Here is a 57,671-nt window from a genome sequence, read left to right as displayed (position 1 = left end):
GGAATTTCAAGTGTGGTGATATTCATAATTTTTGCAATTGGTTGATTATCAAAACCCATAATAGCTAACTCATGAGGAACAAGTATTCCTAGTTCTCTCGCACAAGTAATAATTCCTGCAGCTACTTGATCACTTGTAACCAATAAAGCGGTAGGGGGAGAGATCATTTCTTTTAAACGGGCGACGATTCCCTCCCCATCTTCAAAACGAAAGCTATCATAAAAAATATAATCCTGTAAAAATGGATGCCCGTTTTCCAAAAGGAAATTCTTATAAGCGGCCTCTCGCATTTCACTATTCGTTCCTGATTTTCTCCCGATGCAATAGCCGATTCGATGGTGGCCCTTTTGATGTAAATAATTTAAAGCAATCGAGAAGCTTTTATAATGATCAATATAAGTTGAAGACACGATTTTATCTTCTACTTCTTCACATAAAATAATCGGCCCATATGATTTATACTCATCGATTACTTCCCAGCTACTAATCCTTGAACAAATGATTAAGGCATCGATCTGTTTTTGTTTAAGCATATTTAATGCTTCTATTTCTCTATTCAACTCATAGTTTGTTTGAAAAAGAACGAGCTTGTAATTATTTTTAACAGCTTCATTTGCAATTCCTTCTACTAAAAATCCGAAATAAGGAGAATTCGAGAAAGGAATAACTACTCCTATCAAATACGTCTTCCCTTTACTTAAGTGAACAGCATTGATATTACGCTGATAATTCACTTTCTCCATTGCTTGTTGTACTGCTGCCTTTTTCTCTTCACTCACATATGGGTGTTCATTTAATACACGGGAGACAGTCGTAACAGAAACACCTGCCATTTTTGCTATTTCTCGAATATTTGCCATACACTCACCCTTTAAAAAACTTTTTCTTGCTCTGAAACGCGTTTCACCATTTATGCTAAAAATGTAATAAACAGGGAGAAAAGGATTTTCATTATAATGGTATATCTTACTAGTAATCTTATCATCTTTTACCTTTTCTCCATACACAAAAAAGGGGGAAGTACGATGTTAGGGCTAATTGCACTATGCTTCGCCATTTATTTTTTCGCTTATTTAACGATTAAGGCTGAGGGAACTACCATTCTTGTAGTGCCGATTCGTACATTTGATGATTATTTTATTGACTATAGCAGAAAACAGTTGGGGGATGGAGAAGAATGAGTGATTACAACAATAAATTATTTATTTGCACAACCATTGACGCTACACCATTATTCCCTAGTGGAACGATTTTTTCTTTTAAACAATACGACCGACTCATTCATGCAAGTATGAAAGGTGAGAGCATTAAAAATGGAGAGTTAGTTGGGTTAATTAATAGACAGGGTATCCTAGAATATTCCCTAAATTATCAACTGTTTGATGACCAAGTATACGGTGGCGTTGGCACACTCAAATCGTGTGGGAAAACAGGAACTAGTCTTAAAGGAGTTTATTCCGTAACGAACGCACAAGAAACATTTGAGTGTTCCTTTAAACTTGAAAAAGTGTCACTTCAGAATCAGATAGCATGGAGAAAAAAGAAGTCATGTTAAAATGAAACAAAGCTTAGGTCACCAACCCTAAGCTTTGTTCCTATTAATTTAAAGGAAAAAAATGAGTACCTGCGAAATAATTGCGACAAAGATTAGGGCAAATGGATAAGCAGCAGCATAGGCAATCGATGCATCATCTGAATCGATTTGTTGATTCACCGCCCCTAAACCAGGTGTACTAGTCATGCCCCCACATAACGCTCCGAGAGAATGGATAACACTCATCTTAAATACCTTTCTTGATAAAAAGAAGCCTACAATCATCGGAATAACTGTGATTAATGCCCCACCAAACACCAGGCGGAACCCCTCTTCCTGAATTACCTCAACTAACCCTTGACCAGCAGTTGTTCCGGCTCCAGCTAAAAATAAAACGAGTCCAATATCACGGATCACTTGATTAGAAGGTTGAAAAAATCGAGCTCGAATCGGGCCAATTTTTCCAAAATGCCCAATAAACAAGGCGATAAAAAGTGGTCCCCCTGCAACACCTAGTGTAATGGTACCTAGCCCTGGAAGATGAATAGGAATCATTCCTACCGCAATTCCAATCAATAAAATTAAGCTTAGCGATAGGATATGGATATTCGTTACTACTAGAGTCTTTCTAGTAAATAGCTTTTCCGCATCGTTTAAACGGTCTTCACTACTAACCAACGTTAAAATATCTCCTCTTTCGAGCGGCCATCTTGCACTTTGGTTATACTCGAATCCTCCACGTTCAATTCTTGTAACCGTTACTCCATATTTCCTTCTTAGCTCTAGTTCTTTTATATTTTTACCAATGATCTCTTCCGAATCAACCGTTACTTTACGTATCTTTACGTGGTCATGATTCTTTAAATTCGTAGAAACCTCTTTTCCTACATCTTCAATAATTCGATTTAAGTCTTCCCTTAATCCAACTGCAACCAATCGATCTCCATTCAAGATAACCGTATCATTTAAAGCAATAATATTTCTGTCTCCTCGAATCACTCGACTGATGACTACAGAACCATATTGGTTAAAACGTAACTCTTTTAACGTTTTTTTATTTATATTTGGATCCATGACCTCGATAGTTGTCACTTCAGGAGATTCTTCATTTCTAACAGGACCACTCGATTCATTCAGGTCCTTTTCCATATCCACTTTTAGTACTTTAGGCAATAATTGAACAAAAAGCACCACTGCTAATACACCAAATGGATAAGCAATCCCATAGCCAACCGATGCGAGCGGATCATTTGTAGCATGTAAGGCAGCTGCAAGACCAGGAGTACTCGTCAATGCTCCTGTCATAATTCCTATACTAAGTGCAGGTGATAAATCAAACACCTTCGCAACCACTACAGTTGTAATCGCTGCGACAAATACAATAATTAACCCAATAAACCCAAAGATCATTCCACTTGATCTCATCATCCGGAAAAAGCGTGGTCCTGCCTGTAGACCAATCGCGACAATAAATAAGCTTAACCCGAGATTCTGAACAGTATGAGGAATATCATAGCCCCAATGACCAAAAAACATGGCCACAAGAAGAACTCCTGAAGAGCCTAGACTTAACCCTCTAATCTCCATTTGTCCGAGAACGGACCCTAAAAATAAGATAACAAATAATAATAGCAGTGGTTCCTTTAATAACGCCACAACCCAATCCACGACACATTCCTCCATGAGTGACAGCAACATTTTTCTCCATTATATTCTTTTCGAATTCAAAAAAAAGAGCTTACTTCATTAATTCACTAGATTGCCTTAATGAATACGCTTTAATTATTAAACCAAACTAATAACGTGTTGAAAAACAACACAATTCAATGTGGAGGGTGATACTTTGAATATGCTAATCCGCTCCTTTATGATGATTTTAAAGATTTTATACAAGCTAGATAAACTCAGCTTTATGCTAGTATCAATCTTAAGGATGCCTGTCTTTAGTAAAGCATAAGCAGTATCTATTATCCCATTGAGAAAAAAAGGTAAGCGATAACGCTTACCTTTTCTTTTACATTTCTTCTGGAGCCTTTATTCCAAGAAGACGGAGCCCTTCTTTTAATACGGTTTTTACAGCGAAAACGATAGACAATCGGTTCTGTCTTTGTTCTAATTGATCCAAAATCCGTACGGTTGCATAGTATTTATTAAATGATTGTGATAGGTCAATTAAATATTTTGCTATTTGAGAAGGGTCGTATGCTTCCAAAGAACGATTGATCGTATCCGAGAAGGAATTTAATAATACAATGATCGGCCACGCCTTCTCATCAATGAATTCAACCTCCTCGTCATTAATGGTAAAATTCCCTTTTTTTAGTAAAGATGACGCACGAGCGTGAGTATACTGAATATATGGTCCTGTTTCCCCTTCAAATCGAAGCATATCGTCTAAAGAAAACTCGATATCATGTAATCGATAATGAACCAAATCATGAAAAATGACAGCACCTGTTCCCACTTGAACTGCCACTTCCTCTTTTTTCTGAAGAGATGGATTTCTATCTTCTATCGCTTTTTCCGCCATATTAATTGCCTCTTCTAATACAGTTTCTAACAATACGACTTTTCCTTTACGAGTCGACATTTTCTTTCCGTCTTTTAACATCATCCCAAACGGAATATGAACCATTCCATTCTGCCAATCATACCCCATTTTACGTAACACATGAAAAAGCTGCTGAAAGTGTAGACTCTGTTCATTTCCAACGATATACAACGCTTTTGAAAACTGATACGTTTCTTGGCGATAAAGTGCAGCTGCCAAGTCACGAGTTGCGTATAATGTGGTACCATCACTCTTCTTTATTAAGCAAGGAGGCATATGTCCAAGTTCAACGACATGTGCTCCTTCTGACTCTTTCAAAAGTCCCTTATCCTCAAGAATCTGAACCACTCTCTCCATTTTAACGTTATAAAATGCTTCCCCGTTATAGGAATCAAACTCTATTCCCAGCAGTTGATAAATCTTTGAAAACTCCTTTAATGATTCTTCTCGAAACCACTGCCATAGCCCGATGGCTACTGCATCTCCATCCTCTAGCTTTTTAAACCATTCTCTTGCCTCGTTGCTTAAAAGTGGATTGGCTTCCTCTTCCTTATGGAATTTTATATACAGTTTTAGGAGCTCTTTTATAGGGTTTTTCTTAATTTCCTCATCGTTTCCCCACATTTTATACGCAACCATCAGTTTCCCAAATTGTGTTCCCCAATCACCTATATGATTGATTCTCACTGTCTGATACCCACATTTCTCACAAATCAATGATAAAGCATTTCCGATCACCGTTGAGCGTAAATGCCCCATGGAGAATGGTTTCGCAATATTTGGTGAGGAAAAGTCTAGTGTAATGATTTCGTTTTGTCCAATTTTTAAATCACCGTATTGCTCCTTCTGAGTAAGGACGGTATTTATCACTCTTGACGTAACTTGTTGCTTATTTAAAAAAACATTCACATATCCTCCAACGGCTTCCACATTTTCAAATAGCGAGGAATGTATTTGAATAGCAAAGTCTCGAGCAATCAAATGTGGGGATTTCCGATAAATTTTTGCTAACTCAAAACAAGGAAAAGCAAGATCTCCCATATGTGTATACTTTGGAATCTCGATCATTTTTTCAATCTGGTTCTTCACTAAACTTCCTTCCACTAAATCCAGTATCAAATCAATCAACACTTCTTTTTCCTTCATTTTATTCTCCCTCCCAAATAAAAAAAGCTCCCACCTCTTTTTCCATTCAAAAAGAGGCGAGAGCTTATGATCCCGCGGTACCACTCCAATTGTTTTTACATTATCGTAAAAACCACTATCCATTTTTAACGAGGTTCCTCCCCGACTTTCTCTACTCTATTCGAGAAAGTATCTCCAAAGTGCGCTTCATCATTTGTACCGTATCAGGCTTCCACCGTTCCCGACTCGCTTCACCTTCCAAAATGACTACTCTCTTTATCATCAATTTTTAATATTAAGACTATTATATACACTTTTTTAAAAAAATCTACAAAAAAGAAAAATTACTTTCCTATGCTGTGGTGTTCGACTGTATTATCTCTTTATTCTCCAAGCTGCTGAATTTGATCAGAAAGCTCCGTTAACTCTTGTATGGTTGTAAATAATTCGGTATTTTCCAACAAAGCAGGATCCAGTTCCCCGTTTTCAATACTTGATAAAAATACATTTATCCCTTCTAATGCCTTGTCGTTCTGCTCAATAACTTGTTGGTGGAGCTCCTCCGCAATACTCGGAGCTTCAAGCTCACTAAATGCTTCAATCTCTTGTTTCATATCTAGTAATCTTGTTTCTAATTCTGCCAATGCTTGTGTATCTGAAATTGCTTGCTCGGCCATAGCTGGTACTTCGTTAGCAAACTCCGTCGCTTCATTGACATATTCTGTTGCTTGATTTACATAGTTAAGTGTTCCGTTCACTTCTTCCAAGAACGAACAACCACTTAATGCTATAACCGCCGTTAATATTACTGCCATCCACTTTCTCTTCATTCTTCTTTCCTCCATATATTTTTATTCTTGAAAAATAAGAAAGATCACTACCTACGTGGTAATGATCTTACGAAAAGGGGCAGACCTTTACCAAAACATTGGCAAAGGTCTCGCTAGCAACAAAGATTGCCCAACAAAGCCGGAGATTTTCATCTCGTAGTGACGACTTTACTGTTATAGCTACTCCCCTTTGATTATTAATTATCTTTCTAACAATCATACGCGTAAGCAAGCCAAGAAGTCAAATGATTTGGCATTACTTGTTACCCAAAGACGCTTCCCATTTTGCAACTTCTTCCTTCACAATTGGAGCCACTTCCCTGCCTAGTAATTCTATTGCCTTCATTACATCTTCATGAGGCATAGACCCAACCGGTACGTGAAGCATAAAACGTGTAATCCCTACATTTTTTCGTAAATGAATGATTTTTTCTGCCACTGTCTTTGAATCTCCTACGTACAAAGCACCTTCAAAGCTACGTGCCGCATCAAAGCTAGCACGACCATAATGCCCCCAACCGCGCTCTTGACCAAGTACATTCATGACCTGTTGGGTTGATGGGAAAAACTTGTCTGCAGCTAGTTCCGTTTCTTCTGCAATAAATCCATGAGAGTGAGAAGCTACCGTTAGCTTTGATACATCATGACCGGCATGAGCAGCTGCCTTTTTATAAAGCTCAGCAAGTGGAGCAAATTGTACGGGTCTTCCTCCAATAATCGCTAATACGAGTGGAAGGCCAAGAATTCCAGCACGGATGACCGATTCGGAATTCCCACCACTTCCTATCCATACCGGAAGTGGATGTTGGACCGGACGTGGATACACTCCTTTTTGATGAATGGCCGGTCGATGGTTACCCGACCAAGTAACAATCTCAGACTCCCTAATCTTCAGTAATAAATCCAACTTCTCTTCAAACAATTCATCATAATCCGCTAAATCGTACCCGAACAATGGAAATGACTCAATAAATGATCCTCGTCCTGCCATAATTTCAGCTCGGCCATTTGAGACTGCATCAAGGGTCGCAAAATCTTGAAACACACGAACAGGATCAGCAGATGATAGAACGGTAACCGCACTCGTAAGACGAATACGTTTTGTTTGTGAAGCGGCAGCCGCTAATACTACTGCTGGAGAAGAAGCAGCAAAATCTTCTCTATGATGCTCCCCTACCCCAAACACATCTAAACCGACTTGATCAGCTAGAACGATTTCTTCCACCACTTCGCGGATCCGTTGTGCATGACTAACTACCTCACCCGTCACTACATCCGGTGTTGTTTCTACAAATGTACTTACACCTATTTCCAATATGAATCCTCCAATACCATATGCAGTTATGTATGTATACCTTAGACAACCTATGCCACTTGGATATATACTTTATCTTAATCATTCTAATCAAACTTTCATCTCTTTTCAAAAATAAGACACTAGCTTTCAAAAAAAAGCACTTCTTGAAGAAATGCTTCTCTTTTTTTATTTTTTATTAAGTTGATGCTGCAATAATGACTCTGTATCCAGCTTGTTTAAAGGAGGACTGAACAGATAACCTTGATATTCGTCGCATTCAATGGATTGTAAGAATATCTTTTGACTATCGTCTTCTACTCCCTCAGCAATCACCTTGTAATTTAATCCTTTAGCCATCAAAACAATCAATTTAACAATGGCAACATTTTTCTCACTAGTATTTAGTGAAGAAATAAACGATCGATCAATCTTCAAATGGTCAATAGGATACTGGTTCAAATATTGCAAAGAAGAATAGCCTGTACCAAAATCATCCATAGCAATATGGAAGCCCATTTCCTTTAAAGAGTGCAGTTTAGAAAGTGTTTCTTCTATTGAACCCATAGCCACACTTTCCGTAATTTCTAGTTCAATATTCTCTGGATTTGCTTTCGTTTCAAATAAAGTCTCGGTTACCTTTTCAATAAAGTTATTTTGTTGAAATTGGATGGCTGATATATTAACAGCAATTCGAATCGGTAAAAGACCCTGTTCTTCCCATTTCACAGATTGCAAACAAGCTTCTTTCAATACCCATTCTCCTAAAGGAAGGATAAGTCCGGTTTCCTCTGCCAGAGGGATAAACTCGCACGGTGGAACCATCCCTTGATCAGGTCTAATCCAACGCAACAACGCCTCTACACCAACAATATTATTGTTTTCAAGAGAAACCTGAGGCTGGTAGTAAAGCTCTAGTTCATTCCGCTCAATCCCTTTTCGTAACGCGTTTTCCATTGTTACTTGAGGCTCTATGTCCATTTCTGGATGATATATTTTATAGTGATTTTTTCCGGCTTCCTTTACTTTATACATTGCTGTGTCAGCCTTCATTAGTAGGGACTCAAAGTTGTTACCATGTTCTGGGAAAATCGACACCCCAATACTAGGTGTTACATATAGTTCTTCCCCTCTAATATCGTAAGTTTTACGGAGGACAGTAAGAATTTTTTCCGCAATTTTCTCAATTTGTAATTCATTGGTATTTTCGAGTAATATCCCGTATTCGTCTCCACCGATGCGGCACACTAGCTCATCGGGTTTAAGACTCGAACTTAATCTATCACCAACCTCTTTTAACAATAAATCCCCGTATGAATGTCCAAGACTATCATTGATATGCTTAAAGCGATCTAAATCTAGTAATAAGAAAGCGATTTTCTTTTTACTCCGTACATTATGGTTACTGATCGCTCTTGAAAGCCGCTTTTCAATAAATCTTCTATTGGGTAAGCCCGTCACAACATCATGATAGGCTAAATACTCCATCTGATTAATCGTTTCAACTAAACGGTCCGTTCTTTCTTTAACCTTTACCTCGAGTTGTTCATTTAAATCATTCAATTCAGACACCAATTTATCATTTTCTAACAAGGTAAATAGTTGCCTTAAAACCACTAATAAAATCGTTAAAAACAATCCAACAACAACAGGAGCAGAATGGTATATTTGAGATATCACATACAATGATAGCAACACAACTCCCACATAAGGCAAGCTATGCTTAATGAAGAATTTGTTCTTACTTTCAGTTTCGTATCCTTTCTCGCCTTTCACATTGGATGGAGCTTCATGATAAAGTCCAGCCAAAGCAAGAATAAATAATGATAGGATCCATAATGGCTCTGATATACTTCCAACCGTGTACAAATTTTTTACTGTTAGAAATGAAAAAATCGTATCAGCCATTATTTGTACTAATAATCCTACTACTAATAGATATACAGTCTTTTTATTGAAAACGGAGTTTGAAGCAATAAAAAGACTGATAACTCCTCCTAAAACCCCAAGATCTAATATCGGGTACATGAGTTCTACAAGATGAAATGGATTTCCCTTCATTTTTAATAACGGTGCGATAATGAACACCCAATTAAATGTGGTTGCAACGGCCATGATGATCAACATATCAAAGGAAAATCGTATGGTAAGTAACTTACTTCTCACAACGTTCATCATGTATAAAAGGGCAACAAAATAAAACCCGTTCTGTCCAATCCAAAAGATTTTTGGCAACAGAAGAGTATCCCCATGAACACCTAAGATAAACTCGTAAAACACCCAAATAAGAATCCCTATAATGTAACTTAAGATTCCTAGTCCTAAATACAGCCAAAACTTCTTGGCCTTGCCGTCGTCATTTTTATACGTTGCAAATAGCCAGCCAAAAGATGTTAAGCAGGCAATGGTTTGGAATGTAACTCCACCCCAGTCCAAAAAAGCTTGCTTATGCTGAAAGAAGTAATTCCATAAGAAGTTGGTAAGGATAAAAAAAGCAATAAAAAGATAAGCAAACTTTTTGTTTTTCAGGGCGAACATTATTTTCTCCTTTTAAGTATAAATCGGTTTCCTTTCGAACACTTGATTAGAATGAATTATCCATGGATAGTCTTCCTTCTTCGTGTACACTTCATGGGAGTGAATGATTGCTGGTATCACGTAATCACCTTTGTAATACATTTGATCTCCAACAGGTTCGATAGGTATTTTGTACACATTTCTTAATGCTCTATAGAATACTCTCTCCAAAAGAACCACGCAATAGTTCATTTGGTAGAATTCTGTGTAATGAACAAACAGCGATAATAATCTTTCGAGATTTTTTCCTCTATACTCCTTTAAAATAGATACCTTATCTATTTCAATGACCTTCATGGGATTTGTTTCTAACATCTCAATCTCGTGAAAGGGGAAAACCGTGTTAATGTAATTTTGCACCGTTGGGAAGTAGGATTTGAACTCAATTGTACCTATTTCTCTATTCTCTTGATCAAGAATAATAAATCGATCTGTCTCATCAAAGGTCGGATCTAGCATATAGCCCTTCTCAAGCCAACACTCCATCCAGATTTCATTAAATGTATTAAGATCTGCCAATGTCTCAACTTTTATATACATCTTATCCTCCACTAGTTCGAATAATTGTGTGGTTCAGAACTTGTTGCTATGACATATAAATTACTTTTATCCTATATTATACTACTACAATAGTATCATGAGGAAGTAGAAAAGTTGAGATTATTGTAATTATTATTGCTCCTAGAATTAGCTAATTTTAGGAATATTTTATTAGAATAACAATTATTAGGATAACACGTTAGATTTATAGCTAGAACAATGGAATTATCCTAAAATTATGTTTTATTTAGAACATTTTTATTATTCTGTTTTAATTTGGGGATAATTGCACCTTCCACTCATATTCGGAAAATAGACAAAAAAATCAATTACCAACGTTTCATGTATTCAAAACTTGGTGATTGATTTTAGATTGCTACTTAATTATTTTTTTGGATTTAAATTTTCCTATTTCTTTTTTTTACCTTTCTTTTTTTTCTTTTTATCCTTTGTTTTTTCTGCTTTAGCAGCTTCTTTATACCTTTTGTTAAACTTCTCCATAAACAAAGACATTCTGTCACTCCTCCCTTCAAACTAATACACATAATATTGTATTTAAGGATGAAAAGATTGGTACAGGACAAACATCCAATTCCAATAAAAATCAAATGCAACTCACAAAACGAAATCCTTTACCACACCAAAATACTCACGAATATAATAATTTACCTCCACAAAAAATGGGGAATCTCCACCAAGCCCATAAGGAGTTAAACCGTATTCCTCTGCTAAAGACTTTGCTCGAAACAAGTGATAATCACTCGTAATGATAAGAATCTTCGGTTTATTCACACCAAGTTGAGTCATCATCTCACTAGAAAACTTTAGGTTTTCGTTCGTGTCAGTGGATAGACTTTCATAATACACTCGTCCCTTTTCAACGCCGTTCTCCACCAAAAATGTTCCCATTGCCTCTGCTTCTGTAATTGTCTCCCCAGGACCTTGACCGCCCGAAACAATGACTGGGATCTCTCGGTTATTTACCAAAAATTCTAAGCCCGCATCCAATCTTCCTTGCAAAGTTTTTGAAGGCTCTTCTCCTCGTAAACCAGCTCCAAGAATAACAACATAATCTATTTCTTTCTTATTATAATTTTCCTTAGAATAGGCCTCTTTTAAAATTAGCCCCTCAACACTAATAAATGAGAGCAGAAATAAGACATAACCAAAAATAATTAATTTTCGAACAAAAACAAATGAACGGGACAGTTGTTTATTTTTTAATAACCGACTAATAATGACAACAGCTAAAACATTTCCAATGATAAAAAGTACACCAAAGCTCACCTATCTAACTCCTAATCTAACGACAAATTTTATAAAATATCATCCCTAACCATCGTACAATGATAACAAAATTAAAGGGAGTTTTCACATGACTAAGCATCTATCTTCTTAAAAGCAGTGACATGAGGCGCCTGTCTTTTATTCAAATGATTCTAATACTATTTTCCCTATTGTCTTTCCAGACTCCAGCATCTCATGAGCCTTGCGTAAGTTCTTAGCATGTATCGGTGATAGAGTTTCCTTGAGGGTTGTTTTTAAACTTCCTTCATCAATCAATTCACTTACTTTATTCAAGATCTGATGCTGTGAAATCATATCCTCAGTTTCAAATATCGCCTTAGTAAACATAAATTCCCAAACAAAGGTGACGCTTTTGCTTTTTAATGTATTCAATTCAATGGGGTACTTATTGTCAACAATGGAACAAATCTTCCCTTGTGGCTTAATAACCTCCCCCATCGCCTTCCAATGCTGGTCCGTATCGTTTAAGCATAAAATATAATCAACATTTTTTATGTGCAAATTCACCAGTTGATCCCTTAGAGAACGGTAATGGTTGATAACAAAATCAGCACCACAATCCTTGACCCACATCACTGTTTCTTCACGAGAGGCAGTTGCAATTACTTGCAATCCTACCCATTTCGCTAATTGAATGGCAATGGACCCTACTCCACCAGCTCCACCTATCATCAGGACGGTTTTAGAACGATTTTCGTTTTTATTTGTTGTATTAATTCCAAGACGCTCAAACAACGCTTCCCAAGCGGTGATAGCCGTTAAAGGCATAGCAGCTGATTCAGAATAAGAAAGCGTTTGAGGCTTTCTTCCGACAATTCTTTCATCTACCAAATGATACTCGCTATACGCACCTGGCCTATTCAAACTTCCCGAATAAAAAACCTCATCTCCTGGTTGAAACAATTTGCATTCTTCCCCAACTTCAACCACCACTCCACATGCATCCCAACCAATGATTTTCGGCTCTGATTCCACCACGTCCTTCGGAGAACGCACCTTGGTATCCACAGGATTAACTGATATAGCCTTTATTTGTACAAGAAGGTCTTTCCCTTTAGGTAAAGGTTTTTCTATATGAATATCAATTAGACTTTCTTCATTATCTATTGGTAAGTATTTATATAAACCAACCGCTTTCATTATTTATTACTCCTCCTATTTTTAAATCTATATAAATAATTCGATAAATGGTCCCTTTTTCCTTTAAAAAAAGAGCTGCTATATGAGCAACTCCTACTTACTTTACGTTTTTTAATTTATCTCGATCTGGAGCTCCTGGTGGTTGTTCGAGCCATCCATAGTCAATGAGTAATTGCGCACCATCTTCAGCTAATAACCCTATTTCTGTGATCATCTTTACATAATTTCCAGATAAATCTCTTCTTTGACACATTGACAAAGCTTCCCCATAATACCCAATTGCAGCAGAAAGAAGAGTTGTAATATGGTATACCATAAGCTTTTCTGAAAATGGTGCAACAGTTGCATCAGTGACTTCTTGTTCATAAGATTTTGGCGCATGTAAATTATCGTCTGTTAGCATTTTAGTTAAAATATCCATATGTTTCTTACAAAGTTTTTCTGCTCGCGTCATAAATTGCTCGACTTCTTTTAACTGAGTTACCTGCCTGAAGCCCATTTCTAAAACGACTTTTACCACGTTTTTATGCATATTTATATACGTACCACCAATTTCAATTGAATTAATAGGGCGACGATCTCCAAACCACCCTGTCAAAAAGCTTTGTTTCGTCACATAATCCACTGTATGCTTGTTTGTCATGGTAGGAGGTTTACTGATGATTCCCTTATGCAACACCACTTCCGTTGCTTGATCATACAATTGCGTAGTTTCTGCACTACACTGAATAAAATACTTCCTTACATCCTCTCTAACACATGTTCCGATTGCACCTGAATATCTTGTCAACCCATGGATGGACATGGTATGAATGTACACAATCAAAAACGTATCCGTAAATAAAGGTGGTGCTTCCACCTTTACATCCTCGTCTGTAAAACCAACTGGAATCGGAAGCTCTTCTTTTATAAAAAACTCTTTGATTTTCTCGAGATGATTTTCCGATAAATTAAGGGCATAACGAAGCACTTTTCCAATTGCTTCGTCCTTTACATGATAAATAAAATGGCGAAGAACACATTTGGACAAACTGTCACTTAAATACTGCATCCACAAGCTTCCTACCTCTGGAGCAGTTAATTTTACATTGTGATAGGTATGTTCCATGATTTCTCCCTTCCTGACTCTCTTTCCCTGTAGTTTAACCAAATCAGGAATAATCATGTTTAACTTTCGTGATTAATACTATGTCCCTCCATATGTCTCTTTGATAACATTTTATCTAACTTTCGATTTTCTTTTGTTTGAAATATAATATCGAAATCATAATCTGGCGGATACAACTCACTTGCTTCAATATGAAGAGTTAAACGCTTATGGTTATAAGATCCCTTTTCTCCTTTTATTTGAACAATGTAGTTCCCTTTTTCGTCTGGACCTTTATACACAATACCAAACACATTTTCAGGAGAGACGATGACATTATCACCCTGATTAAACTTTTGTACTGAAGGATTTGATACTTTCATTACTTTTTCTCTCGATTGATATTTATTGATAATGATTTGCTTATCGAGTTCTCTTTTTTCCTGAAGTGATACATACGATTCTGGATACGCCTTTTCTTCTTTATAGGTTATCTGATGAGCTCGTTCAATGATTTTCGGGTGAATGCCTAGCTTTAACGCAATCGCAAACGCTTGGCTTTCTCCTCCCTTTCCTATAATCAAACGATACGTTGGACGAAGAGTGTCTAAGTCAAATTCCATCGATCCGTTAATGAATCCTTCCTGGTGATCTGCAAACTCTTTGATTTCACTGTAATGAGTGGTTGCTAATAATGTTGATCCCTTCTTATAGAGTTGCTCCAAAATTGCTGTTGCAAGCCCCATTCCTTCAGCGGGATCAGTTCCTGAACCTAACTCATCCAATAATACTAACGTACGATCATTGGCTTCTTTTAAAATGTCAATAATATTTACAATTCGTGAACTAAAGGTACTTAGGTTTTCTAAAATACTCTGTCCATCCCCAATATCCACTAAGACATTTTGAAAAATACTCACTGAACTGCCTTCTGCAACCGGTAAGTGTAAACCTGCTTGGGCCATTAGTGTTAAGAGTCCGACCGTTTTTATAACGACGGTTTTTCCACCCGTATTAGGACCTGTAATGACTAGCGCATGTTCAGGTGAACCCAGCTTAAAGTATAGTGGGACAACATTCTTACCTAATAAAGGATGTCTTGCTTCAATTAATTCGATAAAGTGTGATTCGTTTATGGATACACTTCGCCCATCGATTGCTCGACTAAACTTTGCCTTGGCAAACAAAAAGTCATAGTGAACCATTGTTTCGACTGCCAATCGGATTTGCTGTTCTTTTTCTTCGACTAACCCGGTAAGATACATTAAAATCTTTTGAGTTTCTGCTTCTTCATCCATCTTTATCCAGGTAAGTTGGTCTTGATAAGTGGAAATTTCTTCAGGTTCAATAAATAACGTCGATCCTGAGGCAGAAGTATCTAGTACCGCCCCTTTTAATTTTTGACGATATTCCTTTTTCACTGGTATCACGTATCTTCCATCTCTTTGACTGATAACACTTTCTTGCAAATAGATCTTTAATTTGGATGAGCGAACGATTTGTTGGAGTTTTTCTTTTAATCGATCTTCTTGTATTGCAATTTGTTTCCTAATTTTGAGTAATTCCTTACTTGCGTAATCGTCCACACCGCCGTTTCGTATACAGCGATTAATTTCCTCCGCCAATCCAGGCAATTCATCAATGGAGTAAATATAGCTTGTGACTCGAGGGGCCAAATACTCCTTATCTTTCATAAAGCGTCTCATTTTCCCACAGCAATCTAAAAAATCATGAAACTTCATTAATATATCAGGACGAAGGGCAACCCCTTTATTGATACTATTTAGTAAAGTATCAATTCCTTCTAGCCCGTGTACTGGTACACTTGAGCTCTTTTTCATGATCTCCACAGCTTCAGTTACTTCATCCATCCATGATTGGATTTGCTTTAGATGAAAGGAAGGTGAGAGTTGTAACACCTTTTCTTTTCCTTGGTTGGTTAACGCATAATGAGCAATTTCCTCTTTAATCACTTCAAATTGCAATGTTTCAAACGTATGATTGTTCAACTTTTTTTCCTCCTAAAAATAAAAATAGCCGCGTTGAACGAGTCAACGCGGCAAGAAAACAGAATCCTTTTAAAAAGCAATCTGTTCAGACTATTTAACCAAAATAAAAAGCTGTTACACAGTGGTACACAGCTACACTCTCGGCTAAGGATAGTATGCTTGTTTTTGACCATTGTTCTTAACTACATTCGCGGGCATAGATAAATAAGCTTCCTAAAACCTTGAAATTTTCAAGTTTAGAAAACAAACCGGAATGCTCGTATCCAATTGATTGGATTAGTTAAGAACGACACCTAACATAAAACATACTCCCTTATCAAAATATAATGGGTTGCATTTCCATTGTATAGTATATCCAATTACTATGTAAATAGTTAATGATTATAGAAAAAATATTTTCATTACGGTATCGTACATGATATAAAAGAACTAACAGCCATTTAGAAAGGATGCCTATATGCTTGTTAGGAAACCCATTGTTCAAAAATTTATGATGTATAGCTTAGTTGGCTGCATCTGCACTTGTATCTATTTTCTTTCAATGTTTATATTGGTAGAGCGAATAGGTAAGGAGCCTATAATCTCTTCCATTATTTCTTTTGTTATCATGACTCTTTTTTCTTTCATTCTTAATATGAAGTTTACTTTTGGCGGTGAGTTTTCAAATCAGAAATTAGTACGTTTCTTCATAGTAGCCTCTATCGGATTCACATTGAATTTTATCATCATGTATACACTCGTCCAGGTACTTTCCTTTCATTATTTAATCGGGGAAATTGCTACCACATTGACGATTCCACTTGTAAACTTTTTCTTGAATCATTACTGGAGTTTTAAATAAACAAACGATTTCCTGTTTGTCAGGAAATCGTTTGTTTATTATTATCTACCTAAAACAGAATAAATGCTTTCCCAAAATGTTCGATCCTCTTGCCCCATTCTCCAAACAGATACTCCAGCTAGGCCGTATTTAGAAACAAGATTTGTTTTTGCAATTATACTTTCGTTGTTTTCAAACCAAACGACATGAGAATTACCATTTGAATCCACGTAATTAAAATACGGACTTTGAGATGTGGTATCAAATTTTATTACAGGTTGCTGAGCAGCAATTAATGCTTTAATTTGTTTGTACGTTACGGCTTTATGACCGCTCCCCAATGTCACATTCCAATCATAACCATAAGCTGGCAGTCCGATAAGAATTTTATTTGACGGAATAGAGGAAGTTCGAGCGAACGATAGTACATTTTCTACCCAATTAAGACCAGATACAGGACCAGGCTCTCCCCATTGACCATGTTGATCATACGTCATTATCTGAACATAGTCTGCTACTTGACCAATATAATTGTAGTCAAACGTCCCTGACCAAGCCCACGTTGGAAAATCACCCGTTTTCGCTGGAACTGACACCATCATCGGGAGATTTTGAGCTCGAAACACTTGACTTACTTCAGATAAAAACTGATTGAATAAAGCTCTATCCGCTGCATACATGTTTTCAAAATCTATATTGATTCCCTTGTATTGATTGTCTTGTACAAGTTTTAGCATGTTCTGAATAACGGTTTGTCTTAGTACTTGATTGGACAGTATAATATTAGTCAATGCAGGGTCAAATCGGTTTTGAATGGTGGCGTACGTCGTGATATTGTTTTGATTAGAAAAAGAAACGGCTTCTGTTGGCAAATATCCTGCAATCGTTCCATCTGCATTAACATCTAAACTCGCAGTTGCAATGGAATTGATCATATCATAGTTTTCTGTAAGTGATTGATAGGATGTTAAATCATTTGACCAATACTTTGTGTAGTAACCTAAAATCAAAGGCTTCGTATTAACCACTTCTTGTGATTGTACGTTAGTTATTGGAATTAGTAATACTTGTCCAACATAAATCATATCCGTTATTAGATTGTTTAATGTTTTAATCGTTTCAACAGTTGTATTATAAGTTTTCGCGATCAAATACAGCGTGTCACCCGACTTTACTGTGTAAGAAAACGTCTCCGTTGTCACCTGTTCTGGTGTTGGAATTGGATCTGTTGGTGCTGATGGTGCTGTTTCTGTTGATGTTTCTGTTGGTGTTGGTGCTGGTGCTGGCTCCTCAGCAACTGGTGAATCTGTCACCTTCTTCTTACTTCCCTTTCCTCCTGCACTGGAAGTAGTTTGAGAAGTATCTTGCTTTGAATTAGGCGCTGCCTCCGTATGCATGGAAAAGAACATACTAAAAACAATCGTTAACGTCATTAGTAATGAGATGAACTGTTTCCCCTTACTCATATTTCCCCTCCTATTATTCTAATTCACTAACAAACTAGTGTCTTGTATATTTAATATCGTAAGAATAATAGAGTTCGTGAGAAAAAGGTATTTCCAGTGAGGGGAGATTTTGTAAAATATGGAGGGGATATAGCTATATCTGTTTATATTGTTCATTCATTCTACTAGTTTTTGAAAAACGCATGTCCTAAATATCGGTATAGTTCACCCATTTCACTAGATTCTGGAAATCACAGGAACTAAACTAAAATTTCGCCCTCACATTCCACCAAAAACTGGAAACACCGGGCATTAAACGCAATCTAATTACTCTAAAGACCATAAAAACCCCTGTCAGCACACATATCCGACAGGGGTTTAATAATCCATTCAATCCAATGGGTTTATAATCGCTAATACTTGATGGTCTTCCCATATTCCGTTGATTCTTACATTTTTCCGAGCGATTCCCTCTTTTTCAAAGCCCGCTTTTTCCAACACTCGTATGGAGGCGATATTATGCGGAATGACTCCCGCTTCTATGCGGTGTAGCTTTAATTCTTCGAATCCGAATGTTACCAAGAGCTTGGCCGCTTCCGTTGTATAGCCTTTGCCGTTATGCTTCTTATCTAAGAAATATCCGATGTACGCACTTTGGAGGGATCCACGAAGCACTTGAAAAAGTTGCATTGTACCTATAAGAGTTCCTGTTGATTGTAGAAAAATCCCGAAATAATAATCTGTATCATTCTCAGCTGCAGAGATTTTTCTTTCGATTAAGTTTTGTTGTCCCGTTATCGTATAAAAGTCACTTGGACGTTCCATCGCAAATGCTTCAAAAAAAGATCGATTGCGCACCTGAAAGTCTAGACATTCCTCCGCATCATCAAGCACAATCGGTCTTATAAATATGGAATTTCCTTTAATCATACCTGCTGTTCCTCCTTTAAATGAGATGTATCCCCCACTAGCTCAACGTGGAACTGTTCACCATCCCAATTTACTATAGTTAGACTTCCACCGTGGATAAAAGGAGGATCCCAAAACCTTTCAGGCGAGGAACTTAGAAAAAAGGAAATAGCTGCTTTTAACACCACAGCATGTGCTACGATCAGAACAGACTGATGAGTCGGCTCATCAACTATAGACTTAACAACTTTTTGAACACGTTTTTTAAACGCTTCTAGGCTTTCTGCATTATGTAAGGAGTGGTCATATAGATGTGGTGCATTCCAGAAATTTGAAAACTCTTTTTGATGATTCACTTCAATTTCTTCCTTTGTTTTTCCTTCCCAGTCACCTAAAAAAATCTCTTTTAAATCGTCCACTTCATAAACATGAATATTTGTCTCCTGCTTAATTAAATTCGTCGTTTGCTTAGCTCGCGGAAGCGGACTCGTATAGATCGCATCAATCTGTGAAAGGTCCATTCTTTGACCTAATAAGGTCGCGTCACTTTCTCCTTTTTCGGTTAACTTAGAGTCACACCATCCTTGTAATCGGCCTGCTTTGTTCCATTCTGTTTCTCCATGCCGTGTTAAATATATTTTTTTCATATCACGAATCTCCCTTGATAAATCAGTGTTTCTTGTTTCACTATACCATTTTTTGTATATTATTTTTCATATTTTTTCTAAATGAAACACATATGTTACCATTTCTTGTGCCACACTAAATTATTATAAGTGAAGAAGGATGCTGATGGCGTTGAAGAAATTTAATTTGTATATAGCTCTTCTTTTTATACTCCCTTGGTTGTCACTCCCTTTAATTGGTGGAAAGACAGTAAAAAGATTTCTTCCGGGTGCCAGTTTTATCTCACTATATCTCATAATCGAAGGAATGATTGCAGAGAGAAGAAAATGGTGGTGGTTTCCATCTAATATCAAACCAAATGTACTTAATGAATTTCCACTCATTCTTGGACCATTTTTCGTTGGTTCCATTTGGATATTAAAATACACTTTCGGAAAATTTAAATTATATTTTATTGTAAATATCATTGTTGATTCACTATTTACCTATGGAATGATGCGAGGGTTTCGAAAAATGGGATATGTGACTCTTGTACGGTTAAATAGACTTCAACTTTCCATTATTTTCTTACTTAAAACAATGGCGATGTACGGTTTTCAAGTCATATACGAAAAATATGTAACACGAAATAGGTAGGTCCAACCCGGGTGCTTTCCCGGGTTATTTCATTTGGGAATTAATCGTTCTTACCCATTCTCATTACTCATAAACTGTAATACCTGAGTTTAATTTTGTTAGGGGGTATGAACATGAGCTATGAACCCATTTCGGTTTTTGAAGAACACGCTTTTTGGCTTGAAGTATTAGAAGATCACGCCCACTTTATTCACGATTTCTTATCCCCCAGTGAAGTCGAGTACGTAAACACGGCAAAGCAATATATCCAATTATTTCGCGGCTTGCTTTCGAAACTATCGAGCCTCCCAACGGCAGCATCTGTTTCATCCTCTGAAATGATCACATTCGTCAGAGAAATCTATCCGATTGCCAATGGATATTTTCATTTTGAGGGTCATCTTCAGCGCCTACGCATTGAAAATAAAGTGAACTTGAATTTAACTCCAACCTATTTAAATGGAACACTAGGGGAAAACCAAGAATACTTACGAATGCTAAGGTTTTATGTAAACGGGCAAACCCCTCCCATCTTACCACTTGTCGACTTAATGGATTTATGGCTTGAAGACCAAGCGGGGCATGCAGCTTTACTAGCTCGAGCACTTGATGGGGTTGAACTGGCACTAGTTACACAAACAAGAGAATACATGCAAATATTCCAGTCGTTCATTGTGAAAAACGAGGCTATTAAAGGGTATTTACGATTTACGCCAGAAGGCTTTCCGATACAACTCCAATTTGCAAGAGATGTTGTGATCGCCGTTATCGGATTCACCAGTTTAGTAGAAAAAATGGTCCAGTTATACAAAGATGAGGAAGTATTAAATCAGTCCACATTACGTTTTCTTGAACATCACTTTCCTGAAGTGTGTTATTTCTTAAAAAAGCTGTCGTACTATGTACCTGATATTACTTATCCTACTTGCTCACTATCAAAACCATCCTTTCGATCGTAATAAAGTCAGCTCCTATTCATCCACTTGAAAGGAGCTGACTTTTAATTTTACTCTCCCACTAATGCAAACACATTCAAGTGCTTAATTTAATAAAAAACCTAATATAATCCAGGAGGCAGAAAGTTCCTATTTTTTCTCTTCTCTTTTTTCCTCTTCTTCTTTACAACATGACTCAACTTCAACTTTTTCAACAATTTTTACCTCACAGCAAGTTTGATCCTTTTTTCCAAATAAGCTTTTTAATAAGTTCATCTTTACATTCCTCCTATATTAAATAAAATAAAAAACCCGATAAAGTGGACATCAACATTACAGATGCGATAAACGCCACAACAAGCTTTTTTCGAAAAATACTATTCAGTAGGGTCAATTCTGGCAAGCTTGCACCAGCTGAGCTAATCATTAATGCCATGACAGGGCCGAGTGCCATCCCCTTCAATATCATGACTTGTGAAATAGGAATCATAGTAGAAAGTCGGATATATAAGGGAATTCCAATGATCGCAGCGATCGGTACTAACCACCAGTCGTCAGCCCCCATGTAAGCGGTGATCCATTCAGTCGGTACAAGCCCGTGAATAACTGCCCCAATAGCAGCACCAATTAGCAAGAATGGATAAACCGTCTTCATGAGCTGAAGGGTTTCTAATAGCGCTCCTTTCCAGTCTAGTTTTTTATTCGGATCTTTAAATCCAGTCATAATGACATTTTTCACCTGATTCTCAAAACCAAGTTTTTCTAGGCTGAAGCCAATCGCTACTGATAAAATGCTTGTTAACAATGTGTAAACAATGGCTACCTTCCAACCGAGTGTAGCTGTCATTAACGTCAAAATTGTTGGATCTAATACGGGAGATGCAAATAAAAAGATCATGACCGTACCAAAGCGCACCTTTTTATTTAATAAATTCACCACAACCGGAATGGTCGAGCAAGAGCAAAAAGGAGTGACGAAGGCAAACACAAGGGCAATCAATGCACTAACTAGCGGGTGGCTGCGCTCCATCATTTTCTCCATTTTTTCATAAGGGATATAGCCTTGTAGGACGTTAATTAAAAAAGAAATCCCTACAAATAAGACAGTTAATTCTAGTGCAATACTAAAAAAACTCTTTACTAATTCTTCCACAATTCCCCACCTCATTTTATTTGTAAAATGCAAGTATATTTTATTAAAAAATATAAGCAAGATAGATTACCTGCTTATATGTACGGCTTACAACATACCGAGGATTTAGACATGGCCTCATTTAATAATTTAATGGATCGAATCACTGTGTCTTTTTCAAATTCATTCATATGAGAAAATATTTCTTGCAAGTATTGGTTCATTTCCGTATCAATTGAGGTAGAAACAAATTTCCCTTCTGTTGTTAGGGATAACACATATACTCTTTTGTCTTCAGGCAACTGTTGTTTTTTTACTAAACCCATCTTTGTTAAGGTCTGTATCTGTCGACTAAATGTTGTCACATCAATCCCTAGTGAGTCAGCTACTTGCTGAACACTCGGATTGTTTTTCTTGTCAATTTCGTGGATGATATGACTCTGGACGAGGGAAATTTCCATTCCTCCTACTAAGCAACAGTTTTTATTTAACATACCAAATCGTCTCGTTAACACCTGGAATAAATCACGTAAGTTTTCCAATATTTTCACCTCTCTTTATTTATATCACATTATTTGCAAAATGCAACTATTTATTTTTTAAAAAAGAACTTCTTAAAAAGAAGTTCACCCACGCTTAATTGAGCACTCAAATAAATTGCCTGTTCTTGATCATAAAGACATTTATTCTTTAGGCAGAGAAATAGTTACTTTAAATAAGTCTCCGTCCACGTCAATCGAAAGCCTTCCTCCATGAAGATCAACAATTGATTGGGCGATCGCTAATCCAAGGCCAGTTCCTTCTGTATGACGTGACGTATCACCTCGCTTAAAACGCTCAAAAAGTTCTTCACTATTATCACTCAGTTCATATTTAGATACATTTTTAAATGTAATGATGGCTTCATACCCCTTGGTATCCACGGATATATATGCACGTGATTGCTCTATGGAATATTTGAGAATATTTCCGATCAGGTTGTCAAACACTCTCCACAGCTTTTGAACATCCACATGAGCTAGCACTGATGTAGGTGAATTTGTGACGTGTTTCTTTGTAATTAATGATAGAGGTTAAAGGAATTCTCAAATCGTGACTAACATTTGTATGAATTCATTCTCCCCCTACTTTCTAGCAGCTTTCTTCTCTTTTTATAGTAAACGCTAAATCTTAACATTCTGCCATTAAAAATCTTAAGAATTACTTAACTCTTTCTTTATTTTAAACGATTTGGAAATAATAAGGGTACTTAATAGAAGATAGTTGACACGCAACCAAAAGGTTTCGTATAATCACAACAGGAAACCTTTTGGTTACATATTATTTTAAAAGGATGGGGAAAAATGAAGGTTCAAGATATCCGAAAAACAACAGTGTTTCAAGCACCAATTCAAAAAGTATGGAATGCAGTAGCAACTGCAGAGGGAATTTCTTCTTGGTTTATGCCAAATGACTTTCAACAAGAAGTTGGTAGTGAGTTTACCATTCAGTCTCCGTTCGGTCCGAGTCCATGCAAAGTGTTAGAGGTAGAACCGCCACACCGTCTCGTATTTTCTTGGGGAACAGATGGATGGGTGGTAACGTTTGAGTTAAAAGAGTTGGAAGAGAAGACAGAGTTTACCCTTGTTCATTCTGGCTGGGGAGACACAGAGGAAGTTATTCCATTGGCTAATGAAACGCATCAAGTTATTCGCGATCGCATGAATGGCGGATGGGGGCCTCTTGTTGATGTGAAGCTACGCGGGGTTGTTGAGGCATAATGTCCGCTGTCCAAAAACACGATGTGTTTCAGGCAATTGCTGACCCAACAAGAAGAAAAATCTTAATGCTTCTCGCCAAGCAAGATTTATCAGTAACTGCAATCAGCGATCAATTTCCGATCACTCGAACAGCGGTATCTAAACATCTCCGAATATTATCTGAATCCAATCTTGTCGGTATGACCAAGACAGGACGAGAAAAAATTTACAAGCTTCATCCAGAAACCTTTACAGAAATCAAAGACTGGTTAAGCTATTTCGATCAATTCTGGGATAATAAGCTTTCAATGCTTAAATATCTTGTTGAAGAACAGGAAAAATAGCCAAAAAGAGTACATATGCGTATATGCATGTACTCTTTTTTTGTGTTCAAAAGTCCGTTTAATCAAATCATTTTCATACCGTAAAATGGATAATCATTCGATAATCCTCTATATTAACCCAATTTCTGGGGAGTAGCCCTGACATTTTTGATTTTGTATGAATATAGTACAAATATAATAGTGAGGAAGGTGAAAAATATGGGTTTTAAAAAGAAAAAACCTTATAAAGTTGATGTTGATTTTGATATGAAAAAATGTCCAGAAGATGATAAAGATAAACCTTGTAAATTAGAAATCGAGGTTGAAGTTGAAGTGGATATAAAAGACCATAGTCATAAACATAAAGATAAAGATAAATGTAAAGAAAAACATGAATGCGACTGTAAAAATGACTGCTTATGTAAACTTTTACAGAAATTTGAAGGCCAAGAGGTTTCAATAAAGACAAAATCAGGGGATTTTATCGAAGGAGTATTAAAAGAAGTAAAAGATTGCTGCGTAAAAATTATTGAGCCTGGTATGCTATCTCCAAAAGTTAATGAAAGACTAACTGTAATTCGTTGTAAAGACATTGAAAGCTTCACAGTTGAATTGCTAACTGATAAATAAAACAAATGTTAGGCTCATGGTAAGTGGGCCTAACATTTTTAATTATGAAGGGCTGATTTGAGTGAGTAAATTTTTAAATTCACTTCCTTTTGAAACCAGTCGACCTCTTTTTTTTAGCAAATAATCTTTAACGTCTGAACTATGATAATGAGAATATGGGTAGCGAATGTATCCAAAATGATGTCTCGATGTAGAATACATAGAAATATCATTTTTTAAACATTCTTGCTGGAAGTTGGAATCTTCTCCTAGATTCAGGCTAGGAAATGTAACATATTTGAAAACATCTTTGTTAATTACGAGTGATGCTCCGGCTAAGAAATCCTTTGTGTAGTAATGTTTATGTGGATAGATAAAACGTTGTTCGTTATTACAATTATATAAGTATAAGCTCTTTTCTCGCTGAAAATAAATATAGAACGTGGATTTACCTACTACCATAGCTTTAGTGTTTTTGATCATATTCATAGCCTCATTCATATAAAATGGACCATAAAAATCATCATCATCGAATTTGGCTATCGTTTTATACTTTGAACGTTCAACACCATAGTTCAAACAATCTCCTAGACTAGTATATTGAGGTAACTGAACAATAATAATGTTTCTGTCTAAAACCGCTCGTCTTTTCCATTTATCAACATCCATACTATCATTGTTTAATATGATTATTAATTCTTTTTCCTTGTAATCTTGTTTTTGATAATTTTCAAATACATTGTCCATACATTCATCTCTTACTGTACAAGTAATAATTGAAACCACTTTATTTTTCACCGTCTTTTTCTATTAATCGCTCTACAACAACCCAACCATCATCAATGGTTTTAAAAATAGGTTCATACCTATCTCCCCATCGTTTTAAAGCCTGTCTAATTACCCATTTCATTTTATCTGCAACAATTTCAATATTTGTGGTGGACATTTCCGTATGCTGCCGATAATAATACAATGTTCTATCAATATAATGAAATTGATATTTTTCTACAAGAAGTAACATCACTGGTAAATCCTCTATATATCTTCCCCCATAAGGATCATCCGTCGGCCATCCTCCTACATCTCTTACAGCAGAGGTTCGATAAAATCGTGGACAAATAAATGTATTGGGATATCCAAGTACAAAATGATATCGGTCTTTAATTTGTTGACCCTTTTTTATAACCGCCCTTAAAATAGTACCTTTTTTATCTTGAAAAACTGCCGTAATATTTCCATGTACAACTGCGTAAGTATCTGGTAGACTCCTAGCCTCATTCACAAGAATGTTTAATGCGTCCCGATGAAGCCAATCATCACTATCTAATGTCATAACAAAAGGTGTATCGACTAAATCCAACCCCTTATTTAAACTTTTTGATTGACCTTCGTTTTTATGAGATTTGATAAGAGATATTCTGGAATCATTCAAAAAAGGAGCGACGCTTTGAACAGATTGATCCGTTGAACCATCATCGATTAAAATCATTTTCCAATTATGATAAGTTTGCTTACAAACACTTTCTAATGCATAACATAGATACTGTTCACGATTATAGAATGGTACTAATACCGTGACTTCTGGTAACATCGGAAACACCTCCATGAAATGAATAGCCATTCTTATAACATCCATTTTTACATAAGATCAACAAGATAATTCCATCCATCTTCATCATAATAAAAGACAGGCTCGAGTTCATATCCCCACCTATCCAGAGCATCCCTAATTGCCCATTCACGAATTTCTGCAGTTCTTTTCCGTTGTTTATTTGACAAATTGTTTTCGTGCTCCCGACATTTGTAAAGACATTGATCAATCCAGTGAAATCGGTACCTATCAATCAATCTTAACAATAAACGTAAATCATCAATTCCATGGCAACCTTCATATGGATCATCAATTGGCCAACCACCTATTTCCTTTAACGCATTTGTACGACAAAATCGCGGCCATACGACCTGATTAGCAAAAAGGAATTCAATTTTATCAGAAAAGGCTTTTCCTTTCCGTTCAATAATCCTTTTAATTCGCCCCTGTCTATCTTCCACGACCATCTGTAAATTCCCACTTACAATTGCCACATCATTAGGCTGATTTTCAAACTCTTCTATTAATACCTGTAGTGTGTTAGGAAATAACCAATCATCACTGTCTAATTCTAGTATATATGGTGTATCAACAAGCGATAATGCTCTATTTAGGCTTTTTGATTTACCCAAGTTTTTATGATTTTTTATATTCTGAATTCTCGGATCACTTAAAAGATCATTAATCGTTTCTATACTCCTATCTGTTGAACCATCATCAATCAAAATTAATTTCCAATCTTTATACGTTTGAGCAAATACCGTTTCTAATGTTTCCCTTAAATAATCCTGACGATTATAAAAAGGAATTAAAATAGTGGCTTGACTAACGGTCATCAAAACCCCTCCTAATGTAGTTACTCATATTTTATTGAAATCAAGATCAACTTGTGAGTGTTAAAAAGTACGATAGGAACAAAAAGTCTTAAAATCGAAAGAATGTTAGTTCCCCCCACTTTCAAACTACATAGAATAAAAAGACTATCCTTGAAAAGTTGTAAGATATTCCTTATATCTAAGGGTTCCTGATATTCAATATCGATCTAACTTCTTAGAGACAATATATTACGTAAACAGCCCAAGAAAATAGCAAAAAGAAAGGTACTGACATATGAAAATATTATTGGCATACGGATCATATTTACCATTAACAGGAGGAGTATGGACCTATGTTAAGCAACTTGCCAAAGGCTTAGAAGGTCAAGGTCATCATGTTGATATTTTAGCTCTCCATCCTGATGATACCTGTTACTATCTTCTAAAAAAAGGAACATTCTTCAATAAAAATCCTTTAGAAAGAACAATATATCTGAAACTAAAAGAATATTTTGAAAAAAATACATTCGAGATAGATGATTGGATTATTAGGAAAGAAAGTAAGCGTCATTGTCTAGAGATAGCTGCTTTTCACCTCGGTATAAGTTCATATGATCTTATTCACGCACAAGATGTTGTGACAGCTCATGCCTTATCCCATGTTAAAGCTATTAATACACCATTGGTTTGCACCATTCATTCATCACTGATTCAAGAAATCTTTCTAGCTGAAATGAAAAAAAATCCTCAAATTACGAATAGTCAACGATGGAAGTATATCTCACAATTAGAATCTCTTGGTCCAAATTCATCCGATCATTCCATTCTCCCCTCACACTGGTTGAAGGATCAGATGAAACATTTCTCAATACAATCAGAAATGACGGTTATTCCTTATGGCATCGATATTTTAGAGTTTCAAAGCCAGCAAACAACACTTACAGACATCAAAGTTCCAAAAGGAAAAAAAATAATCGCATGCTCAGCAAGGCTTATTTTTGAAAAGGGACAATATTCATTACTGCAGGCATTGGCAAAACTAAAGAAAATTCGCAACGACTGGATTTGTTTATTTATTGGGGACTCGTATAAATGGGATGACTTTGGGGATTTTCTTAAGACTGAAGTTAAAAGAAAAAACCTAGAAAATAATGTGATCTTTTTAGGAAAAAGAGACGATGTTCCTGCGTTATTAACGAAAGTAGATGTTTTTGTACTCCCTAGTTTGCTTGAAAATTTACCATTTGTAATTATTGAAGCACAGATAGCTGGGAAACCAATCGTTGCTTCAGATGCTGGTGGGATTCCTGAAATGATAGACCACGGAGAAACAGGTTTGCTTTACCCTCGAGATAACAGTGAAGAACTATGCAATCGCTTAGAAAAAATCCTTTCAGATGATAAATTACGAAATTATTTAGCTAAAAATGCAAAAACTTACGGCTTAACTGCTTGGCATCATATGAAAATGATCGATTCAACTCTTGAGGTTTATAACAAAGTAAGTACCTTCCATAACTCTCATAAATCCATAGAACAAATTCCACTAGCGAAAGATAACCTTGGAATATTAAAAAAATATTCACTAAACATGCCTAGAAATTACCAAATTCCTGATTCTGCTACTATAAATCCACTTATAGATAAATAGCTACACGTTGGAGTGATTATATGGAATCAAATAAATTTGAGTTTGAACAACGTTTTTTGAGTTTACAAGATGTATTACAGATGATGAAAGACGCTATCAATAATAAGAATCCTTTTTCGTTAGCACGATTTGGTCATGCTGAAATTTATTATTCATTATGGCCAACCTCAACTGCTTACCAAGAAGGACTAGATTATTGCGCACAATACAATGGTGCAACTGCTGAACCAGAAAAGATTAAAGAATTAGTGATTAGGGCTCTACTATCTACGCAAGTTGTTGGACTTCTTTCAAAAGAAGAACATGACTTCTTTCACAGAGAAACAATTAGACTTTTAACATCGATAGATTACGAACCAAAGTACGTCTGTTCCCCCTTTATCACACATCCTATGTCAAAGGATATGGATTTTTGGAACATATTACGTCCATTAAAAGTTATTTTAGTTGGGCGCAGGTCGCTTGAAGCAAAACCATTATTTGAAAAAATGGGTGTAAACATTGTAGGTACGAAACAACTAGAAGGAATCAATCAGATAAATACACTCCAAAACATACTAGTCAGTAAAAAAGCTGAATGGGATATAGCTATTCTAGCTGCTGGAGTGCCAGCAACGATCTTAACTGAACAGCTTGCCAAAGCTACAAATAATGTCGTTATTGATTTTGGTCATGCATTAGATGTCATAATTGACGGAGAAGCTTTTGATTTTGATAAACTAGTTGAGGAAAATCGGGATAACATGATTGAATAAAGACACTTTACCAACCATTGAAACTCTAATAAATTACAAAACATACAGAACATATTTTTTAGGTTGATTCAAACAATTTTGTGAAAGGGAGGTAAAAATGGGCCATTCTATTCAACTAACAAGTAGTGAACTTATGGATAAAATCATCGATGCCTTAAACAGGAAACAGCCACTATCAATTGTATCTGTAGGTTATACAGAATCATTTGTCATGGCACAATATGCGATTTTATCTGAAGAAGAAATCATGAATGATCCAGAAACAATTGTAGCCAATTCAAATTGCAACTTAGACAGAGGACATTTTCACCGAGGACTAATTTTTCCAAATATACAAGCACGTGATTTGGCTGTTGAAGCCGTTAAAAAGACTAACATTATTGGTTTAAACTTAAATATTCCTACAGCCGGAAACCTAACAAAAAGGGTTTTTGATTATTATAAGATTTCTCCTGACTATGTTTTTGAGGCATATATTAGACGTGTTATCATGTTCTCCCAACAGAGCAAATTCCACCAAATGCTTGCAGGAAAGAAAATCTTAATCATCTGTAATTACGCTGACCAGGTCAAAAGTTCACTTGAAAAAAATTTAATGAAAAAGTTAGGTTTTGATGTTGTAGGAGCCATAAAAATTAAACAGTTTACTGATATACCCGGAGTAAAAAACGAAATAGATTCCTATGATTTTGATCTTTGTCTGCTTGCAGCAGGTACGAATGCAATAATTCTAGGTTCATATATAGCTAATGAAAGAGGAAAGGTTGCATTTGACCTTGGTCAAGGAATGGAATCATTAATAACAGGTGAAATTGAAGGTGAATATTGGCTTGATGAAGAAATTGGACTTAAGAAGTTAATGGATATGTAAATCATAACCAAAACTCTAAATGATATTCAACTTTATTTTCAAGCAATATTCAAAGAAGATAAGGTATGTGCCTAAAGCAGTAGCTCAACTTCAACATATGATACATCGTATGATTATAAGAATAGAAAGGACTGTGTATGTTTGCAGGATTTTGAAGTTAATCAACCTACTGTTACTATTATCGGACTTGGTTTTGTCGGCCTCCCATTAGCAATAAAATTAGTAGAAAAAAACCTGAATGTAATTGGAATCGATGTAGATAAAAGAAAAATATCCCAATTATCAAATGGCGAGAGCTATATACCTGATATATCTAGTTCTCAGCTTCAGGATGCATTAAAAAGTAATAAATTTTATGTATCAAGCGATTATAGCAATATTACCACTTCAAATGCAGTCATTATCTGTGTTCCTACACCTCTTACTACCCATCAAACCCCTGATTTAAGTTATGTAACTGCCGCAGCTAACTCTATAACTCCTTATTTACAAGAAGATCAACTTGTCGTTTTAGAAAGTTCTACTTACCCTGGGACAACTCGCGAAGTAATATTACCTATACTTGAGAAAAACGGTAAAAAAATAGGTGAAAATATTTATTTAGGCTACTCGCCAGAACGTATTGATCCAGGTAACAAAACCTTGCCAATCGATGAGGTTCCTAAGATAGTAAGCGGTATTACAAGTGGTTGCTTAGAAAGAATGTTAAACCTTTATAAAATGATTTATAGAAATGTAGTACCTGTTTCATCTACAGAAACAGCAGAAATAACAAAACTATTAGAGAACACCTATCGATTTATCAATATCTCTTTTATCAATGAATTTGCAACAATCTGCGATAATCTCGGAGTAGATGTTTGGGAGGTAATTGATGCAGCAAGAACGAAGCCATATGGATTTACGGCCTTTTATCCTGGTCCTGGAATCGGTGGTCATTGTATTCCTGTTGATCCATTTTACCTTCAATGGAAAATCTCTAATTATGAAATGTCCAGTTTATTTATAACTGCTGCAAGTACGATTAACAAAACAATTCTGCAACATATAATAGCAAAAATAAAAGAGATCCTTCAAAAACCAATGAATGAATCTTCTATTTTACTTTATGGGATGACTTATAAAAAAGATATCAGTGATATTCGCGATTCACAATCAGTTGAACTTTTCAAGTGCCTTCTCGATATAAACCTAAGTGTTCTTTATCACGACCCTTATGTTCCTACAATAAAAATTGATAGTAAAATTTACAATAGCACACCTTTAACACAAGAAACACTTGGACAAGTGGATTGTGTCGTTATCCTAACAGACCACTCAACAATACCATTAGATACTATTCTTGAACACTCTTCCTTAGTATTTGACACAAGAAATATTGTCAAGGATCGAAAGGGAAATGCAACAATTATTAGACTTGGTGGTGGTCGTCCATGAGAATATTAGTTACTGGTGGAGCTGGTTTTATAGGTTCTCACCTTTGCGAAAGGTTAACAAATATGGGGCATCATCTTACAGTGATTGATAACTTATCAAATGGGAGAAAGTCATTCCTTGCAACCCTTCCACCTTCAAAGATTCAATTTATCGAAGGTTCCGTAATGGATCGCCCCCTATTAGAGAAGACACTGAAAGATTGTGATTTAGTCTTTCACCTTGCTGCAACTCTCGGTGTAAAAAACACTGTTGAAGATCCTTTAAAAATTATTCATGGAAATATCGATGGAACCCGTAATGTACTTGAACTAGCCTATGAAAATAATGTAAAAGTCGTATTTGCTTCTACTTCAGAAATATATGGAAAAAATCCAAATTTACCCTTTACCGAAGATTCTGACCGAATACTTGGTTCAGCACAAACAAGTAGATGGTGTTATGCTACTGCGAAATCACTAGACGAACATATGTGTTTTGCTTATGGAAAGAAAGGGTTGCCTATATCGATCGTAAGATACTTTAACGCATATGGCCCAAGACAAACCTCTTCTCAATATGGAGGCGTAATCCCTAAATTCATTGTAGCTGCACTTAAAAACCAACCCATTACTGTATTTGGTGACGGTAATCAAACACGATGCTTCACCTTTATTAGTGATATGATCGATGGTACTGTTGAATGTATGTACCCTAAAGCAAATAACGAAGCCTTTAATATCGGAACGACTGAACAAATTACGATAAATTCATTAGCCCATATGATTAAGGACTTAACAAATTCAAACTCCGATATTGTTCATATCCCGTACGAGAGTGCATATGGATTAGGATATGAAGATACACCGGATCGGTTACCCGATATAAGCAAAGCAGCTATTACACTTGGTTTCAATCCAAAAGTTTCTTTAGAAAATGGACTTAAACAAACGATTTCATATTATCAAACTGTATTGGGAATAAGTGATTCCGTATGAAAGTTCTTGTAACTGGTGGTTGTGGATTTATTGGGTCACATACCGTTGAGGAATTAATTGAAAAGAACTTTGAAGTCATTGTTATTGACAATTTAAGTACTGGAAATAAAACGTGGCTTTCAAAAAACATTAAACTATATGAAATTGACTTATTATCTACAAATTTAATAGATATTTTCCAATGTGAACAACCCGATTTTGTGATCCACCTTGCAGCGAATGTAGATGTAGCAACATCAATGGAGAATCCATTAATGGATGCTACCAACAATATACTAACTACTATTAAGCTATTACAATGTTGTAAACTATTGGGAGTTAAAAAATTCATTTATGCTTCGTCTTGTGCAGTCTATGGGGAAACTGGAGATTGTAGCATTCACGAAGATTTCCCAATAAAACCTTTATCATATTATGGCATTTCCAAGTACACTCCAGAGTTATATATAAAACAATTCTCAGAACATAATGACTTATCCTATACAATCTTACGATATGCAAATGTATATGGTCCTAGGCAAACTCCTAAGGGAGAAGGGGGCGTCATATCGATTTTTTACTCTAAACTTTTTCAACATCAAAGAGCTACTATTTATGGAAACGGAAATCAAACGAGAGACTTTATTTTTGTAAAAGATGTGGCAAAAGCGAATGTGATGGCACTCACACGTGCAAATAATGAAATAATTAACATCAGTTGTAATAGCAAAACAAGTATCAATACCCTATATAAATACATTACAGAAATCATACCCCTGGATATCGACCCTATATATACTCCTACACGATCGGGAGATATTCTTTATAGCCAACTAGATAATGAAAAAGCCATTTCATTGTTATCCTGGTCTCCCCTGACTAATTTAAAAGAAGGATTAGAAATAACTTCTAGTTACTATAAAAACTTGTTTAAAGATTAAGGTGTCAGGCATATCCCGCCTGACACCTAAAAGAAGGTGAAAGATTTGAGCCAAGTTACGGTGATGATTCCGTTTTTCAACCCCGGAAATTACTTAAAAGATGCAATAGAATCCATCTTTTCACAAACTTCCGATAAATGGAACCTACTTTTAATCAATGATGCATCTACTGATAACAGCGTATCAATCATTGAATCTTATTTAGCTAACGAGAAAATAAACCTTTTACATAATCAAAAAAATATCGGCCAATCCAAATCACTAAATATTGGTCTAAGCTTCGTAAATACACCTTATATTATTACGTTAGACGCAGATGATTGGTTTCCCCAAAATACTCTTGAAGTTTTAGTTGATGAGATGGAAAACAACTCAAGTAAAGTAGCTGTCTTGGGAGGTAATATTAACATTGTGACACAAAGGAGAAACCATGTTAAAACTAGAATTGTCAAAGGCAGAGGCTTTTCGAATCAATATGATTTTCTTTTATCCAACCAATCAGTTTGGCCTAGATTTTATCGAACTACTGCACTAAAAAGTGTTGGAGGATGGCCAGTAGATGATCCTTGGGACGGTCGTCATGCGGAAGATATTCGAATTCTCTCTCGTCTGCTAGAAAATAATTACCAAATTGGTTGGGTTAATGACACTTTATTGAATCATAGAAGGCATCAACACAACCAAACAAATAATTTATCTGTGTACGGTGAGGTATATGAATGGATTGTTCGAGATAACTTAAATCGCTGGGGAAATAAATTTGAACCTGAATTTATCGAGTATGAAAACGGATGGAAGCATCTTAAACAATTAATTCCTATAAAGTAAGGCTCCTTCCTTTGAAAGGAGCCTTACTTTATAATTTGTTCTATTTTATCTGAAAACTGCTTAATATCTAAAACTATATTATCAAATCTAGGAGCCGCTATTTTTTGTCTATCCCCAATAATATAATAATAATCAGCTTTGACAAAATTACTTATGAGCCAATATAGTGGATTTAAATATTCACCTGGAAATATTTCAATTACCTTAGTTCCGTGTTCACAAAACGCAAGGTTAGTTAGACCAGCACCGTGAGCACCAATAATAATTTTCGCTGACGAAAACAGTCGTATTTGATCCTGAACAGACAAATCATCTAGTAATATTTTTTTGAAATTATGTTTTTCTAAAACTTTCATTAAATCATCTTCATTTACGATAATTCTTCGTCCCATTCTACTTATATAGATTCTTTCATATTCCTCATTCTTTTTTTGATCTAAAACGTTTAAAAGTTTATTCCTTAAATATCCGCAAGACCAACTACTTGCGTAATCCGGTATCGAAGGTACAACTAATCTACTAGCTAGAATGTGAGTATCTTTCTTTACTTGGATAATTTTGTTCTTAGGTATATTTAATAGTTTCAGTGTTTCTATCTGAAATGGTAGAAGAGTATAATTTAAAATATATTTATCTATACTTATCCCTGATCTTTGAATTAATTGAATTCTAGGTAATACCTCAAACATCCAATGGAAATAGTTAAAACTATCAAGATGTGTTAAAACAGCACAGGTTTCATCTACCTTAATTGGGATAGGTAATCCATCTTCAAAAAAAATTGAATGTTCATTAGGTTCTGTAAACCACTCAAATGAAACATCCCATAATAATTTATTGTCAGGTGTTATAACAATTCCATTTTCTCCATAAACACGACCATTTGGCATTAACGACACAGAAGCCCCACCTGACCAAACTGGTCTAATAGTTGGATTGGGCTCAAATACCAACTCATCAAATAATTCAACTTCATATTCTAATTCTTTATAAAAAGTGTTCACTGTTCCGAATATTTCAGTATATGCCTGATACCATTCCTTAGTTGTCTTATAAAAACCGTTAGGTGCCGGAAATTTCCCGTTTAAATATACCATCTAACCCCTTTTGTCCCCTTTATTAATAAAATCTAAATATTACTACATTCTATGCATGTCCCCTCTATTTGTTTCATATTTGGTCATTAGATAGTGAATCACCCTGATTTGTTTCAGCTAATTGAAAATAGGAGCGAATTTCTTCCTTATTTTTTAAAACAATTACTTTTTTCCCCATTGACTCGTACTGTTTCAGTTTATCTTTCATCTTTTCCTTCCTCGCAAAATAGGTGGAAATAATAAATTTGATAAATTTCCAATCTAGTTTCTCTGTACAACCGATCGTCATATCAGGTCTCGTGTTACCGATGTTCGTAAAAAATCGCTTCACTACACGGTAAAGACAAGTACGTAAGGGAAGTTCTAAATAAATAACTGTATCGCAGCTTGATTCTCTGATATGAATTGTTTTTGAGTAATTCCCTTCAATGATCCACTTTTCTTTCTCCACAAGCGTTCTTTGAGCCTCAGAGAATTCTTCATTTGATGCCTCGATCCAACCTGGTTTCCAGAAGTAGGCATCTAGATGATACACGGGGATATGTAACATCTGTCCAAGCTTCCTAGTAAACGTCGATTTCCCAACACCAGCCGATACCCCAATCACCATAACTCGATTCATTCTTATCCTCGCCTCCTCACTTTGTCATATTTTTCTATTTTCTCACAACAAGCAATTTTCCACATCATGATTCCTGAATTTTCTATGAGTTTTCAAACGTTATAATACTATATTCCTATTATCAAGAAATAAAATGAATGGTACTATTGGATTAAGAATCAAATCCGAAAAAGGCAAACTTATAGAAATATAAGGGCGCAAAGCTATAGGAGCTAAGGTCCATAGACTATGCTCGCCAGTTACCGAAGATTGTTAACCATGATAAAAGACTCATTTGTTCATGTGTATCATTCACCTTCTCTGCCGGGTTTTGGTTCAATACTTGTTGAGGAGAGTTATTAAATGAAAAAATTAATTTTACCTTTTGTTGTTTCAGGTGTCTTTGCCTTCGGCTCAACTGTCTCCGCATCAGAATTGAATTCTTCGAGTCCAGGAGTAACACCTGACCAGCTTCTATACTCAGTAGATCAACTACTAGAAGACTTCCAGCTTTATCTTACTACCAATTCCAAAAAAGAAACGGAAATCCTTCTGGAACTAGCAAAGGAAAGACTGGCTGAAGCACAAGCTATGACAGAAGAGGATAAACATGAATTCATTGATATTCTTATGAAAAATTACGTAGAAAAATTAGCTTTAGCTGAAGAACAAATAGCAAAATTACTTTTCAATGATAAAATTAATGAGGAAACATTATCAGAGTTAGAAACGTCAACCGAAGAAGTCACTTTCATTAATGAGGATATACAAAAAGTTTTAACTGAAGAGGTATTAGAAGAAATTGAAAGTCAACAAGTTAGTATTAAACAATTGCCAGCAGCAGTCAGAAATATAGATGAAGAATCTGTTTCTGAGTTGAGAAATCAGGGTTTTGGATTTGGACAAATTGCTCATATGTATTTGTTATCTGAGGCTTCAGGTAAAACGATAGATGAAATCAGTAGTCTCTATACAAGTGATGATAAGGGGTTTGGAGAGATAGCAAAAGAACTTGGACTTCACTCGTCTGAAATCAAGAATAAAATTGCATACAAAAATCTCTCAACTGACGAAGAAGAAATATCGGTCCCTCTTGATACCGAATCAAATGAAGCTGAAGTTATTACGAGTACACTATCGGCTCAACCAAAAGCATCCGAAAAACAAGTAAAAACAACAAATGCAAGCGCACCAAAAGCGGAAGTAGCAAAAACATTAGCGGAACAAGCAGCAAAAAAGGCCGAGGAAGCCAAGAAACAAACGGAACAAGCACAACTAGCTGCTGAGCAAAAAAGGGCCCAGGAAGCTAAAGTAAAAGAAGAACAAAGAAAAGCTGACACAGCAAAGAAAAATACAGAAGGAAAAAATCAGCAGTCGCAAAAAGTAAACGAAAACAAAAATAACCAATAAACCTAAGGGGAAAGAACTACATTCGTTCTTTCCCCTTTCTCATACATCATGTATCGTCTCCTAAAAGTTTGTGATGTATTGATCATAGTATATTGCTTACGTGATGGGAAGTAAAATGCTCTTAATGGTTTATGTAGTTTGGCTTTTCCTGATTATGGAGAGATATATGTAGTATAAGATTCTCATTTATGGATGCGAAAAATACGTCACTTAATTTTACCTTCATTTTCGAGAGTTCCTCTTTTAGCCATGTCTCATCTTTATTTAAATGCTCAAGTGTCGTTGTATCAATTTTCCCCTCAATAATAACAGGTAAACTAATTTGATGGTCTACTTCAGTAAGGCCAAGATCCTTTTTGACAACTGGCGCCTCACCAGCATACTTAAATAATGAAATTCGGCCATTTGCTTCAATGATTCCGAGTTGAACAATGGATAGATCAAACACTTCCTTCTCCCTAAGCATCTGCAAAATATTATCGATGGAGTAATTGATTTTTTTTAAATTATTTACAATTAGCTCCCCATTTTTTATTACAATAGTAGGTTCAAAAGTAAGTGCCTTCCCTATTCTCCGATATTTAATCACTGTGGCTGTCACAATCCTTTGCAGTATCGCAAGTGCAATTACCGCTGCTGCAGTAGGGATTTGCTTTATAGTGGGGTCGGCAATATCCGCTCCGACAATAGCTCCAAGTGTAATGATTACTAAAAAATCAAACACAGGAAGTTCTCCGATTGATCTCTTCCCCATAAACAATGTGGCCATTAATAAAAGGGGCATAATAATAAAGATTCTACCATAAACCAATAAAATGTCCTTTAGTACCTCCACATTCATCTACCTCTCTAGAATAAAGCTCCCCTTTAGCGTAACCATTAAAGACCGCTACTATTTCAAACAAAAAGAAAAACCTGATTCCATTTACTTTGGAAACAGGTTTTATGTAAGATTTACGTTAATTCAATTTGTTTTGTCTCTCTGCCAAAGAATGCTAATACTACCACGCCCACTACGATACTAATGCAGAATATCGTAAAAATAAATCCGATAGAGTAGCCTGCAGCAACTAGTGATCCTACTAATAATGGACCAAGTATTCCACCCACACGACCGATCGAAGAGGCCATCCCAGAGCCTGTCCCACGAATCACAGCTGGATACTGTTCTGGAGTGTATGCATATAATGCTCCCCATGCACCGAGGTTAAAGAACGATAATAGAATCCCCGCTGTCATTAAGACGGCAGTCGTTTCAGCATTTCCGAACACTAGTGCCGAAGCTGCTGTACCTAATAAATAAGTAACTAATACAAATTTACGACCTAGTTTTTCAATTAGCCATGCAGCTGTAAAGTAACCTGGTAATTGGGCTAACGTCATAATTAGCACATATTCAAAGCTCTTGATCATGCTGAAGCCCTTCATTACCATCACACTTGGTAACCATAAAAACATACCGTAATAAGAGAATACAACCGTAAACCAAACAACCCATAATACGAAGGTAGAACGTGAATGATCTTTTGACCATACGTCTTGGATATTTTGAAGCACCGTTCTTTTTTCTACCTGCTTTTTTGAGAATGCTGGTGAATCCGGTAATTTTAGTCGTAAATAAAGAGCATAAAGTGCTGGAATTGCGCTAATAATCAAAGCAATTTTCCAACCGTAGGATGGTATAACAAAATACGAAATAAGTGCAGATAAAAGCCATCCAAATGCCCAAAAGCTTTCAAGCAGAACAACGACACGACCACGATCTTTAGCTGGTACACTTTCAGATACAAGTGTTGAGGCAACAGGCAATTCCCCTCCCAACCCCATTCCAACAAAGAATCGCAAAACGAGAAAAGCTGCTAAAGTGGTAGTAAAGGCTGAAGCTCCGCTCGCTAATGAGAATAATAGAAGTGTGATAATAAAAATATTCTTTCTTCCAATTCGATCAGCCCAAATACCAAATACGAGTGCACCAACAGCCATCCCTATTGAGTTCACACTTCCAATCCAACCCATTTGTTCAGGTGTTAATCCCCAATCAGCATTTAGAGCTGCAATAATGAAAGAAAGCATCCCGACATCCATCGCATCAAACATCCAACCAAGACCTGCAATGCCGAGTAATTTCTTTTGTGAAATTGTTTTATTTTCCAACTATGTAACCCTCCTTCTGTCTTGACATCTGTCATCACTAGATAACTATAGTCCTCGTTATAAAAAAAAACAAGTAAAAACACATTACTTGTTGCTTTATATTCTTTCTTATCATTAGCTTTGTTTCCTTTTTTCATTCGAGGGGGAACACTCCTCCCACTTCCTTAAGTTTCGATACATCGTGGTTCCCCCTTTTCATACTCCCTTATTTCCAATATTAAAACTTCGCTTATTATTTAAACGAAGTCGGATCTCCACAATAATTTAATGTTATTTTCATCTTTATGATACCTAATAAATTTTTTCAGTTCACTGAGTTCACGAAGAATAATACTTGTTAATTCCGAAATAACCTTTCGAAAATAAGGAGATGAATGTAACTTGCCAGAGAAAACATAGACACTCTCATAATAACTCTCGAATTTATTAATAACTTCAATTTCAAGTGAACAATGATAGTCGTTTAATTGTAAATATTCAAATCTGCGTATTAATAACCGGATATATTCATATGATGCACTTAGAATTTTATAGATTGTTTGTATAATTACCGTGTCACAAAAATCATTCTCATTCATTGCCTTCAACATATTTAATAAAGATGTTTGATACAAAAGTATAGAATCTAACATTTTAATACTTGATTCCGGGTTATATACATTTATAGAGGTATTGGTGTCGCCTAACATACCTATCACCTTACTTATTAAAATCTATTCCTCACAATCGAAATAATCATCCTTGACTAGATGATGTTTACAATGACATTCGTGCTTACCACATTGTAAACAACGTTTATTTTTACATTTACATTCATCGTGACAACAACAAGGTTTATGATGGTCATGATGTTTTTTGAAACATTTAAATCTACTAGCGAATTCAAGTACGTCTTGTAGTTTGTTTAATAATAACCATTCCTTCATAACGACTGTTTCCAATAATCTCCCCGCAGATTTATTAAACAAAATTATTTCTTCATTGGAAGGACAGGTAGGGAAATCCAAGCACTCCCCTACAAACGCCTGTATTTTTTCTGCCTCGGCATTCATAATGTGTGACAATGCAATTTCTTCTAATGCAATGGATTCAAGTAAATCAATGACAACTTCTTTTTTATTGGGACGGTGAGGTTCTTTTGGAATGGATGGCATACTCATAGATTAGGATCCTCCTTTAAGTCTATCTAATTTCTTTTTTAATTTATGTTTTTTTATCCCTCTATGTGACGTCTTTCCAAGCCCGTTTATCTTTTATTAACAGCTAATTTTCATTACAAGTATTTCTAGCACTCGACTCACAGAAGCCAGGGCATTTCCTTTTTCGCCTTTAATCCTATATAAAGACAATAATCCTTTACAATTGTAAGATCTAAATCATCCATGAGAATGTTGTCATATTGTCCTGCTTCATATTGGAATTTTGAAAATCTTTCATTTGTATGCCAACAGTGAATATGAGGATGTTTCAGTACGTCAGATCCTGAACTTGACGGATAGTCTAATTTTTCACCATCTATAATAACTTTTTCCACATAATGGTTTACTGCAATTTCTGAGCTGTACATAGAGGTTACGCCAGAATACCAACCTGGCCACTGTCCGGGGCCATCTATAAATTCATTATTCAAAATATGTTTGGCAACCCTTACAGTTTCCTTACATACTTCCCTTACTAATGGTCCATAACCATAATGCGTTGAACCGATGTTATGGACTCCCCTATGTTTGAGTCCTAGTTTGTTAGCAATTCTATGGAGCCTGTCCTTTGTGTCCTCATTATTAACGTAGCCACCCCTGCCACCGGTATAAAACATTGGATAATAGTTGTTCCATGCTGGTGTTAAAAAGGTATCGGCGTCAGTTCTCAGAACTAAATCATAGTGATCTAAAAAATTCGAACATTCATTAGCCAAACAGCTGATTGAATTAATATAGTGATAATTTTTCCATTCACTTTGATAACTTATTGGCTTATATAATACTTTTACACAATCATCTGGTACTTTTTTAAGTGCTTGGGAAGTCCCGAAAACAACCATATCAGTGTCATTTGTTTCAATATATTTAAAAGATGTGTATAAGCAGCCAAACTGAAGCATCAAGTGAGGTTTATCTTCAAGAAAAACAACTAAAGCCCTTTTCATAACTTCACCTATTCTCTTTATAAAATGAGGAATACATATATAGACTATTCTCTACTATTGTATGGCAACAATAAATTTATGTTCCTTTTGAATCGTAAGTTCAACTACCCAATCTTATTAAATAAAAAATGTAAATAATTTTAGATTTCTACGATACAAGCCCGATCCATATTACAAGGGAGGAATAAACTAAAAAGAAATAAAGGAAGGAGGGATATCCTATAGACTTTATAGGAAATAAATTTTTGAAGATCTTATAAATGTCCAAGCAAACCAAGGAAAATCTAAATACTCTACTATTGTAAAAAATAAAAAAAAGGAGATGTAAATTTAAATGTCTTTTCCAAACACACCTTCCAATGGGATCAACCCAATTGATGGTCTTGATTCTGAACAAGTGGTTCTCTTACTACTAGCTTCAATTGCATTTGAAGAACTTGGCTTAGCACACCTAATTAATGCAGAAGCCGAAAAGGTTCAAGGAGCATTAGGTACCCTAGTAGATGATGGAGGAACACAAGTTAACCCCAATATTGTTGCAGGAAGCCTTGCCGAGTTGTTACAAGTTAACCGTGAAGTAGAAGGAATGTTGAAAACCATTATTAAAAAAGAAATGTTACTTCAATTCAAATTTGAAAATATTCTTGATTTTATTTCAACATCAACTACTACTACCACTACTACTAGTACTACCACTACTACTAGTACTACTCAAACCGCTACAAGTACCACTGGACTAGATGCATTTGCAAATATATGGAATTAATCAATGAATCTTGTTTTTAAACCAAATTTACAAGAACACTCGCATTACTAAAAATAATAGAAATTGTAATAGAAAACTTATGTCTTATCAATTTGTTAAGGAAACATCCTTTCTTTTCTGGAAACTGATGAGCAATCATCAATAAGGAGGCATTGAGGTATTCCAATCTACATTGGCTATACCTCTTTTTAGTGGGACAAACGAATGAGTTACAAAAAATCAAACTTGAAGAGAAATAATAGAATTAATTCATGCCTTTATTAGTTATCACAAGAATCGTATTAACCGTATATATTATTATGTCTTATTTCACCAGGGAGGTATGAAATAAATGAAAATAGCTCTACTTACAATGTTTAATGGACTAAATAGCACCTACTCATTGGTTAATGTTGTGGCAGAACAACTTCGCATGATATTGGATGCAGGTATGAAAGTAAAAGTACTCGTAAGTGAGAGTTGCCCTCTAGAGGAGCGATTTGGTGTATTTTTGGATGAACGGATTGAATGGGTAAAAGTGATCAATCATCTAGATGGTCAACAAATACATTGGAGGGACTACTCTCAAACAAGCGGGGAAGTACATGAAACCTTTTTTAAAGAAACCGATGTCATTGCACAAGACTTGGTGGATAAATTACAAGATATTGATGTTTGTATCATGCATGATATACATTATCAAGGCTGGCATTTAGTTCACAACGTGGCCATTCGTAAAGCTCAGGAAACTTTGCCAAAAGTGAAATTTATTGCCTTTACCCATTCAGCTCCTGTGAATCGTCCAAATAATCCTAAATGGCCCTTTTCTGCCCGTTATACCCCCATGCCAAATACCCTGTATGTTTACCCGACACAATCTGGTATTTCAGCATTGGCTAAACAGTATAATGTACCTGAAGGAAGATGCAGGGTGGTAAATAATAGTTTAGATATTTTAAGTTTTGCTAGTAATGAAATTCAGATTCTATCAAAAGAAATTGATTTACTTAGTCCCGATGTGTTAATCGTATATCCCGGACGTTTAACACTAGCAAAAAAATTCGAAAAGGTAGCTATGTTAGGAGGGGCAATAAAAAAGCACTGGGAAAAAAGCGTTTCAGTGGTATTTTGTGATTTTCCAAGCAGTGATATTCCAAGTAATACCTATAAAGCGCTAATCCGGGCTCAAGGTGCCACTTATGGGCTGGCAAATCAAGATATTATTTTCACTTCTGATTTAAAGGAATTTAAGTCTGGTTTCCCAAGGAACGCTGTTTTAGAACTATTTAGTCTATCCAATCTTTTTATATGTCCATCGTTCTCTGAATCGTTTGGTTTAACCGTTATAGAAGCGGCTAGCAAAGGCAATTGCCTGGTTTTAAATGAAAGAGTTCCTGCATTAGAAGAATTAGGAAAAAACCTTAATGCTTATTTTATAAAGTGGGATGCGAGAAATTTTGGATTTGATACGAAGGAAACATATAATCCATCAGAGGAAAGTTATTTAAAAGAACATGCTAGGGTCATTGTAAATATGATGAGGGAAAATCCAGTGATAAAGGCAAAAACACTCGCACGACAGCGATACAGCCCTAAATGGGTGTGGGATAACCAATTAGAACCATTGATTAGCTATTTCTAACTAATGCAAAGGCACTTAAACTATTAGATGAACAATGAAATAAGAGACTATTAGAATCAGAGATAGTCTCTTAAATTTTTGTTCCAATTACCATAATAAAAGCACCTCCAAAAGTTAGTTTTGAACTAAATTCTAGGGTGCTTTCATATTATCAATTTATACTATTATCCAATAGGTATGCTATCGCTTCCAAATGATCTCCGTTAATACGTAAAACAGCCTTAGGATGCCCGGATGATGAAAAGTGTTGATCGGGCCTTATTTTATTCGGACTCATTACGTCGACAAAGTGTACATTTGAAATGGTATAACCTTGAAGAATGGCTTTTACGTGTGCTATATTCGGATTCATTAAAGTATACCAACCGATTCCATTTAGACATGATTTGCTTATTGCATGGGGAATAGCAACCACTGATCCAACACCCAGATCTTTACGTTTACATATAATATTTAACAAGTACTTATATTGGTTAACCACATACAACGGAAAATCCTCGAAATTTAATTTGTTCAGAGCGACATCTACTCCGTTTGATACTGCTAAGGCAAATTGCTGAAGGTCATAGAAAGGTATTGGAAAGTCCGCATCAATAAATAATAGAATATCTCCCTTAGCAATGTTTGCTCCGAACGCTCTCCCTACATCAATACCTAATGCTTCTTCAAATACAACAACTGTTGTTCCAAAAATTCTTGCAATTTCTTCTGTGTTATCAGTTGACCCATTTACTACAACAATAATTTCTAACGGTTCTGCATACCTTGCTTGAGTAAGGACAGCTGCAATTGTCGCTTCCTCATTTTGTGCAGGTATAATTATTGACAACTGTTTCCCATTATACAATGATGAGGTTCTGCCAGTGCCTTCATAAATTTTTGCATACTTTGATAAATTATTATTCTTTTTGATATCTACTACGAGGTCTCTTCTTCTTCCGCTATCATGGTAATTCCCTCTATTTCCATGTATTTGAAACCAATTACCCCATCCCTCTAAGAAAAGTTTTATATGTTCTTGTTCCCATTCGGTTAATGGAACTGAAAAATGTGACTGTTCCCGAGTATATTGTCTTTCTATAGAAGAAATGTTTACGTAAATGGGTCTTGCTATCTTAAATCCATGTTCTAAGATTTGCATGTGTGCTACAGCTAAGTTAAAAAAGCAGTCGATTCCTAATTGATTTTTGACCTGCTGATTATAGGCATGAGGAAACGAAAGCAGAGTATCAATATAAAGGGAATTGTGACCTAGACTATCATTATACACCTCCTTACATAATCTAATTGGATCTGGCCATTGTTTACTTCTAGTTTTTATAAAGTTGGGTATTAAATTATTTAACACCACGTCTGCTTGTTTATTAGCTAAAGGTTCTAAAAATTTATTTATTTCCTCTGAACTAATGGAAGATAAACGACTATCTAAAAATAGGATTATATCACCTTTAGCTTTATTTAAAGCTGATACATATCCATTATTATCTTGAATTCCGTCACCAATTACTATCTGACAGGATTTTGATTTTACAGCTGAGATAAATTCACTATTTTCTTCATTAGAGAACACTACGATTATTTCAAACGGTTTGATTGACCAGACTTTTTCTAAGAGTACTTCATCAAAAATATTAGAGCCAATTAATATTACAGATACTTTATTAACCAATTTTATCCTCCCTCCAACTATATTTTGTCCAGAATCTGAATTTTTCGTTAATTGTTGGGTTTCTTTCTGCGATGAATAAAATGAGAAATAGCTTCCAAATGATCCCCGATGATTCTTTGTTCAGCCGGTGTCTGTCCTTTTTGGGATGAATCCACAAAATTGATGATATCCCCTTTTGAAGAGAGTGCACCAATATAACGTGCTTGGCCTAAACCAATGTTTTCTTTAAATACAAAAAGAGTTACACCAAGCTTTTTAACTACTTCTTCAGTATTATCCGTTGATCCAGTCAATACAACAATAATTTCCAGGGGTTCTATTTTCCTTGCCTTATTAATAACTTGTTCTATTGTTTGTGCCGCATTTTGTGCTGCAATAATGACAGATAATTGTTTCCCTTGATATAAACTTGAAAAACATCCCCAGCCCATTTGTATTGGTTTATGATTTTCAAATTTTACTTTATTGGAAGTATACTTGGGGTCTGCGTATATTTTTTCTAAAACATACTGTCTACTACCTCCATGAATATAACTTCCTAGATGCTGTTCTGGACGTATTTTATTTGGCCTTAACACATCTACTTGTTGGACGCATGAGACCGTATAACCTCCTTCGATCGCTTTCACTTGTGCAAGACTTGGACATGCCAGCGATTCAAAACCAATATGTTCTAAACAAGATCTACTTAAAGCATGTGGTACTGCTAAAAGTGAACCGATACCAAGTAACTCTTTATCTAAAAGTATATTTAAGCCATACTTAAATGCACTAACATTGTGAAGAGGGAACTGAATTGGAAGTAAACTGTTTAAATCGTTAAGTGCCATATCTACTCCATTACATATAGATGTAGCGAAAGGAAGAAGTTCTTTAGTCCGGATAGGGAAATCAGCATCTATAAACAGAAGAATATCGCCTTTAGAAATATAAGCACCAATGGAACGCCCCACATTGTGACCAAGTCTCTCATGATACTCGACTACCGTAGCACCTAGATTTTTAGCAATTTCAGCTGTTTTATCTGTTGAACCATTAACTACAACGATAATTTCGTAAGGTTCCAGTTTTCTAGACTCTTGGATGACTTCTCCTATTGTTAACTCTTCGTCCTGAGCTGGAATAATTATTGATAATTTCTTCCCCTTATAAAATGAAGATTGGGTGCCCCATCCGCTACTACAATTAAGTGGACCCTTCTTAGCTTTCAAATCTTCTAAAATATCTAATCGTTTGCCACCATCGCTAAGAGCACCCCTTTTACCTTTTACTTCTAACCATTGACCAACAGCGTCCAATATCCAGTTATGATATGTTGATTCTTCTTCATGACTAAATGGTCGAACTTTAAAGAGTCCTTCCCTTTGAGTAACAAAGCTCTTAGAGATCTTAGTTCCTTTTTGAATTAACTCCAAATAGGAAACTATAGGATTTTTCATATTCAATGATGTAACTGATCTTTTTTTTAAAGCACAGGGAAAGGATAGGATATTGTTGATACCAAGATCTGTATGTCCAATAATTTCATTTATATTCTGACACCAAACCATTAAAGGGCTTAAGACCTCTCCCTTCATTATTAGTGGATTTAAATCTCTTAACACGAGATCAGAATTACCCGTAGCAATAGGTTGTATAAATGTTAATAACTCACTCATTTTATATAGGATATTTCCATCTATAAATAGTAAAATCTCTCCCCTTGCTTTCGTAAATGCTTTATCGTATGGTGAATTTACTTTGTTCCATTCAACAAAGATTATTTTTTTATTAGAAGTTAGCTCTATACTGTCGACATTCTTATTTTCTGGTTTTACCACTATTACTTCTATTGGATTTAGTAACAATGCATTTTGAATTACATCCTTCAATAAGTCTTCCTTGTTCCAGTACGGAATAACTACTGTTAGACTATTGTTCACAAAAATCCCCTCCTTCTTCCTCCATCAGTAAATCCACCACGCTCATTGGTTATATTCAATAGAAACGTAAGAGCTTCTAATTGGTCACCTAAAATTTCTTCATTTCGAATTTTATTATTGATTAATGGTGCCCAACGGGGTTGATTAATGACATCTACTTTAATGTCTGCCAGCATTGCTTTTAAAAATACCAAAGTAGAGTTACAATGGTATTCCTCTTCTATAACTTTGGAAATCTTCAGAGTATTTATTGCAAAAGGAAACGTAGACAACCCATTGTTTAATAGTTCTGGCTTTGATATGCACATATTTATAAAGTATTGACCTATACTTACAGAATCAGGTGCTTTATCTGTTTCTAATAATTGTTTACGTTCAAAAAGTGATATTCCTGCTCCGCTTTCAATCGATTGAAGTAAAGATTTAATTTCTTTAGACGTAATACAATTATTTTCTTCCAGGAAAACACATATATTAGCATTTGCATGCCTATTACCTATCGTAAGTGCTATTGAAAAAAAACTATTATTTTCACATTCTATGATTTGAATGGAATTAAAATTTGTAATGGCCCCCATCTTACTATTGATATCATTTTTATTTCCAATAACTATTACCTCTTCTACTCCAGCAGTTTTCACTTCTTTAAGTGTTGCTTCTAACTTATTTCCATGTTCCGATAACATAATAACGGCACTATATTTTATATCTTTCTTAGATTTTGGTGAGATTAACTTGTACAATTTTTGACGGTTTTTTGTACTACTTTTAAAAGCACCACGAGGACCATAGGTATCCACTATATATCTGATTGCTCTTAAATGATCACCAATTATCCGACTTGTAGTTTTGGCAAATCCTGATTTTTCATCTAACTGTACATGGATAGGTCTTATTCTATTTGTGGTAATTACATCAACAGTGGTCGGTGCGCAAATACGTAACCCTTTCGCGACTGCAATGGCTTGGGCTAAAATTGGATCTGCGAGGTTCTTCGATCCAATGATATTTATAGCATTCTTACTTAATGCATGTGGGACCGCTAATAATGAATTCAAAGAAAGCTCGCTTTGATGCAAGTATTCATTTACAGCAATTTTACTAACAGTCGTAAAATGTGGACGTGACTTTGAATTAACTAGAAAAGATAGATCATTTAGGGCAACGTCAAACCCCTCTCTTATTGCGTTAATAAAATGCTGTAACTCTTTGTATTGAACCTTTATATCTCCGTCTACAAATAAGATACAATCACCAGTGCAATGTTTCGCCCCTATTGCTCTTCCAATATCATTACCTAAAGCCTCTTCGTAATAAATTATTTTACATCCATAGTTCTTAGCAATCTCTCCCGTTTTATCATTTGATCCATTTAGAACAAGAATAATTTCCTTTGGCTGAATCTTTCTTAGTTCCCCCAATACTTGGCTTATTGTGTGTTCTTCATTTTGAACTGGAACAACAACTGACACCTCCAAATAATGGCACCTCCTATTATTAGAATTTTGTTATTTTCAAATTATAAAAGAGTAATACCTCTCTATAAGATATGCGGTTTATTGCCCTTTGATTAGAGTAGTGCCTATCTAAGCTACATAATTAGCCAGTTAGACTAGAAACATAAATTAACAAACCTACAGTCCAAACCTTCATCACATGACCAGAATTATTTATATTAAGAAAGTAGGTTGTTTTTCTATACACACATTTTCTATACGCATAATCTATACTACGTGCCTTATCGAGATTTCTCTTGGAGACATAGATTTAATCATCTAGAAAGGAAGGTTCATAAAAGAATGGCAGAAGACAAGAAAAGTGTGGTAGTTATCGGTTTGGGGTATGTGGGACTCCCTCTTGCAACCCATTTCGCCAAATGCGGATTTTCAGTGATTGGTTTGGACAAAGACCCTAATAAAATTGAGAGTTTAAAAGAAAACAAAAGCTACATCCCTGATGTATCAGACCAGGAACTAGTAGAACTATATAACAATGGCTTATTCAGGGCCTTTTTCCCTGAAGATGGCAATGAATTATTAAGAAGGACTCCCTTCGTGATTGTCACTGTCCCCACTCCACTAGGAGACAATAACGAACCAGATTTAGGTTTCATTATTTCCTCTTCAAATTTTATTAGAGACAACTTACAGCAAGGACAAACGATAATTTATGAAAGTTCTACCTATCCAGGTACTTTAGAAGAAGTTATATTGCCTATATTAGAACAAACTGGAAAAAAGGTAGGCAAAGATTTTTATTTAGGTTATTCCCCAGAAAGAATTGATCCTAGTAATACGAATTTTACATTGGCCTCTATTCCTAAAGTTGTAAGTGGACAAACCGATGAATGCCTCAAGCAGGTCCTATGGTTATACGAGCAGACATTTGATAAACCTGTGCCTGTTAGCTCTCCTAAAGTGGCTGAGATGTGCAAATTATTTGAGAACATTCAACGTCTTGTAAATATTTCACTTGTCAATGAAGTATTTTTGTTATGTAGGAAACTTAATATTGACTTTTATCAATCTCTACAAGCAGCTGCAACCAAACCATTTGGCTTTACTCCATATTGGCCAGGCCCTGGTATTGGTGGACATTGTATCCCAGTAGACCCTATCTACTTTCAATGGAAGTTAAATCAGTATGGAATGAGGAGTCGAATGATTGAGGTTGCTGAAGAAATTAACAATCAAATGCCTCATGAAGTAGTGAATCAAATAAAAGAGTCCCTTCCTAATAAGATAGGAAAAGTTCTTCTTATTGGAATGGCTTATAAGAAGGACGTAAATGATTTACGAGAGTCACCTTCCCTTGACATCTTTGAGCTATTAGTTGAGGAGGGAATGGAAGTCAGTTACTATGATCCTTATTTCCCAAAAATAACAATAAAAAACCAAGAATTTGTTTCTATTGAGTTATCAACCTATGATATTCAAAAGGCTGATACAGTTGTAATATTGACAGATCACAGCACAATTAATTGGAAACAAATTAAAAATGAGGCTAAACGGATTGTTGATACAAGAGGAGTATTAAGGTTTGAAAATGAAGGGGAATCTCAATGACTCAAAAATCATTTAAATGTCTAATAACAGGAGGAGCAGGCTTTATTGGATCTCATTTAGCCGAAGAACTTGTTAATAGGGGACATCGTGTTACTATCATAGATAATTTATATAACGGGAAACAAACTTATCACAATGAACTATTCCGGAAAATTCCATTTCTTAAAATTAGTGTCCTTGATTATGAGATGATTGATTTATTGGTCGCTAATCATGATGTAATATTTCACCTAGGTGCTATTTTAGGTGTTAAGAGTACAATGGATAGAAGTGTGGAGCTTATGGAGACCAACATAGATGGGACAAGAAATGTTCTTAGAGCTGCTTTAAAATATGACAAAAAAGTTGTCTTTGCCTCAACATCTGAAGTATACGGTAAGGCAACTCCCCCTTTTGCAGAGGATGGAGATCGACTGTACGGTGCAACAAATAAACTTAGATGGTGCTATGCTGTTAGTAAAACTTTAGAAGAAACTCTTTGTCTCGGTTATGGTCTCAAAGGACTTAAGGTTTCCGTTGTTCGCTATTTTAATATTTACGGACCACGCGCAAAGGAAGGTCCCTACGCGGGGGTTATTCCCAGATTTATCAGTGCGGCATTAAAAGGAGATCCTATCCAAGTATATGGAGATGGTACTCAAACTAGATGTTTTACCTATATAAGTGATGCTGTAGAAGCTACGATTAGAGCTATAGACGATGAGTGTAATAATGAAATCATTAATATTGGCTCCCAATCAGAGATGAATATCCTTAATTTAGCAAAACTAGTCCGTACATTATCCCACTCAAATTCCCCTATTTTATATGTACCATTTGAAGAAGTTTATCCCTTAGGTTTCGAAGAAATTCCAAATAGGTTTCCAGATGTATCTAAAATGGCAAGTTTATTATCTTTTAAACCAAAAGTTTCATTTATAGAAGGATTATCAGAAACTATCGAATGGTTTAAAGAAAATATCTAGTTCAATTAATTCTATAAGGAAGGTGGTGAGGAAAAGATTGCTTAAAGAGTACCCTCGTAAGAATATAAACTATGAACATCTAGATAGCCTATTGCTTCCGTACAATGAATCTTTCATTTTAGTGCTGAACTGGGAGGGAATCACTTTTGAATTTCTAATCAAATTAAAACAACACTCAGAACACTTAATTGTGTTAGGTTCAGGGGCAATGAATTTTAACGAAAATCGAATTCCCCCACCTTATTTCCAAAGACATTCATGGATTCAGGATTTTAAAGATTCTACTATTTATTATAATGATCCAACTTTGTATGCTGATTCAGAATTACTTGTAGGATGGGGACAAGGTATTAATAAAAGATTTTTTATTAAAGATATTGCTACCATTTTAGAAAAACTAATAAAAAAAGTAAGTATCCCTTTTGAAAAAGTTATTTTCTATGGTTCCTCTGCAGGAGGCTTTATGTCCCTAATTCTCTCAGGTTATCTAAAGGGTTCGATAACACTAGTAAATAGTCCTCAAACCTACTTATTAAAATGGCTGCCCGTTCCAGTTAAACAAGTTTTTAGATACTCATATCCAAATATGTCAGAAACGGATATTGTTAATAACTATTTTGATCGAATTGACGTAGTACACTTTTATAAACAAATTAAGTATGTGCCCAAAATTTACTATCTGCAGAACGCTTATTGTGAAATAGATATAAAAGACTATGTAATACCTTTTATTATCGGCATTCAAGGAATGGGAGCTGGATGTAAAGTAAATAAAGTAATTCTTGATTTTTATTATGATGTAAGACCAGGGCCATCGTTAATACCTGCATTAGGTGGACATGGTGCATTAGGAAAAGCAGATACCCTTAAATATATTGATAAAGTAAAGAAAGAATTTTAGGATAACATACCCTTAACCAATACAATCTCCATCTAATTATTTGGGAGATTGTTTTTATTTTTTCTTTACCCTATTTACATTAACGTTACGTAAAGGTTTATAGTGAGCATATCAGGAGGTGAAACAATTGGAGTACACGGTTCAAAAACTCGGCCAATTGGCAGGAGTTAGTACGAGAACATTAAGGTATTACGACCAAATCGGTCTTCTGCAACCAAGCAGGGTGAATTCGAATGGCTATCGAATTTATGGGCAATCAGAGGTGAATCGTCTTCAGCAAATTCTTTTTTATAAAGAGCTTGGAGTTAGCTTGGATACGATTAAAGAAATACTCTCTTCCCCTACGTTTGACGCAGAAGTAGCACTAAGAGAACATCGTTTAAAGCTAATAGAAAAACGGCAACAAATAGAAACATTAATTTGTAATGTGGAAAAGACCATTGCAGAATCTGAAGGGAGAATTACCATGTCAAATAAAGAGAAATTTGAAGGTTTTAAACAAAACTTACTTGTTGAAAATGAAAAGACATACGGAAAAGAAATTCGTGAAAAGTATGGAAATGAAACCGTAGAACAATCCAATGCCAAGCTCATGAACCTGTCTGAGGAGGACTACCAAAAGGTGACGGCTATAGAACAACAAGTAAAAGACGTTTTGGCCCAAGCATTTACAAGTGGTGATCCTGCAGGTCCGCTTGCACAACAAGCAGCCGAGCTTCATAAACAATGGCTTTGTTATTTTTGGCCAACCTACAGCAAAGAAGCACATGCTGGACTTGCCCAAATGTACGTCGATGATGAGAGATTCACTGCCTACTATGATAAAGATCAACCTGGAACAGCTGAGTTTTTACGTGATGCGATAGCCATTTATACGAAATAATAGGAGGAGCGATTTGCCCCTCCTTTTTTCACAGCATGGACTTAACGCTCTATTAGTAATTCAATCAACCAGCAATCACGATACTCTCCCTCATGTAATTCATGCTTCGGAAGCAATTTTACTTTTTCAAATCCACATTTCTCGTAACATCTTAATGCCCTTTCATTACGAGTCTGTGGATCCATTATGATTTTAGCAGCACTTTTTTGGGTAACTAAGTAATTAACCATAGTATGTATAAGAAGGGTTCCAATTCCTTTATTCCAGAATTCCGTTTCACCAATAAATTGATCCATACCAAACGTTTTCTCCCTCTCGTCTTCTACTGTATACGTTTGAATATATCCTATTGGCAGGTCTTCATATGTAAAAATATAACGGGAGAGACCTTCCTCTTCTAGAAAATAGGTTTCCATCACTTGCTCTATTGTAAAAGGTTGATCTCTACCTTCGTAGTATTCTAGTACAGTTGGGTTTGAAAGCCATTTTGATAGATGACCCACATCTTCTTTACCGAGGGGACGAATTGTTAGTTTACCGTTTTTAATTTCCACCTTTTCTCCTCCCTCCACAAACCATATATTACCATAAATAAAACCCAAATCTGGCTTAAAAGATTTGGGTTTTGTTTTCTTAGCTATTCTTTTTTGGTACTTGTGCCGGCTTCGGCATATCGCCTTCGGTCATTCCCGTTAATTCCGTTCGATTCATATTACTATTGTCTTTTCCGGCACCAGGTAAAGTATTTGCCATTGGTAATTGTTCCAGTTCCTTTCCTCTTGGCAAGATTACCACCTCCCTTGTCATTTATTAACATGCACCCTTTCTCTTTGAATACACAGTAAAAAGAGATAAAATTTCATGTAACACATCCAATTAAAAAAGAACCAGACCCCATCAGGCTGATTCTAAAGTTCGTATCCAAACTCAATAATGGTATAAAACATGCGATATCCAAGGGATTGGTATAGTGAAATTGCATTTCGATTATCTCCAAACACTCCTAATGTTGCTTCTGTATTCCCTTTTTCCTTTAGAAAAGTAAATGCTTCAGTAATTAATGCCTTTGCTATGCCCTTTCGTCTCCAATTAGGTAATACAAAGATATTTTCAGTGGCACTTCTCTCTTCTCCGAGTCCCCATGTCATAACACTACCCACTACATTATTTCCGTCAAATGCCGTAAACGTATCCCATTCTGCGCCAGACTTTGTCCATCTGAGATGATTCAAGCTCCAACAAATCCCGTTTGGATCACTAGCAGCCTCTGCACGCAAATACATTTCCTGTTCTTCTTGAGTCTCCATTTTCCAATTCATTACATTAATATTCGGTGGTAGAGGAAATTGAGGGATTGGTTTTGTTAAATCTCTTTTCATTATTAAATGATTTTGTTTCGCTATAAATCCTTTTGATAAATAAAAATCCATCTCCTCTAAATCATCAGAAGAAATCGTATGTGTAAGAGTAATTTTTTTATTGGGGTATTGGCTTCGAATCTTTTTAGCTCTAATGATAACTGCAGTTATTAACTCATCCACTGCTTCTTGTGGAACTGTCGTGTTCTCATTTATCGCTAAATCCATCTGTAGCTTAAATTCAAAGTCCAAAGGCTTGTTCGAATTTTCGATTAAGCTCCAAGACTGATCGGGAGCAATATGTGCGGAAGCGAGAACTTCTCCCTCTTCACTAACGGCACAGAAAATATTATCTGAAGTATAGTCCCCATTGTATCGATAAGCTAACATTGAAATAAAATCAAACTTGGCAATTTGATTTGCATCGTGTTCCTCATAATTTCTAATTATATATGGCTTCTTCACTCTCTCCATATGTACATCCTTTCATTCCCAAATCTCTATTAATAATTATTCGCCATATAATATAAGAATTCCTGTCCTCTATGTGTCAATTTGCATTAAATGTCCACCCCACACGGACAAAACCCCAAAAACTGTTCACGAAGGGTGTCTGTCACCGCAAAAGGTGAAAGATTTTATTGACAGTGGGGTGAATGCGTTTTATATTTAATATATCCGATACTGATAATCATTATCAATTAACTAATTATATACATAAGGAGGTTTCCAATGGTTCGCCTATATACTGACCAATTATCCGTTGCTTATGGAGAACGAACGATAGTGAAAAACCTCAGCATCCATATACCAGATAAAAAAATCACGACCATTATTGGTTCAAATGGCTGTGGAAAATCGACGTTGCTTAAAGCCATTACACGAATAATTGCTCAACAATCTGGGACAGTCCTTTTAGATGGAGAGGATATTGCTAAACAGCAGACAAAAGAACTAGCTAGAAAGATGGCCATACTCCCTCAGTCACCTGAAAGTGTTGGTGGACTTACAGTCGGAGAGCTTGTCAGCTATGGACGGTTTCCTTACCAAAAAGGGTTTGGCCGCTTAACAAAACGAGATTTTGAAGTAATCGATTGGGCTCTTGAAGCTACAGGAACCATGGATTTTAAGTTCAGACCGGTTGATGCCCTTTCTGGTGGACAAAGACAACGGGTATGGATAGCCATGGCACTTGCTCAGGAAACCGATATTATTTTCCTGGATGAACCTACCACATATTTGGACATGGCTCATCAGCTTGAGGTTCTAGAGCTGTTGCAAGAGTTAAACCAAAATGAGGGACGAACTATTGTCATGGTTCTACATGATTTAAATCAAGCCGCTCGATTTGCCGATCATTTGATCGCCTTAAAAGCAGGCGAAATTGTAAAAGCAGGAACTTGTGAAGAAGTGATACAACGTGATGTGTTGCGAGAAGTGTTTCAAATTGATGCTGAAATTGGCAGAGATCCACGGACGAATAAGCCAATGTGCATAACCTATAACCTGCTTAAAGGGAATTCACAAAATGAACAACACATGGTTACCACGCTTACTCCCGTAAGTGTGAATTACTAATGCTACGCCTATTAAATAGAGTTCTTTACTAAGAGTTTTCTTGAAAAATAGTTTACTTATGTAGAGGAATTCATCAACGAATTCCTCTCTTTCTTTTGAAATGTAAAAAGTGAGGTGACTAGATTGCTACATAATAACAAACCTATATCGTTTTTCTTCAAATGCATCGTTGCACTTTTTTTATTTATAGTCATGTTTAGCATTGCAATGGTTTTCGGAGCTGCCGATACAAATTTCAGGGATGTTTGGCTGGCCTTATTATCCAATCAGACAAGCGAAAAAATATTAATTTTACAAGAAATTCGATTGCCACGGGAAGTTGCTGCGATAGTAGTTGGTGCAGCCCTAGCTGTATCCGGGGCAATCATGCAAGGAATGACACGAAATCCGCTTGCTGATCCAGGTTTATTAGGTCTTACTGCTGGTGCGAATGCAGGATTAGCGATAACCATCGCCCTGCTCCCCTCCGCAAATTACTACGGAATCATGCTTGCTTGTTTTATTGGTGCGGCTGTTGGAGCTCTGCTTGTTTTCGGCATAAGTG

General features: G+C 35.7%; 56 protein-coding genes, 1 pseudogene, 1 riboswitch and 1 other annotated feature (2 of these 59 cut by a window edge). Of the genes and pseudogenes, 24 read left to right on the top strand and 33 right to left on the bottom strand.

All coding sequences use genetic code 11. The annotated features are described in order from the left end of the window. Positions 1–860, bottom strand: the 5' portion of a protein-coding gene (locus ACRX5O_RS17115; protein WP_433907041.1) for a LacI family DNA-binding transcriptional regulator. Its footprint begins 103 nt before the window's first position; the window shows 860 of its 963 coding nt (coding positions 1–860); the start codon lies at positions 858–860; its stop codon lies off the left edge, out of view. A gap of 165 nt (positions 861–1,025) precedes the next feature. Between ACRX5O_RS17115 and ACRX5O_RS17110 the strand changes: the two genes are divergently transcribed. Both ACRX5O_RS17110 and ACRX5O_RS17105 read left to right on the top strand, forming a co-directional pair. Beyond that, positions 1,026–1,181 carry a hypothetical protein gene (locus ACRX5O_RS17110; RefSeq protein WP_433907040.1) on the top strand — a complete coding sequence of 52 codons (156 nt, stop codon included), beginning with the start codon at positions 1,026–1,028 and terminating at the stop codon, positions 1,179–1,181. Beyond that, the gene (locus ACRX5O_RS17105) at positions 1,178–1,555 is read left to right on the top strand and encodes an avidin-fold protein (protein ID WP_433907039.1); all 378 of its coding nucleotides are present in this window, start codon (positions 1,178–1,180) and stop codon (positions 1,553–1,555) included. The genes ACRX5O_RS17110 and ACRX5O_RS17105 overlap by 4 nt, the downstream gene beginning before the upstream one ends. 48 nt (positions 1,556–1,603) lie before the next feature. Here ACRX5O_RS17105 and ACRX5O_RS17100 read toward each other — a convergent pair whose 3' ends face one another. The 10 genes from ACRX5O_RS17100 to ACRX5O_RS17055 all read right to left on the bottom strand — a co-directional run bounded on the left by ACRX5O_RS17100 (position 1,604) and on the right by ACRX5O_RS17055 (position 15,995). Continuing rightward, a complete protein-coding gene (locus ACRX5O_RS17100) occupies positions 1,604–3,202 on the bottom strand; it encodes an aspartate:alanine exchanger family transporter (protein WP_433907038.1) in 1,599 nt (532 codons plus the stop codon). Between the two features lie 346 nt (positions 3,203–3,548). Beyond that, entirely contained in the window at positions 3,549–5,231 is a 1,683-nt protein-coding gene (argS, locus tag ACRX5O_RS17095) for an arginine--tRNA ligase (RefSeq protein WP_433907037.1), read from the bottom strand. Positions 5,232–5,280: 49 nt separating this feature from the next. Then, positions 5,281–5,502: a binding site (T-box leader), on the bottom strand. A gap of 91 nt (positions 5,503–5,593) precedes the next feature. Beyond that, positions 5,594–6,040, bottom strand: coding sequence for a DUF6376 family protein (locus tag ACRX5O_RS17090; RefSeq protein ID WP_433907036.1), 447 nt, complete (start codon positions 6,038–6,040; stop codon positions 5,594–5,596). 256 nt (positions 6,041–6,296) lie between these two features. Continuing rightward, positions 6,297–7,355: an LLM class flavin-dependent oxidoreductase gene (locus ACRX5O_RS17085; protein ID WP_433907035.1), complete on the bottom strand. Its 1,059-nt coding sequence runs from the start codon at positions 7,353–7,355 to the stop codon at positions 6,297–6,299. A 168-nt stretch (positions 7,356–7,523) separates the two neighbouring features. Then, positions 7,524–9,872 carry a putative bifunctional diguanylate cyclase/phosphodiesterase gene (locus tag ACRX5O_RS17080; RefSeq protein ID WP_433907034.1) on the bottom strand — a complete coding sequence of 783 codons (2,349 nt, stop codon included), beginning with the start codon at positions 9,870–9,872 and terminating at the stop codon, positions 7,524–7,526. A gap of 12 nt (positions 9,873–9,884) precedes the next feature. Continuing rightward, a complete protein-coding gene (locus ACRX5O_RS17075) occupies positions 9,885–10,451 on the bottom strand; it encodes a hypothetical protein (RefSeq protein WP_433907033.1) in 567 nt (188 codons plus the stop codon). A gap of 615 nt (positions 10,452–11,066) precedes the next feature. Beyond that, positions 11,067–11,738, bottom strand: a complete 672-nt coding sequence (locus tag ACRX5O_RS17070) for a YdcF family protein (RefSeq protein WP_433907032.1) — start codon at positions 11,736–11,738, stop codon at positions 11,067–11,069. 138 nt (positions 11,739–11,876) lie between these two features. Next, entirely contained in the window at positions 11,877–12,899 is a 1,023-nt protein-coding gene (locus tag ACRX5O_RS17065; RefSeq protein ID WP_433907031.1) for a zinc-binding alcohol dehydrogenase family protein, read from the bottom strand. Between the two features lie 97 nt (positions 12,900–12,996). Beyond that, positions 12,997–14,007: a DUF3231 family protein gene (locus ACRX5O_RS17060; RefSeq protein WP_433907030.1), complete on the bottom strand. Its 1,011-nt coding sequence runs from the start codon at positions 14,005–14,007 to the stop codon at positions 12,997–12,999. 59 nt (positions 14,008–14,066) lie between these two features. Next, on the bottom strand, positions 14,067–15,995 hold the full coding sequence (locus ACRX5O_RS17055; RefSeq protein ID WP_433907029.1) for an endonuclease MutS2: 1,929 nt from the start codon (positions 15,993–15,995) through the stop codon (positions 14,067–14,069). Positions 15,996–16,452: 457 nt separating this feature from the next. Here ACRX5O_RS17055 and ACRX5O_RS17050 point away from each other — a divergent pair, with 457 nt between their 5' ends. After that, a complete protein-coding gene (locus ACRX5O_RS17050) occupies positions 16,453–16,836 on the top strand; it encodes a GtrA family protein (protein ID WP_433907028.1) in 384 nt (127 codons plus the stop codon). 41 nt (positions 16,837–16,877) lie between these two features. Here ACRX5O_RS17050 and ACRX5O_RS17045 read toward each other — a convergent pair whose 3' ends face one another. The 3 genes from ACRX5O_RS17045 to ACRX5O_RS17035 form a co-directional block, all read right to left on the bottom strand. Continuing rightward, positions 16,878–18,281, bottom strand: coding sequence for a glycoside hydrolase family 18 protein (locus ACRX5O_RS17045; protein ID WP_433907027.1), 1,404 nt, complete (start codon positions 18,279–18,281; stop codon positions 16,878–16,880). A gap of 369 nt (positions 18,282–18,650) precedes the next feature. Next, positions 18,651–19,190 (bottom strand): GNAT family N-acetyltransferase, encoded by a 540-nt coding sequence (locus tag ACRX5O_RS17040; protein WP_433907026.1) that lies wholly within the window; start codon positions 19,188–19,190, stop codon positions 18,651–18,653. Further along, positions 19,187–19,816 carry a histidine phosphatase family protein gene (locus ACRX5O_RS17035; protein ID WP_433907025.1) on the bottom strand — a complete coding sequence of 210 codons (630 nt, stop codon included), beginning with the start codon at positions 19,814–19,816 and terminating at the stop codon, positions 19,187–19,189. Before ACRX5O_RS17035 ends, ACRX5O_RS17040 begins: the two co-directional genes overlap by 4 nt. A gap of 151 nt (positions 19,817–19,967) precedes the next feature. On the opposite strand from ACRX5O_RS17035, the gene ACRX5O_RS17030 reads away from it, so the two are divergent. Together ACRX5O_RS17030 and ACRX5O_RS17025 are read left to right on the top strand one after the other, a co-directional pair. Then, entirely contained in the window at positions 19,968–20,432 is a 465-nt protein-coding gene (locus ACRX5O_RS17030) for a hypothetical protein (protein ID WP_433907024.1), read from the top strand. 113 nt (positions 20,433–20,545) lie between these two features. Next, positions 20,546–21,370: a DUF2935 domain-containing protein gene (locus ACRX5O_RS17025; protein WP_433907023.1), complete on the top strand. Its 825-nt coding sequence runs from the start codon at positions 20,546–20,548 to the stop codon at positions 21,368–21,370. Between the two features lie 126 nt (positions 21,371–21,496). Here ACRX5O_RS17025 and ACRX5O_RS17020 read toward each other — a convergent pair whose 3' ends face one another. The 4 genes and pseudogenes from ACRX5O_RS17020 to ACRX5O_RS17005 form a co-directional block, all read right to left on the bottom strand. Continuing rightward, positions 21,497–21,622, bottom strand: a complete 126-nt coding sequence (locus tag ACRX5O_RS17020; RefSeq protein WP_433907022.1) for a hypothetical protein — start codon at positions 21,620–21,622, stop codon at positions 21,497–21,499. Positions 21,623–21,635: 13 nt separating this feature from the next. After that, positions 21,636–22,514 (bottom strand): permease, encoded by an 879-nt coding sequence (locus ACRX5O_RS17015; protein WP_433907065.1) that lies wholly within the window; start codon positions 22,512–22,514, stop codon positions 21,636–21,638. A gap of 59 nt (positions 22,515–22,573) precedes the next feature. Continuing rightward, positions 22,574–23,020 carry a MarR family winged helix-turn-helix transcriptional regulator gene (locus tag ACRX5O_RS17010; RefSeq protein WP_433907021.1) on the bottom strand — a complete coding sequence of 149 codons (447 nt, stop codon included), beginning with the start codon at positions 23,018–23,020 and terminating at the stop codon, positions 22,574–22,576. A 141-nt stretch (positions 23,021–23,161) separates the two neighbouring features. Further along, a pseudogene (locus ACRX5O_RS17005) lies at positions 23,162–23,503 on the bottom strand (ATP-binding protein); the annotation flags it as partial. A gap of 318 nt (positions 23,504–23,821) precedes the next feature. Here ACRX5O_RS17005 and ACRX5O_RS17000 point away from each other — a divergent pair. The 3 genes from ACRX5O_RS17000 to ACRX5O_RS16990 all read left to right on the top strand — a co-directional run bounded on the left by ACRX5O_RS17000 (position 23,822) and on the right by ACRX5O_RS16990 (position 25,170). Next, positions 23,822–24,238 carry an SRPBCC family protein gene (locus ACRX5O_RS17000; protein ID WP_433907020.1) on the top strand — a complete coding sequence of 139 codons (417 nt, stop codon included), beginning with the start codon at positions 23,822–23,824 and terminating at the stop codon, positions 24,236–24,238. Then, entirely contained in the window at positions 24,235–24,561 is a 327-nt protein-coding gene (locus ACRX5O_RS16995) for an ArsR/SmtB family transcription factor (protein ID WP_433907064.1), read from the top strand. Before ACRX5O_RS17000 ends, ACRX5O_RS16995 begins: the two co-directional genes overlap by 4 nt. A gap of 198 nt (positions 24,562–24,759) precedes the next feature. Further along, the gene (locus tag ACRX5O_RS16990) at positions 24,760–25,170 is read left to right on the top strand and encodes a hypothetical protein (protein WP_433907019.1); all 411 of its coding nucleotides are present in this window, start codon (positions 24,760–24,762) and stop codon (positions 25,168–25,170) included. 42 nt (positions 25,171–25,212) lie between these two features. On the opposite strand, the gene ACRX5O_RS16985 is transcribed toward ACRX5O_RS16990, so the two are convergent. From ACRX5O_RS16985 to ACRX5O_RS16975, 3 genes are read right to left on the bottom strand one after another with little or no spacing between them, the layout of a single operon-like run. Next, positions 25,213–25,935, bottom strand: a complete 723-nt coding sequence (locus ACRX5O_RS16985) for a glycosyltransferase family 2 protein (RefSeq protein ID WP_433907018.1) — start codon at positions 25,933–25,935, stop codon at positions 25,213–25,215. Between the two features lies 1 nt (position 25,936). Continuing rightward, positions 25,937–26,740, bottom strand: a complete 804-nt coding sequence (locus ACRX5O_RS16980; protein ID WP_433907017.1) for a glycosyltransferase family 2 protein — start codon at positions 26,738–26,740, stop codon at positions 25,937–25,939. Between the two features lie 47 nt (positions 26,741–26,787). Next, the gene (locus ACRX5O_RS16975; RefSeq protein ID WP_433907016.1) at positions 26,788–27,576 is read right to left on the bottom strand and encodes a glycosyltransferase family 2 protein; all 789 of its coding nucleotides are present in this window, start codon (positions 27,574–27,576) and stop codon (positions 26,788–26,790) included. A 274-nt stretch (positions 27,577–27,850) separates the two neighbouring features. Between ACRX5O_RS16975 and ACRX5O_RS16970 the strand changes: the two genes are divergently transcribed. The 7 genes from ACRX5O_RS16970 to ACRX5O_RS16940 all read left to right on the top strand — a co-directional run bounded on the left by ACRX5O_RS16970 (position 27,851) and on the right by ACRX5O_RS16940 (position 34,991). Next, positions 27,851–29,206: a glycosyltransferase family 4 protein gene (locus ACRX5O_RS16970; protein WP_433907015.1), complete on the top strand. Its 1,356-nt coding sequence runs from the start codon at positions 27,851–27,853 to the stop codon at positions 29,204–29,206. 20 nt (positions 29,207–29,226) lie between these two features. Then, complete coding sequence (locus tag ACRX5O_RS16965; protein WP_433907014.1) at positions 29,227–29,961, top strand: GT-D fold domain-containing protein; 735 nt, start codon at positions 29,227–29,229, stop codon at positions 29,959–29,961. Positions 29,962–30,058: 97 nt separating this feature from the next. Then, the gene (locus tag ACRX5O_RS16960) at positions 30,059–30,832 is read left to right on the top strand and encodes a GT-D fold domain-containing glycosyltransferase (RefSeq protein WP_433907013.1); all 774 of its coding nucleotides are present in this window, start codon (positions 30,059–30,061) and stop codon (positions 30,830–30,832) included. A 141-nt stretch (positions 30,833–30,973) separates the two neighbouring features. Further along, positions 30,974–32,269 carry a nucleotide sugar dehydrogenase gene (locus tag ACRX5O_RS16955; protein WP_433907012.1) on the top strand — a complete coding sequence of 432 codons (1,296 nt, stop codon included), beginning with the start codon at positions 30,974–30,976 and terminating at the stop codon, positions 32,267–32,269. Further along, entirely contained in the window at positions 32,266–33,243 is a 978-nt protein-coding gene (locus ACRX5O_RS16950) for an NAD-dependent epimerase/dehydratase family protein (RefSeq protein WP_433907011.1), read from the top strand. The genes ACRX5O_RS16955 and ACRX5O_RS16950 overlap by 4 nt, the downstream gene beginning before the upstream one ends. Then, on the top strand, positions 33,240–34,163 hold the full coding sequence (locus ACRX5O_RS16945; protein ID WP_433907010.1) for an NAD-dependent epimerase/dehydratase family protein: 924 nt from the start codon (positions 33,240–33,242) through the stop codon (positions 34,161–34,163). Before ACRX5O_RS16950 ends, ACRX5O_RS16945 begins: the two co-directional genes overlap by 4 nt. Before the next feature lie 45 nt (positions 34,164–34,208). Then, positions 34,209–34,991: a glycosyltransferase family 2 protein gene (locus ACRX5O_RS16940; protein ID WP_433907009.1), complete on the top strand. Its 783-nt coding sequence runs from the start codon at positions 34,209–34,211 to the stop codon at positions 34,989–34,991. A gap of 23 nt (positions 34,992–35,014) precedes the next feature. Here ACRX5O_RS16940 and ACRX5O_RS16935 read toward each other — a convergent pair whose 3' ends face one another. Further along, positions 35,015–36,088, bottom strand: coding sequence for a glycosyltransferase family 61 protein (locus ACRX5O_RS16935; protein ID WP_433907008.1), 1,074 nt, complete (start codon positions 36,086–36,088; stop codon positions 35,015–35,017). Positions 36,089–36,161: 73 nt separating this feature from the next. Beyond that, positions 36,162–36,710, bottom strand: a complete 549-nt coding sequence (locus ACRX5O_RS16930; RefSeq protein ID WP_433907007.1) for a P-loop NTPase family protein — start codon at positions 36,708–36,710, stop codon at positions 36,162–36,164. A 162-nt stretch (positions 36,711–36,872) separates the two neighbouring features. Next, a riboswitch (cyclic di-GMP riboswitch) is annotated at positions 36,873–36,957 on the top strand. 95 nt (positions 36,958–37,052) lie between these two features. Here ACRX5O_RS16930 and ACRX5O_RS16925 point away from each other — a divergent pair. Next, entirely contained in the window at positions 37,053–38,099 is a 1,047-nt protein-coding gene (locus ACRX5O_RS16925) for a DUF5667 domain-containing protein (RefSeq protein WP_433907006.1), read from the top strand. Positions 38,100–38,220: 121 nt separating this feature from the next. Here ACRX5O_RS16925 and ACRX5O_RS16920 read toward each other — a convergent pair whose 3' ends face one another. The 4 genes from ACRX5O_RS16920 to ACRX5O_RS16905 form a co-directional block, all read right to left on the bottom strand. Beyond that, positions 38,221–38,934, bottom strand: coding sequence for a DUF421 domain-containing protein (locus tag ACRX5O_RS16920; protein WP_433907005.1), 714 nt, complete (start codon positions 38,932–38,934; stop codon positions 38,221–38,223). Positions 38,935–39,053: 119 nt separating this feature from the next. Next, positions 39,054–40,196, bottom strand: a complete 1,143-nt coding sequence (locus tag ACRX5O_RS16915; protein ID WP_433907063.1) for an MFS transporter — start codon at positions 40,194–40,196, stop codon at positions 39,054–39,056. Positions 40,197–40,966: 770 nt separating this feature from the next. After that, a complete protein-coding gene (locus tag ACRX5O_RS16910; RefSeq protein ID WP_433907004.1) occupies positions 40,967–41,413 on the bottom strand; it encodes an alpha-helical endospore appendage domain-containing protein in 447 nt (148 codons plus the stop codon). 137 nt (positions 41,414–41,550) lie between these two features. After that, a complete protein-coding gene (locus ACRX5O_RS16905) occupies positions 41,551–42,399 on the bottom strand; it encodes a DUF7164 domain-containing protein (RefSeq protein ID WP_433907003.1) in 849 nt (282 codons plus the stop codon). Between the two features lie 334 nt (positions 42,400–42,733). Here ACRX5O_RS16905 and ACRX5O_RS16900 point away from each other — a divergent pair, with 334 nt between their 5' ends. Next, positions 42,734–43,165 carry an alpha-helical endospore appendage domain-containing protein gene (locus ACRX5O_RS16900; RefSeq protein ID WP_240390720.1) on the top strand — a complete coding sequence of 144 codons (432 nt, stop codon included), beginning with the start codon at positions 42,734–42,736 and terminating at the stop codon, positions 43,163–43,165. Positions 43,166–43,496: 331 nt separating this feature from the next. Then, on the top strand, positions 43,497–44,786 hold the full coding sequence (locus ACRX5O_RS16895) for a glycosyltransferase (RefSeq protein ID WP_433907002.1): 1,290 nt from the start codon (positions 43,497–43,499) through the stop codon (positions 44,784–44,786). Positions 44,787–44,937: 151 nt separating this feature from the next. Here the strand turns inward: ACRX5O_RS16895 and ACRX5O_RS16890 are convergent, their stop codons facing one another. The 3 genes from ACRX5O_RS16890 to ACRX5O_RS16880 are packed head-to-tail and all read right to left on the bottom strand — an operon-like array spanning position 44,938 to position 49,849. Beyond that, positions 44,938–46,455 (bottom strand): glycosyltransferase, encoded by a 1,518-nt coding sequence (locus ACRX5O_RS16890; protein ID WP_433907001.1) that lies wholly within the window; start codon positions 46,453–46,455, stop codon positions 44,938–44,940. Positions 46,456–46,502: 47 nt separating this feature from the next. Next, complete coding sequence (locus ACRX5O_RS16885; protein WP_433907000.1) at positions 46,503–48,377, bottom strand: glycosyltransferase family 2 protein; 1,875 nt, start codon at positions 48,375–48,377, stop codon at positions 46,503–46,505. Beyond that, complete coding sequence (locus ACRX5O_RS16880; protein ID WP_433907062.1) at positions 48,374–49,849, bottom strand: glycosyltransferase family 2 protein; 1,476 nt, start codon at positions 49,847–49,849, stop codon at positions 48,374–48,376. The genes ACRX5O_RS16885 and ACRX5O_RS16880 overlap by 4 nt, the downstream gene beginning before the upstream one ends. A gap of 327 nt (positions 49,850–50,176) precedes the next feature. On the opposite strand from ACRX5O_RS16880, the gene ACRX5O_RS16875 reads away from it, so the two are divergent. From ACRX5O_RS16875 to ACRX5O_RS16860, 4 genes are all read left to right on the top strand, one after another. Beyond that, positions 50,177–51,442 (top strand): nucleotide sugar dehydrogenase, encoded by a 1,266-nt coding sequence (locus tag ACRX5O_RS16875; protein ID WP_433906999.1) that lies wholly within the window; start codon positions 50,177–50,179, stop codon positions 51,440–51,442. Continuing rightward, positions 51,439–52,407, top strand: coding sequence for an NAD-dependent epimerase/dehydratase family protein (locus ACRX5O_RS16870; RefSeq protein WP_433906998.1), 969 nt, complete (start codon positions 51,439–51,441; stop codon positions 52,405–52,407). Before ACRX5O_RS16875 ends, ACRX5O_RS16870 begins: the two co-directional genes overlap by 4 nt. Positions 52,408–52,444: 37 nt before the next feature. Further along, positions 52,445–53,308: a glycosyl transferase family 2 gene (locus ACRX5O_RS16865; RefSeq protein ID WP_433906997.1), complete on the top strand. Its 864-nt coding sequence runs from the start codon at positions 52,445–52,447 to the stop codon at positions 53,306–53,308. A gap of 127 nt (positions 53,309–53,435) precedes the next feature. Next, entirely contained in the window at positions 53,436–54,191 is a 756-nt protein-coding gene (locus ACRX5O_RS16860) for a MerR family transcriptional regulator (RefSeq protein ID WP_433906996.1), read from the top strand. 41 nt (positions 54,192–54,232) lie between these two features. Here ACRX5O_RS16860 and ACRX5O_RS16855 read toward each other — a convergent pair whose 3' ends face one another. From ACRX5O_RS16855 to ACRX5O_RS16845, 3 genes are all read right to left on the bottom strand, one after another. After that, positions 54,233–54,745 (bottom strand): GNAT family N-acetyltransferase, encoded by a 513-nt coding sequence (locus tag ACRX5O_RS16855; protein ID WP_433906995.1) that lies wholly within the window; start codon positions 54,743–54,745, stop codon positions 54,233–54,235. Positions 54,746–54,824: 79 nt separating this feature from the next. Then, positions 54,825–54,977, bottom strand: coding sequence for a hypothetical protein (locus tag ACRX5O_RS16850; RefSeq protein WP_433907069.1), 153 nt, complete (start codon positions 54,975–54,977; stop codon positions 54,825–54,827). Positions 54,978–55,099: 122 nt separating this feature from the next. Next, entirely contained in the window at positions 55,100–56,023 is a 924-nt protein-coding gene (locus tag ACRX5O_RS16845; RefSeq protein ID WP_433906994.1) for a GNAT family N-acetyltransferase, read from the bottom strand. A 258-nt stretch (positions 56,024–56,281) separates the two neighbouring features. Between ACRX5O_RS16845 and ACRX5O_RS16840 the strand changes: the two genes are divergently transcribed. Further along, positions 56,282–57,127, top strand: coding sequence for an ABC transporter ATP-binding protein (locus ACRX5O_RS16840; RefSeq protein ID WP_433906993.1), 846 nt, complete (start codon positions 56,282–56,284; stop codon positions 57,125–57,127). 123 nt (positions 57,128–57,250) lie between these two features. Continuing rightward, positions 57,251–57,671, top strand: partial view of a FecCD family ABC transporter permease gene (locus ACRX5O_RS16835; protein WP_433906992.1) — the start only. Its footprint extends 587 nt past the window's final position; only the first 421 of its 1,008 coding nucleotides appear in the window; its start codon is at positions 57,251–57,253; the stop codon falls past the right edge of the window.

The organism is Robertmurraya mesotrionivorans, from assembly GCF_050971805.1.
GTDB lineage: Bacteria > Bacillota > Bacilli > Bacillales > Cytobacillaceae > Robertmurraya_A.
This window is presented reverse-complemented; position numbering and strand designations above follow the sequence as displayed.

Coding starts and splice junctions, on each gene's coding strand:
- ACRX5O_RS16875 (WP_433906999.1), top strand. CDS start 50,177: ATGGCAGAAGACAAGAAAAGTGTGGTAGTTATCGGTTTGGGGTATGTG.
- ACRX5O_RS17045 (WP_433907027.1), bottom strand. CDS start 18,281: ATGAGTAAGGGGAAACAGTTCATCTCATTACTAATGACGTTAACGATT.
- ACRX5O_RS16975 (WP_433907016.1), bottom strand. CDS start 27,576: ATGACCGTTAGTCAAGCCACTATTTTAATTCCTTTTTATAATCGTCAG.
- ACRX5O_RS17020 (WP_433907022.1), bottom strand. CDS start 21,622: ATGAACTTATTAAAAAGCTTATTTGGAAAAAAGGATCAAACTTGCTGT.
- ACRX5O_RS17075 (WP_433907033.1), bottom strand. CDS start 10,451: ATGTATATAAAAGTTGAGACATTGGCAGATCTTAATACATTTAATGAA.
- argS (WP_433907037.1), bottom strand. CDS start 5,231: ATGAAGGAAAAAGAAGTGTTGATTGATTTGATACTGGATTTAGTGGAA.
- ACRX5O_RS17025 (WP_433907023.1), top strand. CDS start 20,546: ATGAGCTATGAACCCATTTCGGTTTTTGAAGAACACGCTTTTTGGCTT.
- ACRX5O_RS17105 (WP_433907039.1), top strand. CDS start 1,178: ATGAGTGATTACAACAATAAATTATTTATTTGCACAACCATTGACGCT.
- ACRX5O_RS16960 (WP_433907013.1), top strand. CDS start 30,059: ATGGGCCATTCTATTCAACTAACAAGTAGTGAACTTATGGATAAAATC.
- ACRX5O_RS17080 (WP_433907034.1), bottom strand. CDS start 9,872: ATGTTCGCCCTGAAAAACAAAAAGTTTGCTTATCTTTTTATTGCTTTT.
- ACRX5O_RS16900 (WP_240390720.1), top strand. CDS start 42,734: ATGTCTTTTCCAAACACACCTTCCAATGGGATCAACCCAATTGATGGT.
- ACRX5O_RS17060 (WP_433907030.1), bottom strand. CDS start 14,007: ATGGAACATACCTATCACAATGTAAAATTAACTGCTCCAGAGGTAGGA.
- ACRX5O_RS16935 (WP_433907008.1), bottom strand. CDS start 36,088: ATGGTATATTTAAACGGGAAATTTCCGGCACCTAACGGTTTTTATAAG.
- ACRX5O_RS17110 (WP_433907040.1), top strand. CDS start 1,026: ATGTTAGGGCTAATTGCACTATGCTTCGCCATTTATTTTTTCGCTTAT.
- ACRX5O_RS17015 (WP_433907065.1), bottom strand. CDS start 22,514: ATGAGGTGGGGAATTGTGGAAGAATTAGTAAAGAGTTTTTTTAGTATT.
- ACRX5O_RS16905 (WP_433907003.1), bottom strand. CDS start 42,399: ATGAAAAGGGCTTTAGTTGTTTTTCTTGAAGATAAACCTCACTTGATG.
- ACRX5O_RS16965 (WP_433907014.1), top strand. CDS start 29,227: ATGGAATCAAATAAATTTGAGTTTGAACAACGTTTTTTGAGTTTACAA.
- ACRX5O_RS16840 (WP_433906993.1), top strand. CDS start 56,282: ATGGTTCGCCTATATACTGACCAATTATCCGTTGCTTATGGAGAACGA.
- ACRX5O_RS17065 (WP_433907031.1), bottom strand. CDS start 12,899: ATGAAAGCGGTTGGTTTATATAAATACTTACCAATAGATAATGAAGAA.
- ACRX5O_RS16910 (WP_433907004.1), bottom strand. CDS start 41,413: ATGAGTATGCCATCCATTCCAAAAGAACCTCACCGTCCCAATAAAAAA.
- ACRX5O_RS17050 (WP_433907028.1), top strand. CDS start 16,453: ATGCTTGTTAGGAAACCCATTGTTCAAAAATTTATGATGTATAGCTTA.
- ACRX5O_RS16970 (WP_433907015.1), top strand. CDS start 27,851: ATGAAAATATTATTGGCATACGGATCATATTTACCATTAACAGGAGGA.
- ACRX5O_RS16990 (WP_433907019.1), top strand. CDS start 24,760: ATGGGTTTTAAAAAGAAAAAACCTTATAAAGTTGATGTTGATTTTGAT.
- ACRX5O_RS16925 (WP_433907006.1), top strand. CDS start 37,053: ATGAAAAAATTAATTTTACCTTTTGTTGTTTCAGGTGTCTTTGCCTTC.
- ACRX5O_RS16915 (WP_433907063.1), bottom strand. CDS start 40,196: ATGTTTGATGCGATGGATGTCGGGATGCTTTCTTTCATTATTGCAGCT.
- ACRX5O_RS16980 (WP_433907017.1), bottom strand. CDS start 26,740: ATGTTACCAGAAGTCACGGTATTAGTACCATTCTATAATCGTGAACAG.
- ACRX5O_RS16845 (WP_433906994.1), bottom strand. CDS start 56,023: ATGGAGAGAGTGAAGAAGCCATATATAATTAGAAATTATGAGGAACAC.
- ACRX5O_RS17000 (WP_433907020.1), top strand. CDS start 23,822: ATGAAGGTTCAAGATATCCGAAAAACAACAGTGTTTCAAGCACCAATT.
- ACRX5O_RS17090 (WP_433907036.1), bottom strand. CDS start 6,040: ATGAAGAGAAAGTGGATGGCAGTAATATTAACGGCGGTTATAGCATTA.
- ACRX5O_RS16950 (WP_433907011.1), top strand. CDS start 32,266: ATGAGAATATTAGTTACTGGTGGAGCTGGTTTTATAGGTTCTCACCTT.
- ACRX5O_RS17035 (WP_433907025.1), bottom strand. CDS start 19,816: ATGAAAAAAATATATTTAACACGGCATGGAGAAACAGAATGGAACAAA.
- ACRX5O_RS16945 (WP_433907010.1), top strand. CDS start 33,240: ATGAAAGTTCTTGTAACTGGTGGTTGTGGATTTATTGGGTCACATACC.
- ACRX5O_RS16870 (WP_433906998.1), top strand. CDS start 51,439: ATGACTCAAAAATCATTTAAATGTCTAATAACAGGAGGAGCAGGCTTT.
- ACRX5O_RS17040 (WP_433907026.1), bottom strand. CDS start 19,190: ATGATTAAAGGAAATTCCATATTTATAAGACCGATTGTGCTTGATGAT.
- ACRX5O_RS16895 (WP_433907002.1), top strand. CDS start 43,497: ATGAAAATAGCTCTACTTACAATGTTTAATGGACTAAATAGCACCTAC.
- ACRX5O_RS16930 (WP_433907007.1), bottom strand. CDS start 36,710: ATGAATCGAGTTATGGTGATTGGGGTATCGGCTGGTGTTGGGAAATCG.